At 68.2% G+C, this 56,184-nt stretch carries 59 protein-coding genes; 36 read left to right on the forward strand and 23 right to left on the reverse strand.

Features of this window, described 5'->3' with window-relative positions:
* Positions 1-81: 81 nt before the first annotated feature.
* The 7 genes from VGP60_RS25965 to VGP60_RS25995 all read right to left on the reverse strand — a co-directional run bounded on the left by VGP60_RS25965 (position 82) and on the right by VGP60_RS25995 (position 6,924).
* The gene (locus VGP60_RS25965) at positions 82-1,347 is read right to left on the reverse strand and encodes an ABC transporter substrate-binding protein (RefSeq protein WP_327550711.1); all 1,266 of its coding nucleotides are present in this window, start codon (positions 1,345-1,347) and stop codon (positions 82-84) included.
* 12 nt (positions 1,348-1,359) lie between these two features.
* Entirely contained in the window at positions 1,360-2,508 is a 1,149-nt protein-coding gene (locus VGP60_RS25970; protein ID WP_327550712.1) for a branched-chain amino acid ABC transporter permease, read from the reverse strand.
* Positions 2,501-3,379 (reverse strand): branched-chain amino acid ABC transporter permease, encoded by an 879-nt coding sequence (locus tag VGP60_RS25975; RefSeq protein WP_327550713.1) that lies wholly within the window; start codon positions 3,377-3,379, stop codon positions 2,501-2,503. The genes VGP60_RS25970 and VGP60_RS25975 overlap by 8 nt, the downstream gene beginning before the upstream one ends.
* Entirely contained in the window at positions 3,376-4,161 is a 786-nt protein-coding gene (locus VGP60_RS25980; RefSeq protein ID WP_327550714.1) for an ABC transporter ATP-binding protein, read from the reverse strand. The genes VGP60_RS25975 and VGP60_RS25980 overlap by 4 nt, the downstream gene beginning before the upstream one ends.
* A complete protein-coding gene (locus tag VGP60_RS25985; protein ID WP_327550715.1) occupies positions 4,158-4,970 on the reverse strand; it encodes an ABC transporter ATP-binding protein in 813 nt (270 codons plus the stop codon). The genes VGP60_RS25980 and VGP60_RS25985 overlap by 4 nt, the downstream gene beginning before the upstream one ends.
* A 152-nt stretch (positions 4,971-5,122) precedes the next feature.
* Positions 5,123-5,728 (reverse strand): response regulator transcription factor, encoded by a 606-nt coding sequence (locus VGP60_RS25990; protein ID WP_327550766.1) that lies wholly within the window; start codon positions 5,726-5,728, stop codon positions 5,123-5,125.
* Between the two features lie 14 nt (positions 5,729-5,742).
* Entirely contained in the window at positions 5,743-6,924 is a 1,182-nt protein-coding gene (locus VGP60_RS25995; protein ID WP_327550716.1) for a GAF domain-containing sensor histidine kinase, read from the reverse strand.
* Positions 6,925-7,019: 95 nt separating this feature from the next.
* Between VGP60_RS25995 and VGP60_RS26000 the strand changes: the two genes are divergently transcribed.
* Genes VGP60_RS26000 through VGP60_RS26010 form a run of 3 tightly spaced genes read left to right on the forward strand, consistent with a single transcriptional unit; the run spans position 7,020 to position 12,877 of the window.
* Positions 7,020-9,833, forward strand: coding sequence for an FAD-binding and (Fe-S)-binding domain-containing protein (locus VGP60_RS26000; RefSeq protein ID WP_327550717.1), 2,814 nt, complete (start codon positions 7,020-7,022; stop codon positions 9,831-9,833).
* On the forward strand, positions 9,833-10,963 hold the full coding sequence (locus tag VGP60_RS26005) for a CaiB/BaiF CoA-transferase family protein (protein ID WP_327550718.1): 1,131 nt from the start codon (positions 9,833-9,835) through the stop codon (positions 10,961-10,963). Before VGP60_RS26000 ends, VGP60_RS26005 begins: the two co-directional genes overlap by 1 nt.
* A 42-nt stretch (positions 10,964-11,005) precedes the next feature.
* Positions 11,006-12,877, forward strand: coding sequence for a beta-propeller domain-containing protein (locus tag VGP60_RS26010; RefSeq protein ID WP_327550719.1), 1,872 nt, complete (start codon positions 11,006-11,008; stop codon positions 12,875-12,877).
* Here VGP60_RS26010 and VGP60_RS26015 read toward each other — a convergent pair.
* Positions 12,874-13,809 (reverse strand): AraC family transcriptional regulator, encoded by a 936-nt coding sequence (locus VGP60_RS26015; RefSeq protein WP_327550720.1) that lies wholly within the window; start codon positions 13,807-13,809, stop codon positions 12,874-12,876. The two genes, VGP60_RS26010 and VGP60_RS26015, sit on opposite strands and share 4 nt — an antisense overlap.
* 113 nt (positions 13,810-13,922) lie before the next feature.
* Here VGP60_RS26015 and VGP60_RS26020 point away from each other — a divergent pair, with 113 nt between their 5' ends.
* Positions 13,923-14,426 carry a DUF1772 domain-containing protein gene (locus VGP60_RS26020; RefSeq protein WP_327550721.1) on the forward strand — a complete coding sequence of 168 codons (504 nt, stop codon included), beginning with the start codon at positions 13,923-13,925 and terminating at the stop codon, positions 14,424-14,426.
* On the opposite strand, the gene VGP60_RS26025 is transcribed toward VGP60_RS26020, so the two are convergent.
* Complete coding sequence (locus tag VGP60_RS26025; protein ID WP_327550722.1) at positions 14,427-14,996, reverse strand: TetR family transcriptional regulator; 570 nt, start codon at positions 14,994-14,996, stop codon at positions 14,427-14,429. It abuts the gene before it with no gap.
* A gap of 121 nt (positions 14,997-15,117) precedes the next feature.
* Here VGP60_RS26025 and VGP60_RS26030 point away from each other — a divergent pair, with 121 nt between their 5' ends.
* From VGP60_RS26030 to VGP60_RS26080, 11 genes are all read left to right on the forward strand, one after another.
* Entirely contained in the window at positions 15,118-16,308 is a 1,191-nt protein-coding gene (locus VGP60_RS26030) for a cytochrome P450 (protein ID WP_327550723.1), read from the forward strand.
* Between the two features lie 3 nt (positions 16,309-16,311).
* Positions 16,312-16,527 (forward strand): ferredoxin, encoded by a 216-nt coding sequence (locus VGP60_RS26035; RefSeq protein WP_327550724.1) that lies wholly within the window; start codon positions 16,312-16,314, stop codon positions 16,525-16,527.
* A gap of 211 nt (positions 16,528-16,738) precedes the next feature.
* Complete coding sequence (locus VGP60_RS26040; protein WP_327550725.1) at positions 16,739-17,023, forward strand: MSMEG_0570 family nitrogen starvation response protein; 285 nt, start codon at positions 16,739-16,741, stop codon at positions 17,021-17,023.
* Entirely contained in the window at positions 17,020-18,348 is a 1,329-nt protein-coding gene (locus VGP60_RS26045) for an MSMEG_0569 family flavin-dependent oxidoreductase (RefSeq protein ID WP_327550726.1), read from the forward strand. Before VGP60_RS26040 ends, VGP60_RS26045 begins: the two co-directional genes overlap by 4 nt.
* Positions 18,345-19,172 (forward strand): amidohydrolase family protein, encoded by an 828-nt coding sequence (locus VGP60_RS26050; RefSeq protein WP_327550727.1) that lies wholly within the window; start codon positions 18,345-18,347, stop codon positions 19,170-19,172. Before VGP60_RS26045 ends, VGP60_RS26050 begins: the two co-directional genes overlap by 4 nt.
* Before the next feature lie 18 nt (positions 19,173-19,190).
* On the forward strand, positions 19,191-19,703 hold the full coding sequence (locus VGP60_RS26055) for an MSMEG_0572/Sll0783 family nitrogen starvation response protein (protein ID WP_327550728.1): 513 nt from the start codon (positions 19,191-19,193) through the stop codon (positions 19,701-19,703).
* 26 nt (positions 19,704-19,729) lie between these two features.
* Positions 19,730-20,803 (forward strand): MSMEG_0568 family radical SAM protein, encoded by a 1,074-nt coding sequence (locus VGP60_RS26060; RefSeq protein ID WP_327550729.1) that lies wholly within the window; start codon positions 19,730-19,732, stop codon positions 20,801-20,803.
* Positions 20,804-20,846: 43 nt separating this feature from the next.
* Complete coding sequence (locus VGP60_RS26065) at positions 20,847-22,175, forward strand: MSMEG_0567/sll0787 family protein (protein WP_327550730.1); 1,329 nt, start codon at positions 20,847-20,849, stop codon at positions 22,173-22,175.
* Positions 22,172-23,002, forward strand: a complete 831-nt coding sequence (locus VGP60_RS26070) for a carbon-nitrogen hydrolase family protein (protein ID WP_327550731.1) — start codon at positions 22,172-22,174, stop codon at positions 23,000-23,002. The genes VGP60_RS26065 and VGP60_RS26070 overlap by 4 nt, the downstream gene beginning before the upstream one ends.
* Complete coding sequence (locus VGP60_RS26075) at positions 22,999-23,832, forward strand: carbon-nitrogen hydrolase family protein (protein WP_327550732.1); 834 nt, start codon at positions 22,999-23,001, stop codon at positions 23,830-23,832. Before VGP60_RS26070 ends, VGP60_RS26075 begins: the two co-directional genes overlap by 4 nt.
* Positions 23,829-24,887 carry an MSMEG_0565 family glycosyltransferase gene (locus VGP60_RS26080; RefSeq protein WP_327550733.1) on the forward strand — a complete coding sequence of 353 codons (1,059 nt, stop codon included), beginning with the start codon at positions 23,829-23,831 and terminating at the stop codon, positions 24,885-24,887. Before VGP60_RS26075 ends, VGP60_RS26080 begins: the two co-directional genes overlap by 4 nt.
* A 1-nt stretch (position 24,888) precedes the next feature.
* Here VGP60_RS26080 and VGP60_RS26085 read toward each other — a convergent pair whose 3' ends face one another.
* The 10 genes from VGP60_RS26085 to VGP60_RS26130 all read right to left on the reverse strand — a co-directional run bounded on the left by VGP60_RS26085 (position 24,889) and on the right by VGP60_RS26130 (position 32,381).
* Positions 24,889-26,112 carry an HNH endonuclease gene (locus VGP60_RS26085; RefSeq protein WP_327550734.1) on the reverse strand — a complete coding sequence of 408 codons (1,224 nt, stop codon included), beginning with the start codon at positions 26,110-26,112 and terminating at the stop codon, positions 24,889-24,891.
* 134 nt (positions 26,113-26,246) lie between these two features.
* Positions 26,247-27,212, reverse strand: coding sequence for an S-methyl-5-thioribose-1-phosphate isomerase (gene mtnA, locus VGP60_RS26090; protein ID WP_327550767.1), 966 nt, complete (start codon positions 27,210-27,212; stop codon positions 26,247-26,249).
* Positions 27,213-27,362: 150 nt separating this feature from the next.
* Positions 27,363-28,151 carry a PIG-L family deacetylase gene (locus VGP60_RS26095; protein WP_327550735.1) on the reverse strand — a complete coding sequence of 263 codons (789 nt, stop codon included), beginning with the start codon at positions 28,149-28,151 and terminating at the stop codon, positions 27,363-27,365.
* Between the two features lie 24 nt (positions 28,152-28,175).
* Entirely contained in the window at positions 28,176-28,883 is a 708-nt protein-coding gene (locus tag VGP60_RS26100; protein WP_327550736.1) for a dienelactone hydrolase family protein, read from the reverse strand.
* A gap of 48 nt (positions 28,884-28,931) precedes the next feature.
* A complete protein-coding gene (locus VGP60_RS26105) occupies positions 28,932-29,420 on the reverse strand; it encodes an ANTAR domain-containing protein (protein WP_327550737.1) in 489 nt (162 codons plus the stop codon).
* 281 nt (positions 29,421-29,701) lie between these two features.
* The gene (shbA, locus tag VGP60_RS26110) at positions 29,702-30,370 is read right to left on the reverse strand and encodes an RNA polymerase sigma factor ShbA (RefSeq protein ID WP_327550738.1); all 669 of its coding nucleotides are present in this window, start codon (positions 30,368-30,370) and stop codon (positions 29,702-29,704) included.
* Positions 30,371-30,762: 392 nt separating this feature from the next.
* Positions 30,763-31,059, reverse strand: coding sequence for a DUF202 domain-containing protein (locus tag VGP60_RS26115; RefSeq protein WP_327550739.1), 297 nt, complete (start codon positions 31,057-31,059; stop codon positions 30,763-30,765).
* Positions 31,056-31,385: a YidH family protein gene (locus VGP60_RS26120; protein WP_327550740.1), complete on the reverse strand. Its 330-nt coding sequence runs from the start codon at positions 31,383-31,385 to the stop codon at positions 31,056-31,058. Before VGP60_RS26120 ends, VGP60_RS26115 begins: the two co-directional genes overlap by 4 nt.
* A 9-nt stretch (positions 31,386-31,394) precedes the next feature.
* A complete protein-coding gene (locus VGP60_RS26125) occupies positions 31,395-31,850 on the reverse strand; it encodes a GtrA family protein (protein WP_327550741.1) in 456 nt (151 codons plus the stop codon).
* A gap of 90 nt (positions 31,851-31,940) precedes the next feature.
* Positions 31,941-32,381: an STAS domain-containing protein gene (locus tag VGP60_RS26130; RefSeq protein WP_327550742.1), complete on the reverse strand. Its 441-nt coding sequence runs from the start codon at positions 32,379-32,381 to the stop codon at positions 31,941-31,943.
* 262 nt (positions 32,382-32,643) lie between these two features.
* Between VGP60_RS26130 and VGP60_RS26135 the strand changes: the two genes are divergently transcribed.
* Positions 32,644-32,970: a hypothetical protein gene (locus VGP60_RS26135; RefSeq protein WP_327550743.1), complete on the forward strand. Its 327-nt coding sequence runs from the start codon at positions 32,644-32,646 to the stop codon at positions 32,968-32,970.
* 40 nt (positions 32,971-33,010) lie between these two features.
* A complete protein-coding gene (locus tag VGP60_RS26140; protein ID WP_327550768.1) occupies positions 33,011-33,313 on the forward strand; it encodes an iron-sulfur cluster biosynthesis protein in 303 nt (100 codons plus the stop codon).
* A 60-nt stretch (positions 33,314-33,373) separates the two neighbouring features.
* Here VGP60_RS26140 and VGP60_RS26145 read toward each other — a convergent pair whose 3' ends face one another.
* The gene (locus tag VGP60_RS26145) at positions 33,374-34,501 is read right to left on the reverse strand and encodes a glycerate kinase (RefSeq protein WP_327550744.1); all 1,128 of its coding nucleotides are present in this window, start codon (positions 34,499-34,501) and stop codon (positions 33,374-33,376) included.
* Positions 34,498-35,469, reverse strand: coding sequence for a D-glycerate dehydrogenase (locus tag VGP60_RS26150; RefSeq protein ID WP_327550745.1), 972 nt, complete (start codon positions 35,467-35,469; stop codon positions 34,498-34,500). Before VGP60_RS26150 ends, VGP60_RS26145 begins: the two co-directional genes overlap by 4 nt.
* A 106-nt stretch (positions 35,470-35,575) precedes the next feature.
* On the opposite strand from VGP60_RS26150, the gene VGP60_RS26155 reads away from it, so the two are divergent.
* The 11 genes from VGP60_RS26155 to VGP60_RS26205 are packed head-to-tail and all read left to right on the forward strand — an operon-like array spanning position 35,576 to position 44,328.
* Positions 35,576-36,385 (forward strand): CoA transferase subunit A, encoded by an 810-nt coding sequence (locus VGP60_RS26155; RefSeq protein ID WP_327550746.1) that lies wholly within the window; start codon positions 35,576-35,578, stop codon positions 36,383-36,385.
* Between the two features lie 17 nt (positions 36,386-36,402).
* Positions 36,403-37,134 (forward strand): CoA-transferase subunit beta, encoded by a 732-nt coding sequence (locus tag VGP60_RS26160; protein ID WP_327550769.1) that lies wholly within the window; start codon positions 36,403-36,405, stop codon positions 37,132-37,134.
* A complete protein-coding gene (locus tag VGP60_RS26165; protein WP_327550747.1) occupies positions 37,131-38,309 on the forward strand; it encodes a thiolase family protein in 1,179 nt (392 codons plus the stop codon). The genes VGP60_RS26160 and VGP60_RS26165 overlap by 4 nt, the downstream gene beginning before the upstream one ends.
* A 13-nt stretch (positions 38,310-38,322) precedes the next feature.
* Entirely contained in the window at positions 38,323-39,063 is a 741-nt protein-coding gene (pcaH, locus tag VGP60_RS26170) for a protocatechuate 3,4-dioxygenase subunit beta (RefSeq protein ID WP_327550748.1), read from the forward strand.
* On the forward strand, positions 39,060-39,578 hold the full coding sequence (pcaG, locus tag VGP60_RS26175) for a protocatechuate 3,4-dioxygenase subunit alpha (protein ID WP_327550749.1): 519 nt from the start codon (positions 39,060-39,062) through the stop codon (positions 39,576-39,578). The genes pcaH and pcaG overlap by 4 nt, the downstream gene beginning before the upstream one ends.
* Positions 39,571-40,899, forward strand: a complete 1,329-nt coding sequence (locus tag VGP60_RS26180; RefSeq protein WP_327550750.1) for an adenylosuccinate lyase family protein — start codon at positions 39,571-39,573, stop codon at positions 40,897-40,899. The genes pcaG and VGP60_RS26180 overlap by 8 nt, the downstream gene beginning before the upstream one ends.
* Entirely contained in the window at positions 40,896-41,660 is a 765-nt protein-coding gene (gene pcaD / locus VGP60_RS26185; protein WP_327550751.1) for a 3-oxoadipate enol-lactonase, read from the forward strand. Before VGP60_RS26180 ends, pcaD begins: the two co-directional genes overlap by 4 nt.
* Positions 41,657-42,070, forward strand: coding sequence for a 4-carboxymuconolactone decarboxylase (pcaC, locus tag VGP60_RS26190; RefSeq protein WP_327550752.1), 414 nt, complete (start codon positions 41,657-41,659; stop codon positions 42,068-42,070). The genes pcaD and pcaC overlap by 4 nt, the downstream gene beginning before the upstream one ends.
* 3 nt (positions 42,071-42,073) lie before the next feature.
* On the forward strand, positions 42,074-42,877 hold the full coding sequence (locus VGP60_RS26195; protein ID WP_327550753.1) for an IclR family transcriptional regulator domain-containing protein: 804 nt from the start codon (positions 42,074-42,076) through the stop codon (positions 42,875-42,877).
* Positions 42,870-43,439 (forward strand): nucleotidyltransferase family protein, encoded by a 570-nt coding sequence (locus VGP60_RS26200; protein ID WP_327550754.1) that lies wholly within the window; start codon positions 42,870-42,872, stop codon positions 43,437-43,439. Before VGP60_RS26195 ends, VGP60_RS26200 begins: the two co-directional genes overlap by 8 nt.
* A gap of 10 nt (positions 43,440-43,449) precedes the next feature.
* Positions 43,450-44,328 (forward strand): MoxR family ATPase, encoded by an 879-nt coding sequence (locus VGP60_RS26205; protein WP_327550755.1) that lies wholly within the window; start codon positions 43,450-43,452, stop codon positions 44,326-44,328.
* Positions 44,329-44,415: 87 nt separating this feature from the next.
* Here the strand turns inward: VGP60_RS26205 and VGP60_RS26210 are convergent, their stop codons facing one another.
* Positions 44,416-45,039, reverse strand: a complete 624-nt coding sequence (locus VGP60_RS26210; RefSeq protein WP_327550756.1) for a TetR/AcrR family transcriptional regulator — start codon at positions 45,037-45,039, stop codon at positions 44,416-44,418.
* A 62-nt stretch (positions 45,040-45,101) separates the two neighbouring features.
* Here VGP60_RS26210 and VGP60_RS26215 point away from each other — a divergent pair, with 62 nt between their 5' ends.
* From VGP60_RS26215 to VGP60_RS26250, 8 genes are all read left to right on the forward strand, one after another.
* Positions 45,102-46,637, forward strand: coding sequence for an FAD-dependent monooxygenase (locus VGP60_RS26215; RefSeq protein WP_327550757.1), 1,536 nt, complete (start codon positions 45,102-45,104; stop codon positions 46,635-46,637).
* Positions 46,638-46,886: 249 nt separating this feature from the next.
* The gene (locus VGP60_RS26220; RefSeq protein WP_327550758.1) at positions 46,887-47,993 is read left to right on the forward strand and encodes a vWA domain-containing protein; all 1,107 of its coding nucleotides are present in this window, start codon (positions 46,887-46,889) and stop codon (positions 47,991-47,993) included.
* Positions 47,986-49,098 carry an XdhC/CoxI family protein gene (locus VGP60_RS26225; RefSeq protein WP_327550759.1) on the forward strand — a complete coding sequence of 371 codons (1,113 nt, stop codon included), beginning with the start codon at positions 47,986-47,988 and terminating at the stop codon, positions 49,096-49,098. Before VGP60_RS26220 ends, VGP60_RS26225 begins: the two co-directional genes overlap by 8 nt.
* A 240-nt stretch (positions 49,099-49,338) precedes the next feature.
* Positions 49,339-49,869 (forward strand): (2Fe-2S)-binding protein, encoded by a 531-nt coding sequence (locus VGP60_RS26230; protein WP_327550760.1) that lies wholly within the window; start codon positions 49,339-49,341, stop codon positions 49,867-49,869.
* Entirely contained in the window at positions 49,869-52,307 is a 2,439-nt protein-coding gene (locus VGP60_RS26235) for a xanthine dehydrogenase family protein molybdopterin-binding subunit (protein ID WP_327550761.1), read from the forward strand. Before VGP60_RS26230 ends, VGP60_RS26235 begins: the two co-directional genes overlap by 1 nt.
* Positions 52,304-53,158, forward strand: coding sequence for a xanthine dehydrogenase family protein subunit M (locus VGP60_RS26240; protein WP_327550762.1), 855 nt, complete (start codon positions 52,304-52,306; stop codon positions 53,156-53,158). Before VGP60_RS26235 ends, VGP60_RS26240 begins: the two co-directional genes overlap by 4 nt.
* 39 nt (positions 53,159-53,197) lie before the next feature.
* Positions 53,198-53,863 (forward strand): SRPBCC family protein, encoded by a 666-nt coding sequence (locus VGP60_RS26245; protein WP_327550763.1) that lies wholly within the window; start codon positions 53,198-53,200, stop codon positions 53,861-53,863.
* Positions 53,864-53,973: 110 nt separating this feature from the next.
* Entirely contained in the window at positions 53,974-55,065 is a 1,092-nt protein-coding gene (locus tag VGP60_RS26250) for an NAD(P)-binding domain-containing protein (RefSeq protein WP_327550764.1), read from the forward strand.
* A 408-nt stretch (positions 55,066-55,473) separates the two neighbouring features.
* Here VGP60_RS26250 and VGP60_RS26255 read toward each other — a convergent pair whose 3' ends face one another.
* The gene (locus VGP60_RS26255; protein ID WP_327550765.1) at positions 55,474-55,782 is read right to left on the reverse strand and encodes a hypothetical protein; all 309 of its coding nucleotides are present in this window, start codon (positions 55,780-55,782) and stop codon (positions 55,474-55,476) included.
* Between the last annotated feature and the right edge of the window lie 402 nt (positions 55,783-56,184).

Below are 56,184 nucleotides of genomic sequence, written 5' to 3' on the forward strand. Positions count from 1 at the left end.
CGTGAGTGGCTACGAGTGTTAGAACACTCGTAGCCACTCACGAGCCACCTACCCGGCTGTACGTGTTTGCATGTCCCGCTGTCACTTCTGGAAGGGGGCCACGTACTCGCGTGCTTCGGCGGCTTCGAAGAGCTGCTTGACGTATTTCAGGCCGCCTTCGGCGGTCGGATCGGGCTGGGCGGCGTAGACCTGGCGGGTCGGCGGGGTGCCGGGCTTCGAGAAGTCCAGCGCGGCCACCAGGTCCTCGGTGCTCGCCGAGCTGGTCTGCTTCAGCGCGGCCTGGATGCCGTCACGGGTGAGGTCCTTGTTCTCGCAGGCCTTCTTGAGCACCGCGCCCCACACCTCGCCGACCGCGTAGCCGTACGGGGTGCCACCGTTCGGGGTCTCCTTGTACGTGGCCTTGTACTTCGCCGCCACGTCCTTGGCCTTGGGGATGTCCGCGGAGAACGGCACGCTGCTGGCGACGACGGTCAGCTTGTCCAGCGAGGCGGCCGCCGGGCCGGACAGCAGCGCGGGGTCGAACGTCGGGTTGTTGCCGAGCACGGGCACGTTCAGGCCGAGCGCCTTGTTCGACGCGAGCGCCGACCCGGTCTGCGCGGGGGTGGTGGTCAGCACGATCGACTTCACCGCGTCGCCCTTGAGGCCGGTGACGATGTTGGCCAGGTCGGTGTCGGTCGAGGTGATCTTGACTTCCTTGAGCGTGAGGTTGTGCTTCTTGGCGTAGAACTGCGAGCCGCGCAGGCCGTTCTTGCCGTACTCACCGTCGATGTAGACGTGCCCGATCGTGTCGCCGTCCTTGATCAGGCCCTGCTCTTGCAGGTACGACAGGCCGTCGATGATCTCCAGGTCGTAGGTGGTGCCGACGATCATCACGTACGGGTTGTCGAGCAGCTCCGAAGACCAGGACGCGGGCGCGGAGGTCAGCTTGTCCGACAACAGGTTCTGCTTGAGCGCGGCGACCACGGGGGAGCCGAGCAGCTGGACCATGCCGAGCACCTTCGGCTCGAGCTGCGGGTACAGCGTTTTGGCGGTGTCCGCCTTGTAGCCGTGGTCGACCTGCTCCAGTTTCACCTTGCGGCCGCAGACCCCGCCGGCGTCGTTGAAGTCCTTGGCCCACAGCTCGTTGCCCTGGGTGATGCCGAGTCCGAGGTTCTTGAACACCCCGGTCTTGTCGGTCATCACGCCGAGGGTGATTTCTGACGCTGTCACGCCCTTGTCGGTCTTGACGCCGGAGCTGTCCGAGCCCGACGAGCCCGCGTTGTCCGCCTTGGTGCTGCACGCGGCGAGGACGAGCGCGAGTGCGAGAGCCACCGGCGCGGCCTTCCGGAAATGCCTGAGTTCGAACACCGTTGTTCTCCTCTAACTGGTGAAGGTGGATTTCCTTGCGCGGCCGGTGAACCGGCGGCCGATCGCCGCGAGGCCTCCCGGTTCGAACAGCACGACGAGGATGATCGCGGCGCCGTAGACGAACGAACTGATCAGGATCGGGCTGAGCGAGTCGCCCCCGGTGCCGGTGAACAGGCCGAGATCGGCGGAGTAGAGCGAAAGGACCTGCGGCAGCCCGTTGACGATCAGCGCGCCGACCAGCGCGCCGGGCACCGAACCGAGGCCGCCGATGATCACCATCGCCAGGAACGCGATCGAGATGTTGATGCCGTAGGTGCCGTATTCGCTTTCGTCGGGCTTGAGGATGTCGAACCACAGCACGGTCATCGCGCCGGCGAGTCCCGCGTAGCCCGAGGACACCGCGAACGCCCCGGCCTTGGCTCGGGCCACGTTGACGCCCATGACGGCCGCCGCGGCTTCGTTGTCCCGCACCGCGCGCCACGACCGGCCGATCCGGCCCTTGACCGCGCCGGTGGCGACGACGAACGCGATGATCGTCAGCAGGAGGAACAGGTACCAGGTCCGTTCTGCCTGCCGGAACGGCACACCGAGCAACGTCAGCTCCGGGCCGCCGTTGGTGAACGGGAAACCGAACAGCGAGAACGGTTGCGGCGTCCGGCCGGTGGAGGTGCCGCCGGTGAGCTTTTCCGCGGACTGTCCTAAGTAGAGCCCGAGGAAGACCAGCGACAGCGACGCCACGCCGAGGTAGATCCCACGCAGCCGTCCCGAAACCGGGGCGAACGCGAGCCCGAGCAGTGCGCTGATCACCACCGCGCCGACCAGGGCCAGCCCGGGGTCGAGCCCGAGCCCGGCGACGCGGGGATCGTCCGCCGGCCCGGCCAGTACACAGTACGACGTGCCCCCGGCGAGCAGGAAGAACGCGTGGGCCAGGGACAACTGACCGGCCTGGCCCACCAGCAGCGTCAGCCCGATGGCGCCGACCGCGCCGATCATCATGTACTGCCCGGCCTTCAGCCAGGCCGCGTCGAGGTAGAGCGGCAGGGCCAGCATCACCAGCAGCAACGCGAGCCAGGCGACGAGCTTGACCACCTTGGAGGAACCGCGTTTGGCGGGCGGTTTCGCGGGCGTGGGCGTCGGTGTTTTCACGGCGAGGTCAGACACGTGTGCTCTCCCTCGTGCCGAACAACCCCGACGGCCGCACCACCAGCACGACGAGCATCACCAGGAACACCGCGCTCTTGGAGAAGTCGAAGGAGATGTACTGCGCGGACAGCGCTTCGACCAGCCCGACCACCAGCCCGCCGACGACGGCGCCCGCCGTCGAATCCAGCCCGCCGAGGATCGCCGCGGGGAACGCGGCCAGCGCGATCGAATGCGTGCCCCTCGACAACCCCGAGCCGGAGAAGTCCTGCGTGGCGATGAACAACACCGCGACCCCGGCCAGCAGCCCTGCCACCAACCAAGCCGTGGCGGTGACGCGGGAGCTGCGGATTCCCATCAGCGCGGCGGCTTCGCGGTTCTCCGCCTGCGCCCGCATCGCGACGCCCCAGTTCGAGTACTTGAAGGCCAGGGTGAACGCGGTGATCAGCACGGTCGCCACGACGAACGCGACGATATGCGTGCGGAAGAGCGTGATCCCGCCGATCTGGAACGGCTGCGCGTCCCAAGCCTCGCCGATGAACGGGAGGCTGACGCCGAGCCGCCGCACGATCTCCTCGGTGATGATCACGTCGACGCCGATCGTGAGCAGCGCGAGGCTGTTCGCGTCGGCGTGCTTCGACCGTGAGAGCAGCACGCGTTCGAGCAGGAACGCGAGCAGCGCGGCGCCGAGGATGCCGACCAGTGACGCGCCCACCCAGCCCAGCGCGTCGCGGGTGACGACGACCAGGTAGCCGCCGAACAGCACCAGCGAACCGTGGGCGAAGTTGACCACTTCGGTGGCCTTGAAGATGATCACGAAACCCAGCGCGAGCAACGCGAAGACGGCGCCCTTGCCGAGCCCGTTCACCACCAGCTGCACGAACGTGTTCAAGACGTTGCCTCCGCTTCGGTGCCCAAGTACGCCTTGACGACTTCCGGATCCGCCTGCACGTCGGCCGGTGCGCCGTCGGCGATGCGTTTTCCGAAGTCGAGGACGGTGACGCGGTCGGCGATGCCCATCACCAGGCCCATGTCGTGTTCGACGAGCAGGATCGAGATGCCGAGTTCGTTCGAAACCTCGCGGATCGTGCTCGCCAGTTCGGCCGTCTCCGCCGCGTTCATCCCGGCCGCGGGTTCGTCGAGCAGCAGGAGCACCGGTTCCACCGCGAGCGCGCGGGCGATGTCGACCCGTTTGACCGCGCCGTAGGGCAAGGCGCCGACGGGGACGTGTACCAGCGGCCCGATGCCGAGGAACTCGCAGATCTCGACGGCCCGGGCGGTGTGGCGGCGCTCGGCCTTCATCGTCCACGGCAGGCGGAGTCCGCAGGACAGGAAGCCGCCCTTGGTGAGCGAATGGCGGCCGAGCATGACGTTGTCGAGCACGGTCGAGCCCGGCGACAGCGCCGCGTTCTGGAACGCGCGGCCGACCCCGGTCCCGGCGAGTTTGTGCGGTGCCCGGCCGCTCAGCTCGACGTCACCGAGGCGCACGCTGCCCGACGCGGCCTTGTAGACCCCGCAGATCACGTTGAAGCAGCTGGATTTCCCGGCGCCGTTCGGCCCGATGAGGGCGTGCAGCGAACCAGGGCGCACGGTGAACGACACGTCGTCGAGCGCGCGGATCCCGCCGAACCGCAGCGTGACGTTTTCGACCTTCAACTCGGGAATGCCGGTCATCCCGCCCACCTCGAAAGTCCGCGCACGGACGCGCGCTGCTGGTCGGCGGACTCGGCTTCGGCTTCCGCGGTGGCTTGTGACTCCGCGTGCCCGCCGAGATAAAGCCGCTGGACGTCTTCGCTGCCCGCGAGCTCGGCCGTGGTCCCGGCCAGCGCGACGCGCCCGACTTCGAGCACCACGGCGTGGTCCGCGACCCGCAGCGCCATCACCGCGTTCTGCTCCACGAGCACCACCGCGGTGCCCTGGGCGTGGATCTCGCGGATGATCCGGCCGATCCGCTCGACCACCTGGGGCGCGAGACCGAGCGAAGGCTCATCGAGGAGCAGCAGCTTCGGCCCGGACATCAGCGCCCTGCCGATCGCGAGCATCTGCTGCTCGCCCCCGGACAGCAGCCCGGCGCGTTGCTTGGCCCGCTCCGCTAGCACGGGGAACAGCTCGTGCACCCGGTGTTTGGCCGCGGTGCGCTGCTCGGCGGAACGGGCGCCGATTCCGCCCGCGCGGAGGTTCTCCTCGACGGTCATCCGCGCGAAGACCTGGCGGCCTTCGGGGACGCCGACGACGCCGAGCCGCACGATCGCGGCCGGGTCGAGCCGGTGGATCACCTTGCCGTCGTAGCGGACCTCACCGCCCGCGACGGTCCCGCGGTGCATGCGGAGTGTGCCGGACAACGCCCGGAGCAGGGTCGACTTCCCGGCGCCGTTGCTGCCCAGCACCGCGAGCACGCCGTTGGCGGGCACGTCGAGGTCGATACCGTGCAACGCGGCCACGGATCGGCCGTAGCGCACGCGCAGGTCCCGGACGGTCAGCACCGGGAGCCTCCCGGCTCAAGCCATACGCGCAAGCTGCCTCCTCCACTCGAGTGACGTGAGTCACGCTCAGTGGCGGCAATCCTTGATCGCGGGGAGGCGGGCCGACACCCCCACGTGGAGAGGTACCCGGCTACGAATCGGACACGCCGGTCTTAGAGCAGCCCGGCTTCACTCGCTTTGCCGATGGCCTCGACGCGGTTGCGCGCGCCGAGTTTGTGCAGCGCCGACTGCAGATATGTCTTGACGGTGTTCCTGGCCAGGCCCGTGGATTCGGCGATCTCGGGATTCGTCTGGCCTTGCGCGGCGAGTCGCAGGACTTCGTACTCGCGCCGGGTCAGCCCGCTGCGGGCCAGCGCGGCCGAACGCTGCCCGTCGTCGGGAAGGATCCGCGGGTCGACGACCCTTTCGCCGCGAAGAACGCGACGCAGGGCCGCGACCAGATCTGTGCCCGCGACGTCCTTGAGCAGGCAGCCGTTGGCGCCGGAATCCAGTGCCGCGAGCACGCCCTGGTGATCGCCGTGGGCGGTGAAGACCACGATCCGCGCGACGGCGTCGAGCTGCCGCAGACCGGTGATGACCTCGGGCGCGAGCATGTCCGGCAGCCGCAGGTCGAGCAGGATCAGGTCCGGGTTGAGTTCGGTGACGCGCTGGAGTGCAGCGCGTCCCGATTCGGCGCTGCCGACGACGGTGAGTGACGGGTCCGAGCGCAGCAACAGGGTCACGCCGTCGCGGACGACGGGATGGTCGTCGACCACCATCACCCGGACCGTGCTCACGCCTGCCGCCCGACGCCCGGCACCCAGGCCCGCAACGTGCAGCCGTCCTCCTCATCGCGCACCACGCTCACCCGGCCACCGAGCCGAGCGGCCCGTTCGACCAGCGCGCGCAGGCCCATCCCGGTGCCGGGCGTCGCGTCTTCCGGTGGGTCGCCGGTGCCGTCGTCGGCGACCACCACCTGCACGCCGTCGTCCTGGGGAGACAGGCTCACCACCACGGACATCGCGTGGGCGTGCTTTTCGACGTTGAGCAGGCCTTCCCGGACCACGGCGATCAGCAGCGCGGTGCGCTCGGCGTCGAGCGGCCGGACCGGGGCGAGCTGGACGAACCTCGCGGGCACCCCGCAGCGGGCGTGGAACGAGCGGCAGTGCTCGGCCAACTCGACCGGCAGCGCCCGCTCGGGGCTGGATTCCGCAAGCGCGAGCAACGACTCCCGCAGCGCGCTGGAGGCCGCCGAAACGTCACCCTCCAGCCGGCGCAGGCGGCATTCGAGGCCGGGGTTGTCGCTGATGTCCTCGTGCAGGTTCCGCACCTGGACGCCGATGGAGAACAGCAGCGCGCCGACCGAATCGTGCAGCGCGCTCTGCATACGCTGCCGCTCGGCGGACACGGCGTTGTCGCGAGTGGACTCCGCGAGTCCCGCCAGCCGCAACGCTGTTCCGGTGTTCTCGGCGATGACCTCCAGCCGCTTGACCGCGTCGTCGCCGAAATCGGCGGATTCGCGCATCGCGGCGTAGGCGATCGCGACCGTCTCGACCTTGCCGCCGACGCGGCTGAAGATCGGCACGGCGAGCATCGCGGCGAGGCCCTCACCCCGGACTTGCGCGTCGAACTGGTGGGTGATCGTCGGCGCGCTGAGGTAGTCGGTGACCCGGACCGGTTTGCCGAGTGCCAGCACACGACCGCCGATGCCCTGGCCGGCGGGCACCGCGAGATCCCGCAGCGAATCGGTCCGGTTCCCGGCCAGCCACCGGACCACGGCGTGCCCGGGACTGTCCAATTCGGCGACGAAACCCGCGTGGACGCCCACCGACTGGCGGATCAACCTGGCCGTGCTGTGCAGGGCGGCGACGCGGTCGAGCGTGCCGAGCAGCTCTTCGCGCTCGCGCATCAGCCCGTCGAGGGCAGTGGCCTGCTCGACGGCTCGCTCCTTCGCGACGTGCCTCTTTGCCGTCACGCGCTCACAATCGCACACTTCGGCGCGTTCCGGATATAACGGATTTCCCCCGGGGCGGCACTGCGCCCGCGCGGGGCGTTGTCTTGAATGGAGCCGTGGACATCAGCTCCGACAGCGCGACACTGGCCCTGTACACCACCGACGCGTCGAACTACCGGCACACGCCGCTCGGGGTGGCTTTGCCGAGAACGGTCGACGACGTGATCGCGGCGGTGGCGGGCTGCCGCGAGTCGGGCCTGCCGGTCATCACCCGCGGCGGCGGCACGAGCGTCGCCGGCAACGCGTGCGGACCGGCCGTCATCCTCGACACTTCGCGGTACCTCTCGGGTGTCCACGACCTGGATCCCGTCGCCCGCACCGCGCGGGTCGCGCCCGGCACGGTCCTCGACGACCTGCAGGCCGTCGCCGCGCCGCACGGGCTGCGGTTCGGGCCGGACCCGTCGACGCACAGCCGCTGCACGATCGGCGGGATGATCGGCAACAACGCGTGCGGATCACATTCGGTGGCGTGGGGGCGCACGGTCGACGTCGTCCAGGAGCTGGACGTGCTGCTTTATGACGGCACGCGGCTGCGCGTCGGGCCGACTTCACCGTCCGAAGTGGACGCTCGTGCGGAGTTGCCCGGCACCGAAGGCCGTGTGTACCGAGAACTCCGCGCGCTGGTTCAGGACAACCTCGCGCTGCTGCGGACCGAGCTGTCGACGTGGCCGCGCCGCGTGTCCGGGTACGGGCTCGAACATCTGCTGCCGGAGAACGGGTTCAACGTCGCCAAGGCACTCGTCGGCAGTGAGGGTACGTGTGTGTCGGTGCTGGAAGCGACTGTCGGGCTGGCGGAGTTGCCCAAGCACAAGACGTTGGCGGTGCTCGGTTTTCCCTCGGACGTCGATGCCGCCGACGCCGTCATGGAGATCCTGCCGTGGTCGCCGCTGACTGTCGAAGGTGTCGACGCAGAGCTTGTCGCACTGCTCGGCGAGGCGCGCGAGACGGGCCTCCCGCCCGGCGGTGCGTGGTTGTTCGTCGAGCTGGCCGGGGACGAGCCGGGGGAGGCCGAGCACCGGGCGAACTCGTTGGCCAAGCAGCTTTCCGACCGTCTGACCGGACATCGAGTGCTCACCGATCCGGCCGGGCAGCGCGAACTCTGGCGCATCCGGGAGGAGGGCGCCGGGCTGGCGACTAGGCTCGCCGACGGTTCCGAGGCCTGGCCGGGCTGGGAGGACGCCGCCGTGCCACCCGAACGGCTCGGCTCGTATCTGCGCGGATTCAAGGAACTCATGCGGAAGCACGGCCTGCAAAGCGTGGTCTACGGTCACTACGGCGAGGGCTGCCTCCACATGCGACTCGACTTCGACCTGCTGTCCGAGCACGGGATCGCCGATTTCCGGCGGTTCCTGGAAGAGTCAGCCGATCTTGTGGCCGCGCACGGTGGCTCGCTGTCCGGTGAGCACGGCGACGGCCAGGCCCGCTCGGAGCTGCTGCCGCGGATGTACAGCCGCGAGGTGCTCGACCTGTTCGCGCGGTTCAAGGCGATCTTCGACCCGAGCGGCCGGATGAACCCCGGCATCCTCGTGAATCCGCGGCCGGTGGACGAAAACCTGCGCGTGCGACGCGCGTCGATCGCCATCGAGGACGTCACCGTGCTTGGTTACCCCGAGGACCAGGGCAGTTTCGGCCAGGCCATGCGGCGCTGTGTCGGCGTCGGGAAATGCCGCAACACCGGCAGTACCGGCGTGATGTGCCCGAGTTACCGGGCGACGCGCGAAGAGAAACACTCGACGCGCGGCCGGGCGCATCTGCTCGCGGAGATGATCAACGGCGAGATCATCACCGACGGCTGGCGCTCGGAGGAGGTCCGCGAATCGCTCGACCTTTGCCTGTCCTGCAAGGGATGCCTGTCGGACTGCCCGGTCGATGTCGACATGGCGACTTACAAGGCTGAGTTCTACCACCAGCACTACAAGGGGCGCGTGCGGCCGGCGTCGCATTATTCGATGGGCTGGCTGCCGGTGTGGCTGCGGTTCGCCGGGCTCGCGCCGCGGGTGGTGAACGCGGTGACGCGACGCCGTTCGCTCGCCAAGGTGCTCAAGCGTGTCGGCGGTATCGCGCCGGAGCGAGACTTGCCCGAATTCGCCACACCGTTCACGCGGACGCGGCGTGATCTCCGCCGGAGCCGCGAGCCGGGCAAGCGGCCGATCTTGCTGCGGCCGATTTTGCTGTGGCCGGACTCGTTCAACAACTTCCTCACGCCGGACGTCCTCGAAGCGGCCACAGAGGTGCTCACCGCGGCCGGTTACGACGTCGTGCTGCCGGATCGTGAGGTGTGCTGCGGGCTGACGTGGGTGTCGACCGGGCAGCTGACCATGGCTCGCAAGGTGTTGCGGCGCACGCTTTCCGTGCTGAAGCCGTACCTCGACGCGGGGTACGAGGTGGCCGGGCTCGAACCGAGCTGCACGGCGTTGTTCCGCGGCGATCTCGAGGCGTTGCTGCCCGGCGATCCCACTGCTGCCTTGCTGGCCAAGCGCACACGGACGTTCGCCGAGCTGGTGGACGACTCGCCGCTGGAGTTCGACGCGCTCGACGTCGACGCGATCAGTCAGGTCCACTGCCATCAGCACGCTGTGCTCGGCTTCGGCGCCGACGAGAAGACCATGGCCGCGGCCGGGGTCCGGAACTCCACTTTGGACTCCGGCTGCTGCGGGCTGGCCGGGAACTTCGGCTTCGAACGCGGGCACTACGACGTCTCGGTGGCCTGCGCCGAAGATCGGTTGCTCCCCGCGGTACGGGCTGCTTCGGACGAGACGCTGGTGATCTCCGACGGGTTCAGCTGCCGCACGCAGATCGCGCAGGAGTCCGACCGGACCGCGGTACATCTCGCCGAAGTGCTTCGCCGGGCGTTGCGGAAGGAGTCGTGATGTTGCCTCTCGAAGGTGTCACCGTGGTCGCGATCGAACAGGCCGTCGCGGCTCCGTTCGCCACCCGCCAGCTGGCCGATCTCGGGGCGCGGGTGATCAAGGTCGAGCGGCCGGACACCGGCGACTTCGCCCGCGCGTACGACGAAACCGTGCACGGGCAGTCCAGCCATTTCGTCTGGCTCAACCGCAACAAGGAAAGCCTCACCCTCGACATCAAGACCGAAGGCGCGGTGCTGGAAGCGTTGCTGGCCAAGGCGGACGTGTTCGTGCAGAACCTCGCGCCCGGCGCGGCGGGCCGGCTCGGGCTCGACGCGGAGACACTGCGGGCACGGCATCCGCGGCTGATCGTCTGCGGGATCTCCGGCTACGGCTCCAGCGGTCCTTATCGCAGCAAGAAGGCGTACGACCTCCTCGTGCAGTGCGAAGCCGGGGTCGTGTCCGTGACCGGCACGCCCGAAGCGCCGGCGAAGGCCGGGATCCCGGTCGCCGACATCGCGGCCGGGATGTACGCCTACAGCGGGGTGCTGTCGGCGTTGTACGAACGGGAACGCACCGGCGAGGGATCGAGTTTCGAGGTCTCGATGCTCGACGCGCTCGGCGAGTGGGCCGGTTTTCCGTACTACTACACGAATTACGGTGGCAGCCCGCCGCCGCGCAACGGCGCCCGGCACGCGGCCATCTCGCCGTACGGCCCGTACACGGCCGGTGACGGCGCGGTGGTGTTCATCGGCGTCCAGAACGAGCGCGAGTGGTCCGCGCTGTGTGAAAACGTGCTGCGGCAACCGGAACTGGCGGAAGATCCACGGTTCGCGCGGAACTCGCTGCGCGTCGAGCATGACGGCGAGTTGACCGAGATCATCGAGAAGGCGCTGGCGGGCTCTTCGGCGTCAGAGGTGGAGCAGCGGCTGGACGACGCCGGGATCGCCAGCGCCAGGATGCGGACGATGGCCGAGTTCGCCGAGCATCCACAGTTGGCCGCGCGCGGGCGTTGGGGCGAAGTCGAGACACCCGGTGGGCCGGTCACCGCGTTGCTGCCGCCGGTCGAGGTGCCCGGCCGCGAGCCGCGTCTCGACCCGGTGCCCGCGCTGGGTGAACACACCGCGGCGATTCGCCGGGAACTCGGTTTCTAAAGCGCGTGCAACCGGAGTGCCCGCGAGTTCCGTCTGGTCGGCATGAAGCGTGGGTGGCTGGGGCTCGGGGTGTTCGGGGTTTTCGGGGCGGCTTTGATCGTCGCTGTCGGTGGCAGCGGACTCAACCCGCCGTCCGCCGAGCCGCCTGTCGTCACGGAACAGGGTGTGGGCACGGCGAAGCTGGTCGCTTTCGACTCGTGCGACACGGCTCTCGCCAAGCTGCGTGAGGCCGCGCGCCCGCTCGTCGGCCCGTATGGCTTGGACGGCGGGTCGGCCATGACGATCACGGACGGCGCCGAGCGTGGGGTCGCCGCGTCCGGGACGGCTAAGGTCGCCGCACCCCAAGTCGCACCTGACATCCCCGGGCAAGACCATTCGGCGACGAACAACCACGAAGCCGGGGTCGACGAGCCGGACCTGGTGAAAACCGACGGCCGTCGCGTGGTCACGGTCGCCGACGGCCGCCTCCGCGTGATCGACGTCGCCACCCGTGCGATCACCTCCACCCTCGACCTGCCCGGCGGCGAGGCCACGGATCTGCTGCTCGACGGCGATCGCGCGCTCACCATGACTTCGGCGTCCATGGTCGAGAAGCCGGTCATGGACCGGCCCGAGTCCGCGATCGACCGGTCCAACCTGACGTTGATCGACCTCTCGGGCCCGGCGAAGGTGGTCGGCACGCTCGCCGTCGACGGCCAGTATGTCGACGCGCGCCAGGTCGGCGGCCGCGCGCGGATCGTGGTCCGCTCGGCGCCGCGGCTCGGTTTCGTCTACCCACAGGATTCGCGGTCGCCCGAGAAGGCCAAATCGGAGAACTTGGCCGTCCTCGACAACTCGCCGATCGACGACTGGCTTCCGCGCTACACCTTGGAAAACGGCGGCACGCGCCAGGACGGGCGGCTCGTCGACTGCTCGCGGGTGAGCCATCCGGCCGTCTACAGCGGGACTTCGATGCTCACCGTGCTCACCATCGAGATGGCCGGCGCGCTCGGCACGGGCGACCCGGTGTCGATCGCCGCGGACGGGAACACGGTGTACGGCACGGAGTCGAGCCTCTACATCGCCGACGACCATCAGCTGACGATGGGCCCGGCAAACCGCCGGTTCGACACCGAGAAGTCCCAGCCGCAGACCGACATCCATCAGTTCGACATCTCGCGGGCCGGTCCGCCGCGGCATGTCGCGTCCGGCACGGTCGACGGCTCGCTGCTGAACCAGTACTCGCTTTCGGAGCACGCCGGGCACCTGCGGGTCGCGACGACCATGGCCACCGAAAGCGCGGTGACCGTGTTGGCCCGCAAGGGAAACGAGCTGACCCAGGTCGGTCAGCTCGCCGGGCTCGGCAAGACCGAACGGATCTACGCCGTCCGCTTCTTCGGCCCGGTCGGGTACGTGGTCACCTTCCGCCAGACCGATCCGCTGTACACCGTGGATCTTTCCGATCCCGCGAAACCGCGTGCCGTGGGCGAACTGAAGATCACCGGCTACTCGGCGTATCTGCACAGCGGTGGTGACGGGAAGCTGATCGGTGTCGGCCAGGAAGCCGACCAGCGTGGCCGGACGTCCGGCGCGCAGCTCTCACTGTTCGACGTCCGTGATCCAGCCTCGCCGCGCCGGACCGCGCACTACGAGGTCACCGGCGGGCATTCGGAGGTCGAGCAGGACCCGCACGCGTTCCTCTTCTGGCCGCAGACCGGGCTGCTGGTCTTGCCGATGCGGAACTCGGGCGGAACGTCCGACGCACTGATGCTTCGGTTGTCCGACAGCGGTTTCACCGCCATCGGCAGCGTCGGGCATCCCGCGGATGTGCGCCGGTCGCTCGTGATCGGCGACAACCTGTGGACGGTTTCGTCGTCCGGCGTGATGGTGAACGAGACCACCGGACTCCGGCAGCTGGCCTGGCTGCCGTTCTAGTGCGCGCCGACGCGGTGTTCCTGCGGGCTGACCCCGCGAACGCGTTTGAACGCCGCGCTGAGCGCGAAAGCGCTGCCGTACCCGACCTGCCTCGCGACTGAACCCACGGTGGAATCCGGCTCCCGCAACAGATCCGCGGCCAGCGCGAGGCGCCAGCCGGTCAGGAACGTCATCGGCGGTTCACCGACGAGGTCGGCGAACCGGCGGGCCAGCGCCGCGCGTGAGACGCCGACCTCGGAAGCCAGGTTGGCCACCGTCCACGGATGCGCGGGATTGTTGTGCAGCATCCGCAGCGCGCGGCCGACCACGGGATCGGTGTGCGCGCGGTACCAGGCGGGGGCTTCGGCGTCCGGGCGGGAGAACCAGGTGCGCAGGACGGCGATGAGCAGCAGGTCGAGCAGCCTGTCCAGCACGGCCTCCTGACCGGGTTCGTCCTTGACGATTTCCCCGGCGAGCAGCGGGATGAGCGGGCAATCCCAGGCGTCGGCCGGCAGGACGAGCAGTGTCGGCAGGGCTTCGAGCAGCCGTCGGCTGACTTCGCCCTCCAGGTGGTAAGTGCCGGTGAGCATCATCGTCGGGCCGTCCGGACTGTCCCCCCACGCGCGGACACCGAGGTCCATGGCCTGCGACATCGAGACGCCTTCGGGTGTCATGCAGTGCTGCCCGGGGTGGATCACGATCTGCGGTTTCGTCGCCGGGTCGTCCGCGACGGTGTACGGCTCCGGGCCGCGGATGACGGCGATGTCGCCGGGTCCCAGCCGGGTCGCGTCCCCGGTGTCGGGCACGACCCACGCTTCGCCGCGGATGATCGCCACGAGCGTCAGCGGTGCTTCATCCTGGATCCGCAACGACCAGGGCGGGGTGAGAATCGAGCGGAGCAGAAACGCCCCTCGGGCGCGTGGCCCGTCCAAGAGTCCCGCGAGTGCGTCCACCCGGCCGATTCTAGGGCCGTTTTGGACGGAAAGACATGGGGCGGAGCTTCTCGGCGATGGATCGTCTCGCCGTGAGCCGGTTGACTTAAGGGAACGAACCCTGGAGGCCCGAAATGCTCGCACTGTCCCGCACCGTCACCCTGATCGCGTCCGTCCTCACGATGGGGCTCAGCGCGGGTCTGTTCTACGCCTTTTCGTGCTCGGTCATGCTGGGCCTCAACCAGGCCGACGACCGCACCTTCGTCGTCGCGATGCAGCGCATCAACGTCGCGATCCTGAACCCCTGGTTCATGCTCAGCTTCCTGGGCGCGATGGCGTTCACGATCCTCGCCGGCATACTCCGGATCCCCGGAGGTGGCGGCGGGGGAGTACTGCCCTGGATCATCGCCGCCGCTATCCTCTACGCCGTGGTCCTCGGCGTCACGGGCGGGATCAACGTGCCGCTGAACAACCAGCTCCTCGCGGCCGGGGAGCCCAGTGCCAGCACCGATTTCGCGGCCGTCCGGGCCGCCTTCGAAACGACCTGGAACCGCTGGAACCTCGTCCGTGCCCTCAGCTCCACCGCCGCGTTCGGCTGCCTCACCTGGGCACTCGTCCTGCACGGCCGCGCTTCGTGATCACCCGGTCCGTTCCAGGAGCGACCGGGCGGCACCGAGCACGAGTTCCACCACCCGGTCGGCGTCGGCACTCGCCAGCGGTTCCTTCCCGCTGACGTCGCGGACCAGCCCGATGCCCAGAAGCCACGCCAGGACGAGATCGGCCCGCAGGTCGGCGTCCTCGGCGTCGCTCAGCGTCGCGAGCGCCCGCGCGTACTCCTCACCGACCTGGCGGCGGATCTCGCCGTTCGTGCCGGTGCTGCCGCTGGAGCGCAGATAGGCCGCGATCGAATGGTCGCGGTTGCGGTCGTCGCGGGTCAGCATGCTCCGCAGCGCGGTCTCGAGAAGCCGCTCCGGCTCGGTGGAGGCGACCTGCTCGAAGCCGCCCTTGGCCATGACCTCTTCGAACACCGCTTCCTTGGACCCGAAGTACCGGAACAGCAGCGCCTGATTCACCCCGGCGAGCTTCGCGATGTCGCGGACCGTGGTGCGATCGAAGCCGCGTTCGGCGAACAGGGTCCCGGCCGCTTGAAGGAGCGCTTCCCTGGTCGCAGCCGCGTCCCGCTTGCGCACCTGCCGCTCAGACGTCATAAATCCGACACCGTAGACGCAAGAGCACTCAGTAGGTGCATTGACGTGGTCGGTGACCATCGCTAGCTTGTAATCCGTTGCTTACTTACGCTTCGACACGCTAGTGAGTTGGGGAGATTCCGTGACCACCACATATACCGAGCCTCTCGCCTACCCCTTCAACGAAGAGGAAGGCCTCGCGCTGAACGAGGCATATGCCGCCGCCCGGGACGGCGAGGGCATGATCCGCGTCCAGCTCCCGTACGGCGAACCGGCTTGGCTGGCGACGCGGTACGCCGACGCCCGGCTGGTGCTCGGTGACAACCGGTTCAGCCGCGCACTGGCCAAGGAGCACGACACCCCGCGGCACACCCCGGGCAACAACTCCACCGGCATCCTCGCCATGGACCCGCCCGACCACACCCGGCTGCGCACGCTCGTCGCGAAGGCGTTCACCATGCGCCGCGTCGAGGAGCTGCGTCCGCGCGTCCGCGACCTCGCCGCCGAGCTGGTGCGGGACATGATCGCCGCCGGTGAGCCCGTTGACCTGGTCGAGAACTTCGCGCTGCCGCTTCCGGTGGCCGTCATCTGTGAGCTGCTCGGCGTGCCCGTCTCCGACCGGCCGAAGTTCCGGGCCTGGAGCGACGCGGCACTGTCGACCAGCTCGCTGACCGCCGAGGAGTTCAACGCGAGTCGCGAAGAGCTCCGCGCGTACATGCGCGGCCTGATCGAGGCGCATCGCGTGACCCCGGCCGACGACCTGATGACCGCGTTGATCGAAGCGCGCGACGTCCGGGATCGGCTGACCGAGCTCGAACTGGTCGACCTGTGCGTCGGGATCCTGATCGCCGGCCACGAGACCACGGCCAGCCAGATCCCCAACTTCGTCTACGTGCTGCTCGACCACCCCGAACGCTGGAACGAGCTGCGGGAAAACCCGGATCTGATCCCGGCGGCCGTCGAAGAGCTGCTCAGGTTCGTCCCGCTGGGCGCCGGCGCCGGCTTTCCTCGCTACGCCAAGGAAGACATCGAAGTCGGCGGTGTACTGGTGAAGGCGGGTGAGCCGGTGCTGGTCGCCGTCGGCGCCGCGAACCGCGACGCGCTGCAGTTCGATTCACCCGAAAAGCTGGTCTTCACCCGCGAGAGCTCGCAGCATCTCGGCTTCGGCCACGGCGTCCACCACTGTCTCGGCGCACCGCTCGCCCGGCTGGAACTGCAGGAAGCGTTGCGAGCCCTGCTGAGCGAGCTTCCGGGCCTTAAACTGGCCGGTGACATCAAGTGGAAGAACCAGATGCTCGTGCGCGGAGCCCGCACGATGCCGGTGGGGTGGTAGCCGATGAGCTGGCAGGTCGAAGTCGACGAGCACACGTGTATCGGTTCGGGCATGTGTGCGGCGCTGGCGCCCGAGTGGTTCTCGCTTGACGGTGAGCACGCCACTCCCGTCGCCACCGAAGTGGAGCCGCACGAGATCCTGCTCGACGTCGCGGACTCCTGTCCCGCGATGGCGATCTCGGTGTCCGACGGTGGTACCGAGATCGGGCCGAGGCCCTAACAAACCGCAGTTCCAGAAGCCCGCGTGTTCCAGCCGGAACGCGCGGGCTTCTGTCATTTCCGGGGCTTTGCGTGTTAAGCGATGGGCCTCCGAGCCGTTACGCAGTGAGGTCTTAGTAACGCCGGGCTGTTCCGGATGAAACACAACGGAAATCAACTCCTAGTCCACTTGGAGCATCGCAGACGAAGTGATCCGGTGACTTGGAGGCGCGGTGCCTGAGACCTATTTCCGGGTCAGCTGGCCTGACGGTACGACCCAGCGGTGCTATTCGCCATCCCTGATCGTCGAGGAGTTCTTCGAAGCGGGGCAAGCGTACTCGGTCGGGGAGTTCGTCGAACGCAGCACGACGGCTCTGGGGATCGCTTCGGACCGGGTGCGCGAGAGGTACGGGTTCCCCTGTTCGCAGGCGGCGGCCCAGCTGGTGGAAATCCGTGGCAAGGCAGGGAAGTACGGCGACTCGGGCGCCGAAGTGATCGTGGAGGGATTCGAACGATGAACGAGGATCTCGACGGGCAGCACCGGTCCGTGGTCGTCATCGGCGGCGGCCAGGCGGGGCTGTCGATGAGCCACTGCCTGGCACGCGACGGCGTCGACCATGTCGTGCTGGAGCGCGAACGGGTCGGACACGAGTGGCGGACACGGCGGTGGGACTCCTTCTGCCTGGTGACACCGAACTGGCAGTGCCAGCTTCCCGGTTTCCCTTACCAGGGCTCGGCTCCCGACGGGTTCATGGTGCGCGACGACATCGTCGAGTACCTGGAGCAGTACGTGAATTCGTTCGACGTACCGCTCGTGGAAGGCGTCGAGGCGACCAGGCTGCGCCAGGAAAGTGACGGCGGTTTCCGGGTTTCGACGTCCCAGGGCGAACTGACCGCGGACCAGGTCGTCATGGCGACCGGGCCGTACCAGGTCCCGCTCAAGCCGCGGATCGCCGAGCGTCTGCCGGAATCCGTTACGCAGCTCCATTCGTCCGAGTATCGCAATCCCGAGCAGGTCCCGTCGGGTGACGTGCTCGTCGTCGGCACCGGCCAATCCGGCTGCCAGATCGCCGAAGACCTGCACCTCGCCGGACGTCAGGTGCACCTCGCCGTCGGCTCCGCGCCGCGTGTCGCCCGCCGGTACCGCGGCAAGGACGTCGTCCAGTGGCTCGACGACATGGGCTACTACGGCAAGGGAATCGACGAGTTCGCCGATGCCGACGCGGTGCGCTTCCGGGCCAACCACTACGTCACCGGTCGTGACGGCGGTCGTGACATCGACCTCCGCGCGTTCGCCCGCGACGGCATGCGGCTCTACGGCCGGCTCACCGACATCCGCGGCACCAAGCTCGGCTTCGACACCGACCTGCGCAAGAACCTCGACGCGGCCGACGCCGTCAGCGAGGGCATCAAGGACTCGATCGACGCGTTCATCACCTCTCGCGGGATCGACGCGCCGGGTGAAAAGCGCTACGTGCCGGTGTGGGAGCCGCAGGACGAGCCCGACGGACTCGACCTGGCCGGGATCTCGACGGTCATCTGGAGCACCGGGTTCGGCCGTGACCACCGCTGGATCGAGGTCCCGGTGTTCGACGGCCGCGGCTACCCGACGCACAGCCGAGGCGTGACCAGCTGCAAGGGGCTCTACTTCCTCGGCCTGCCTTGGCAATACACCTGGGGCTCCGGCCGGTTCTGCGGTGTCGCGGTGGACGCCGAGTACCTCGCGGGCCAGATCAAGTCCGCCCGCAACGACAGCGACGGCGACATCCGTTGGCTCGCCGGGACTCCGTACAGCACCTACCCGAGCGATGACGACTGGGTCGCCCCGCGGACGGTGGCATGATGGCCGACAAGATCTTCGATGCCCACCGGCACCTCGGTGTCCTCCCGGCGTTCCCGTTCTACGGCGGACCACCGGTGGCGCCCGCGATCGGCTCCCGCGCGACCATCGGCGAACTGCTCGCCGACATGGACCGCGAGGGCACTGAGCGAGCCCTGGTGATACCGAACTACGGCGTCCCCGATCCCTCGATCGCGTTCTCCTTCAACGAGTTGTGCGTCGAAGCCGCGGGTAAGGACGACCGGATCCGCGCGGCGATTTGGGTGTCTCCCCGGCCCGAGGACACGGCCCTGACCGATGCCGCGCTGGCGCTGGCGGGCGAGCCGGGCGTCAAGGCGTTGAAACTGAGCTTCCTGCTCGGCGGCAAAGCCGGGGACCCGGCGTGCAAACCGCAGCTGGACAAGATCTTCGCGACCGCCCGGCAGTACGGCCTGGTCGTCCACGTGCACACCTCACCCGGCGCCGCGTCGGACATCGACGAGGTCGGCAAGCTCGTCGAGGCGTACGCGGACGACGTCAAGCTGCATCTCGTCCACTTCGGCGGCGGGATGAGCGGGCACATCAAACTTGTCGGCGGCCGGTTCTTCGACTGGATCGCCGCCGGGAAACAGGTCTACACCGACCTTTCCTGGGCGATCGGCTTCACTCCGCGCTGGCTCGTCGACGAGATCTCCCGCCGCGGGATCGGGCACGACCGGATCCTCTTCGCCTCCGACGAACCGTGGGGCGATCACGAAGGCGAGCGAGCCCGGCTCGCCGCCGCGGTGAGCGACGGGGAGCTTTCCTCACTGGTTTTTCGGAGCACTTTCGACGTGCTCTACGGATAAGAAGAAAGGGAACAACTGATGGCCGAGTTGACCGACACCGAGAAGACCAGCCTGGACGAAATCCCGCACCCCTCGCTGCCGCAGGGATCGAGTCTTTACGGCGGTACCAAGGTCTTTCCCGACTACCAGGCCGAAAACGGGGAAAGCTACTTCACCCTGGTCCACGGCATCGCGCACGAATCGTCGGTGAGCTTCGTGGCGATCCTGCAAGCGACCAGGGCGTTGCGGAAGGGCTTCGAGGCGGCGATCTACTTCTACGGCCCGGGCTCGCTGAACTGCCTCGCCACGCGCGGGTTCCCGACCACGGGGAACGCGGCGTTCCCCGGCGAGCTCAACATCAACGACCAGCTCAAGGCGTTCATCAGCGAAGGCGGCAAGGTCTACTGCTGCCGTTTCGGTCTTTCGCTGCACGGCGCCCGCGAGGAGGACCTCATCGAAGGGGTCATTCCCACGCACCCGCTGGACGTGCAGGACGCCCTTATCCATTACGCCCGCAAAGGCGCGGTCATCAACTCCACCTACATGTTCTGAGCATGTTCTAGACGAGGAGGCAGACCGTGCGCGTTGGCATCGAAGAAGAAATCCTCACCGCCAGGTCCGATATCGCGGTGCGGGGTGTCCGGATGGACGCACCCGTCCAGCGCAGCAAAGGCGCCGGACCGAGCGACGACGGTCACCTGGTCGTCAACGGTGCCAACGCGGCGCTGCCGCTCAACCCGGAAAGCCCGTATTCGGTCCGTGACGGCCGGATCTTCAACGGCACCATCGATCTCGGGCTTTCCGTGGAACCCGTCAGCAGGCCGAAGTTCTACGACCTGAAGACGGCCGACGGTGTGCCGTACAACAAGATCGCGCTGTTGCACGGCAAGGACGTCCTCGCCACGACCGTGGTGCAGACCTGCATCCGGTACGTCGAGGACCAGCGATGCCGGTTCTGCACCATCGAAGAGTCACTGCGTGCCGGGTCGACGGTCGCGGCGAAGACCCCGGCGCAGCTCGCCGAGGTCGCGGCCGCGGCGGTCCGTCTCGACGGGATCCGGCAGATGGTGATGACCACGGGCACCACTTCGGGGCCCGACCGCGGCGCGCGGCATCTGGTGCGGTGTGTCAAAGCGGTGCTCGAAGCCGTTCCCGGGTTGCCGATCCAGGTTCAGATCGAGCCGCCTGGTGAGCTTTCGGTGTTGAACGACCTCCGTGACGCTGGGGCGACTTCGGTCGGTATCCACGTCGAATCTTTGGACGAAGGCGTGCGGCGGAAGTGGATGCCGGGTAAGTCGACGGTCCCGATGGCCGAGTACGAGGCCGCGTGGGACGAGGCTGTGCGCGTCTTCGGGCGGAACCGGGTGTCGACGTATCTGCTCATCGGGCTCGGCGAGGACGCCGATGAGCTCGTTGCGGGTGCGGGTCGGCTGATCGATCGGGGCGTGTATCCGTTCGTCGTGCCGATGCGGCCGATGCTGGGCACCCTCGCCCGTCGCGATGGAGCCGTCGCGCCGTCGTCCGCGCTGGTGCGGGACGTCAGCGGACGGGTGGCCGCGTTGCTGCGCGCGGCGGGGATGACCGGCGCGGACCAGCAAGCGGGTTGTGCCGCGTGCGGGGCGTGCTCGGTGCTGAACACGGCCGGGGGCTGAGATGAACCCGGATGTGCTCGCCATTCTCGGCGACCCTGTTTCCGTGGCACGACAGCCCGAATTCCGCATCGAACGGGCTGATACCGCTGCGCTTGAGGTGTATCGAGCGTTGCGGACCGAGGCGTTCGTCGAGCGGCAAGGGCTGTTCGACGGTCACGATCTCGACGACCGCGACGACGATTCGCGCACGATCGTGCTGGTCGCCCGCGATACCGCCGGGACCGTGCTCGGCGGTGTCCGGCTCGGGCCCGTCGACAACGGCGAGGACTTGGGCTGGTGGTCGGGTGGGCGACTTGTCGTGCGCCACGGCGTCCGGCAGGGTATCGGCGCGGCGCTGGTGCGCGCGGCTTGTGCGCATGCCGAAACCGCGGGCGTGCTGCGGTTCGAGGCGACCGTGCAGGCTCGCAACGAGCGGATGTTCACCCGGCTCGGCTGGGTGTCGATCCGGCCGGTGACGGTCGCGGACAGCCCGCATGTCTTGATGCGCTGGCCAATTGGCCGGATTGCGGCACTCGCCAAGGCGACCAAGAGCGATCTCGGCTCGTTGCTGCACGGGCTGACCGGCGTGCCCGGGTTCGTCGGTGACGACGGCGTGCCGGTGCCCGGCAGCGACCTGATCGCGGCGTGCGACGCGATCATCCCGTCCATGGTCGAACGCGACCCGGAATGGGCGGGCTGGTGCTCGGTGCTGGTCAACTTGAACGACCTCGCCGCGATGGGGGCCGAGCCGATCGGCCTGCTCGACGCGCTCGGCGCTCGTGACAAGTCGTTCGCGTCCCGGGTGCTTTCCGGGTTGCGGCGGGCGAGTGTCGCGTATGGCGTGCCGGTGCTCGGTGGGCACACGCAGTTCGGTGTCCCGGCGTCCCTGGCTGTCACGGCATTGGGCCGGACGTCGAATCCGGTACCCGGCGGAGGCGGAAAACCTGGTCAACGGGTGCGGCTGACCGCGGATCTCGGCGGCGGCTGGCGGCCGGGATACACCGGTCGGCAATGGGATTCGACCAGTACGCGGTCCACTGTGGAATTACGGGCGATGCTTTCCGCCGTCGGCCGAGCCCGGCCTGACGCGGCGAAGGACGTTTCGATGGCAGGCCTGGCCGGCACGCTCGGTATGCTGGCCGAAGCGAGCGGGTGCGGTGCGGTGCTGGACGTCGGCAAGGTGCCGCGACCCAGGGGAGCCACCGTGGGCGACTGGTTCACCTGCTTCCCCGGTTTCGCGATGCTGACCGTGGGGAACCCGCTTGACGCCGGGCCCGCGGCGGGCGCCGACTGCGGGGAACTGGTGACCGGGTACGGAGTGAGGTTGCGCTGGCCGGACGGCGAGCAGACCCGGGTGATCGAAGCTGGGGTGACGGGATTGGGGACTTCATGAGCATGCTCAAGATGGCGGCCGTCGCGGCGCCGTTCGACCGCGATCTCGATGGCGACTTCGCGCGCATCGAGAAACTGATCGCCGAGGCGCGGACGGAAGGTGTCGGCCTGCTCGCGCTGCCCGAGGCCTGTCTCGGCGGGTACCTGGCGAACCTCGACGGTGGTGCCGAAGGACCGCCGGCGCTCACTTTGGACGGCCCTGAGATCGCGCGGCTCGTCGCGTTGGCCGGGGACATGGTCGTCACCGCCGGCTACTGCGAAGACGGCGGCGGGGTTCTGTACAACAGCGCGGTCTGCGTGACGGGCGACGGAATTCTCGGGCACCACCGCAAGGTCCACCAGCCGCTGCGCGAGAGCGCGAGTTACGGCGCCGGCGGGCTTTTCGAGGCCTTCGACACGCCGGTCGGCCGGTTGGGCATGATGATCTGTTATGACAAGGCTTTTCCCGAATCGGCCAGGGCGCTCGCGTTGAGCGGCGCGGAGATCGTCGTGTGCATGTCCGCTTGGCCGGGCAGCCGGACCAACGCGAGCGCGGACCTGGCGGAGGACCGCTGGAAGCGGCGCTTCGACCTGTTCGACCGCGCGAGGGCGCTGGAGAACCAGATCGTGTGGCTCTCGGCGAACCAGTCCGGCACGTTCGGCGACCTCAACTTCGTTTCCAGCGCCAAGATCGTCGACCCCGGCGGCGAGATCCTCGCCGACACCGGCGTCGCCGAGGGCATGGCCGTCGCCGAGCTCGATGTGCGTGAAGCTCTGGAGACCGCCCGCCGGTCCATGGCGCACCTCCGCGACCGCCGGCCCGAGGCCTATCCCGTCGGTGTGGGATGACCCTGATCCGAATCGCCGCGGTCGCCGCACATTTCGGCCGTGATCTCGACTTCGGCCTCCAGCGCATCGCGACCCTGATCGACCACGCCCGGCAGGCAGGCGCGTCGGTGCTGGTGCTGCCGGACGCCGCGCTCGGCGGGTACCTCGCGGACCTCCGCCATCCCGACCCGGAGGCGTTGCCACCCGCGTTGGAGCCCGACGGGCCGCATCTGCGGAAGATCGCCGCGATGGCCGCGGAGATGGTGGTCTGCGTCGGCTACTGCGAGGCCGAGGGCGAAGACCGCTACAACTCCGCTGTCTGCGTGACCGGCGACGGTGTCCTCGGGCGGCACCGCAAGGTCCACCAGCCGCCGGGGGAGAGCATCGCCTACGCGCCGGGCAACGAGTTCACCGCTTTCGACACCCCGGCCGGTCGCGTCGGCATGCTGATCGACTACGACAAGACGTTCCCCGAGTCGGCGCGGAGTCTGGCCGTCGACGGTGCCGAGATCGTGGCCTGCCTTTCGGCTTGGCCGACCAGCATCACCAACCGGGCTCCGCGCATGGCGCAGGACAGGCAGTCGAGGCTGTTCGACCTCTACGACTGCGCCCGCGCCGCCGAGAACCAGGTCGTCCTCGCGTCCTCAAACCAGACGGGCGCGATGGGCGGCATGCGCTTCCTCGGGCAGGCCAAGGTGGTCGGCCCCGGCGGCGAGATCCTCGCGCGCACCTGGTCGAAGGCCGGCATCGCCGTCGCCGAGCTCGACGTCGCGGCCGAGATCGACAACGCCAGGCGCGTGCTACACCACCTCGGAGAGCGGAAACCCGCTAGCTACCGAGGGGCGTCATGAAGATCGCCCTGCTCAGCTACTCGACGAAACCGCGCGGCGGCGTGATCCACACCCTCGCCCTGGCTGAAGCGCTCGCTGAGCTGGGCCAAGACGTCACGGTCTGGACCCTGAGCCGCGGCGGCGACACCGGCTTCTTCCGTCCGGTGGACCCCCGCGTGCGCCTGGCCGTCGTCCCGTTCCCCGACATCGGCGAAGAGACCGTCGGCGAACGCATCCTCCGTTCCATCGCCGTACTCCGCGACGCCTTCACCCCCGACGAATTCGACATCGTCCACGCCCAGGACTGCATCAGCGCCAACGCGGTGGACCGGTGCGTCCGCACGATTCACCACCTCGACCAGTTCACCACCCCCGAACTCGCGGCCTGCCACGAACGCGCGATCGTCCGCCCGTTCGCCCACCTCTGCGTCTCGGCGGCGGTGGCCGGTGAGGTGTCCGACGGCTGGGGCATCCATCCGGCGGTCATCCCCAATGGCGTCGACGCCGATAGGTTCGCCGCGGCGTTGCCAGGTGCGTGGCCTTTCGGCCGGTTCGTCCTGGCTGTCGGCGGGATCGAGCCTCGCAAGGGCACGATGGACCTCCTGGAGGCCTACGCCCTTCTGCGCGAGGAACTCCCCGACGTGCGCCTGGTCATCGCCGGCGGCGAAACGCTGTTCGACTACCGCGATTACCGCGATCGGTGGGAGAAGCGTGCCGCGGAGCTGGGTGTGGAACCCGTTGTCCTAGGCCCCGTTGCGCATGACGAGCTCCCTTCGTTGTTCGCCTCGGCGAGTGTCTTCGCTTTCCCGTCCACAAAGGAGGGATTCGGCATGGCCGCCATGGAGGCGCTGGCCGCGGGAATCCCCGTGGTGACCCGAGACCTCCCGGTGTTGCAAGAGGTCTTCGGCGGGGTAGCCCGCTTCGCTACCGACCCGACGGGATTCGCCCGCGAGCTGCGCGCCGCCTTGGCCGAGCCTGATGCTCGTCGTGAAGCGGGTCGGGCGTTGGCCGCCCGATACACCTGGCCCGCCGCGGCCGCCCGGCATCTTGAGTTTTATCGCTCGCTAGTGGTTTGACTCAGGAGGCCACTTTTAGGGCGACTTCAGGTATCAGCGGCTCAGCACGATTGACATAACTGGCGCCGGTGGCAGTGGACAACCAAATGTCCTCACCATCCACCCCACGCGTCACCGTCCACAACCCCGACTGCTTCGCCAGATGATGACACCGACAACGCGGACCACAATTGCGGTGATCCGTCGCGCCACCCTGGTCGAACGGCACCAAATGATCAATATCCGACAACTGCGACGGTTTCATGCACACCGGGAACGTGCACGTCTGATCCCGCAACCGCACAAACTCCGCCAACAACGCCCCCGGCCGATACTTCTTCGTCGCCAGCCGCTGGGCATACCCCTTCTCATCCACCAACACCCCCGACCAGAGAGCTTTCAACCGGTAACCGAGCTCGCGGACCTTCTCCGCCGAAATCGGACCGTACCCCCGCACAGTCCCCGGAAGATCATCCAACCCCAGCAACGTCGTCGCATTGCACGCCACATACACATGCGTGACCACCTTGCTGGAAAACTTCCCCAGCAGCAGATCCCGCATCGCATCAGCCCGCAACTGCCCGATCGACCGCACCTCACCCCCCGCGCCCTTCACCGACCGCGCGATCAGATCCAGCCGCTCCTCGATCGCCAGCGCATCCTCCGACGACAGATAAGCACGCACCCACGACATCTCGTCCTGATCGTGCTCCACCGCCACCCGGCGCCCGGCCCTGCGTTTCCGCGCCCGATCCGCCGCACCCCGCGGATCGATCTTCGCGATAATCCAGCGCAGAAACTCCCCCAGCTGGCGCGCGGTCTTCTCCGCCGCCAGCGGAAACACCGCCGCATCCACCGCGTGGGCGTGCTCCGCAGACAGCACGCGTGTGGCCCGCGCGATCCGCGACACCTGGTCATAGTTCACCGACCCCGCGGCCAGCGCCGCGGCCGTCTGCGGCAACCGCGTCGCCAACGCCGCCGCCAGGCGCAGGTCGTTGCCCGCCTTCGCGGTACTCACCCGCTCGACACACGCCAGCTCATCCCGCGCGGTCCGGTCATCGCCGTGCAGCCGGGAATACCGATGCAGCATCCGCATCCGCACCGCCTCCAGTTGGGCTTGGGCCTGCGAGGCGCGGTGAATCAAGGCAAGCGTGGCAGCTTCGTCAGGTTCTCCTTCGGTCAACGTGATCAGGGCGGAGAAATCCCACCCCGCTGGGCTCGGTCTTCGTGACTCAGTTTCGATCATGCGTTCGAAGCTACCAAACGTCACCGACACAATCCGCACCGTCACAAACCCAACCGCAGGTCACACGCCGCGATACCCACGATCGAGTGACAAAACCCGTCCACAGACCGCACTCACGCGTGCATGGATCGCACTCAAGCGGGATGTGGGCCGGTTTCGGTGATCAGCGCGGTGACCAGGGAAGCGGGGGTGACGTCGAAGGCCGGGTTGAACGCATCGGCACCGGGAGGTGCGATCGCGACCCCGGCGAGATGGGTGACCTCGGCGGGGGAACGTTCCTCGATGACGATGGAACCGCCGCCGGGAATCGAGTAGTCCACTGTGGACTGTGGGGCGACCACGACGAACGGGATACCGTGGTGCCGCGCGGCGATGGCCAGGCCGTAAGTGCCGATCTTGTTGGCCACATCGCCGTTCGCGGCAATTCTGTCCGCGCCGACTAGGACGCAGTCCACGAGACCGCGGGACATCGCGGCGGCAGCGGCGTTGTCGGGCAGCACCCGGTACGGGATCCCGGCCTCGGCGAGTTCCCACGCGGTCAGCCGCGCACCCTGCAGCAGCGGCCGGGTTTCGTCCACCAGTACCGAATCCACGAACCCGCCGGCTTGCAGATGCCACACCACGCCCAACGCCGTGCCCCAGCCGACTGTCGCCAGCCGTCCGGCGTTGCAGTGCGTCAGCAACCGCAGTGGCCGCCGCCCGCACAGGTCCAGCACGACCTCCGAAGCGAGCCGCGAAGCCTCGCGATTGGTCCGTTCGTCCTCGTCCAGCATCTCGAGCGCTTCGGCCAGCACGGCGTCGACACCCTCGGGTAACTTCGCCAGTGCCCGCGCGACACCCCAGCTGAGGTTGACCGCGGTGGGCCGGGCTTTCGCCACCCGCGCGGCTTCCTCCGAAACAGCTCCACCGGCACGGGCCGCGAGCACGACGCCGAGCGCGCCCGCCGCCCCGAGCGCCGGAGCGCCACGGATGGCAAGCCGGGCGATCGCGTCGATCAGCTCGTCAACAGTGTCCAGTCGCAGCGTCCGGTAGGTCCCGGGCAACGCGCACTGGTCGATGATGACGACCGAGCCGTCCATCCAATCGATGGTCCGCTGCACGAGACCTCCCCGAACGAAACCGTTGGCACCACTGGTGATCATCGCGTAAACCTGGCGGGATGACCATCGACCGGCTCAACCCGCCCGAACCGCACGCCACCCCCGATTCACCGGCCAATTGGTGGAACTCGACGTGACAGCGGCGCTCGGCTAAAGGCCTGCCATCAGGTCGGTTTCGGTGATCCCGGGGCCCTGGCCCTCGCGGATGAACCACTCGGTGCCGAACGTGTACGCGAAGGCCTCGTCCGGCATCGCGAGGAAGAACGACGACTCGCTGATCTGACTGGCGTGCGCGCGCATGGCCTTGCGCTTGTGCCCGAGATAGGCCGAGACGTCGACGGCGGCGGTGATCTCCGATTCGGGCTTCCCGAAGTTCTCACTCGGGTCCGGCATCTCGACCTCGCTCACGAGGCCCGCTGCGGCCGCCGCTTCGAAGCCGCGCTGCATATGGTCGCGGTTCATCGTGTTCTGGTAGACCCTCGGCGTGCCGGCGAGCTCGGCGGCACGTTTGCCGACGCGGTGCACCTGGATGTGGTCCGGGTGGCCGTAGCCGCCGTTGTCGTCGTAGATGGTGAGTACTTCGGCGTTCTCCTCGCGAAGGATCGCGGCCAGCTTTTCGGCGGCCTCCTCGACCGACGCCGTCCAGAACGAGCCCGGCACGTCGTTTTCGGGCTCGCCTATCATCCCCGAGTCGACGTAGCCGAGGAACTCCACGCGCTGCGCGCCCAGGATTTCGGCCGCCGCGTGGGTTTCGACCACCCGGCGCTCCCAGAGTTCCTCGCCCGCGGTGAGGAAACCTTCCTGCACTTCACCGTTTTCGCCGCGGGTGGCGACGACGAGGACCACCCGGTGGCCTTCTTCGAAGGCTTTGCGCATGACTCCGCCGCAAGCGATGCACTCGTCGTCGGGATGGGCGTGGAACGACACCAAGGTGGCCATAACAAGAAGGTACTTGAAACGTGCCTAGGCCGGTGTCGGCAAGGTCCTTGCCAGGAACCCCGTCGTCAGCCGCCACGCCACGGCCGCGGCTTCGGCGTTGTGGAACATCGGCGCGACATGGTTGTGGAACGCGTGCCCGGCCTGTTCCTGGATGTGGATCTCGGCGCCGGGATGACCGGCGACCGCGTTGACGACCAGCTGGATACGGGGCCGCGGGATGTGCGGGTCCTGCCCGCCGAAGTGGAACTGGACCGGGCAGGTGACCTTGGGAAGCAGCCCGATCTCGTCCGGCACCGACGAACCGTAGAACGACACGGCGACGTCAGGATCCGACTTCGCCGCCGCCTCGAACGCGAGCGAACCGCCGAGGCAGAACCCGAACACACCAGCGCCGCCCTCGACCTCAGGCAACCCGCGAAGGTGCTGCAGCGACGCGAGGACGTCCGACAGGCCCAGTTTCTGATCGAACCGGCTGACGACGTCCATCGACGCCGCGAGCCCGCGCTCGTCGTGGCCGGACGACCAGTTCGGGACGTCACGCCAGAACAGGTCCGGGACGGCCACGACGTAGCCGAGCGAAGCCAGTTCCGAAGCCACCGACTTCAGGTAGCCGTCGAGGCCGTAGATCTCTTGGATCAGCACCAATCCCGGTCCCGTGGGCGCGCTGGGAAGCCATAGGGGGAGGTCGAACTCGCCGTCCGGCACGGTCACTCGCTGGGCTCGCTGCGACAAGATCGTCTTCTCCTCCGCTGGGCACGAAACCGCGTTCTCGCAAGGAGTCTAGGAGCCGGGCGAAGTGAACCCCGCGAGCACTTCGTACGGCGGGATCCAGCCCCGGCTGACCAGCAGTTCATGGAGTGCCGTGAGCGCCGCGGGCGCGGCGACGGTGTCGGCCGCGTCGACCAGGACGCGCGCGTGGTCGACCAGTTCGCTGTCCGACAGCGGCCGGACCGGCTCGTCACCGTCGTCGTCGGCGAGCGACGGTGTGCGCACCGCCCGCAGCAGCAACGATTCCAGCCGGTCCGGCGGCACGTGGACGGCGAGCCGCACGAGCAGCTGGGCCAGCCGGTGGAGTTTGACGTTGTGCTGCTGGGAAAGCCCGACCAGGATCTTGAACGCCTGTTGCGGGGCGCATCGGTGCGAAACGATGAGCACGCCCATGGCCTGCTCGATGGTCGCCCGTGTGCGCAGTGCCCGCCGCAGCCCGTCCAATTCCTCGCGCAGGTCCTCGACGCGCTGCTGCGTGTCTTCGGGATGCTGTCCGCCCATGCGTGCCCCCCTCGTTTGGTGGTTGTCATGGCGCGCGACAACGACACCGGCAACGGCGGCGACCGGGCAGGTACCAACAACAGAGGAGGTCTGCGGTGAGCGCAGCACGCAGCGTTTCGCTTCGCGCGAACGCCAAGCCCATCCTTGCCTCAGGCGGATGCGGTGCTGGGGAAGTGCGGTGCTTGGCGCGCTGCGGCTGTTTGTTCAACCGCTTTGCGGTCAACTTTAGAGCGGGTTCGACCGCGCCCGGAAAAGGGGGCAGGCGCGCTGGGCCGGATGGGCTAGAACTCGTCTTCCCGGCTGACCATGCCGCGCAGCCGGGTCAGGGCACGATGCTGGGTGACCCGCACGTTCCCGGGGGAGATACCGAGTGCTTCGGCGGTTTCCGACGCGGAGAGCCCGACGGCGATGCGCAGTGCCAGGATCTCCTGCTGGATCCGGGGCAGGGTGGCGACGATCTTGCCGAGGCGGGCGCCGAGGTCGATGTGGAGCGCGTGGCTCTCGGGGCCGTTTTCGATCAGCGGGCGCTCGGGCAGTTCCGGTACCGGCTCGGAGCGGTCACGGGAGACAGAACGGTAGGCGTCCGCGACCTTGTTGGCGGCGATCGCGTGGACGAGGTAGAGGAAGGAGCCGCCGCGGTCCTGATAATCCGGAAGCGCCTTTAATACCGCCAGGCAGACTTCCTGGGCGACGTCGTCCGCGGAGAGATAGGACAGGTCACGGCCACCCATCCGGGCTCGGCAGTACCTGACCACGACTGGGCCGATCATGTGAAGAAGGTCCTGAACAGCTGCCGGATTACCGTTTCCGGCCTCGCGCACAAGCGGGTCAAGATCTTCTTTAGTCAGTCGTCCCCCAGGTCGAGGCAGGTTTTCCGGCCGGGTGTAGCCGTGGACTGGCGCTGCAGAAACCGAGTGGGGCGCGTGCGTCGTGTCGGACGTGACTCGCATGGTCGTCTCCCCGGCGACCCTGCGACAGTCGCCGTCGGGGGCCCACGCTTAGTAACGTTCGGTCAGCAGGTGCTCCATAAGATCTGTCTTCACCTGCCGTCACTGCGACTGAGTGTAATCGTAGGCCGCAAACAACCCACAGTCCAGATTTCAACTAGAGATGCCCCGATCGCAGCAACCGCCAGGTCCGCCGCGATACCGGTCTGTACCGCGATTAATCGCAATTCACTCGACCGAGAACTCGCCCCGCTGTGAGCATGGGTTTCAGTTTTCGGAGTTGCGTGTCACTAGGTGCGGTCGGGTGCCTCCGCTGCGCAGGATTCGTGGGTCTTTTATTACGGTTCGGGCTGCAAAGTGGTGCGGAGAGTTGATCGCGTTCCCGATCGGGAACCTCAGTCGAGGAGCAGTGTCGCGAGTGCTGTGGCGGTCACCATGACCGAGGTCGTGGCCAAAATAATTTTGCCCGCCGCGGGAGGATGTCCGATTCGGCGCAGCTGCCTGCCTCGATACGAGCCCGCGAGAGCCAATGTGACGGCTGTGCAGCCCGCCATGACCGGCGGGACGGTCGACAATCCCCAATTGTGCGTGGATGCGGAGTGTAAGAGAAGAAGGGCGCAAGCGGCGGCGGCGAGTGCGGTCCGTTGCCAGGCCATTCCGGTGCGTTCGGCCTGTGCCCCGCGATCGGTCATCCGATGATCACCAGCACCGCGGCGAGCACGGTGATGAGCAGGACGCCAGCGGTGAGCACGAGGATCATCGGTGACTTGGGCAGCGGTTCGCCGCGGGACATGGCCGCCTGCACACGCCGCCAGCGCGGATATCCGGTCGCGGCGAGTATCGCGGCGAGCGCGACACAGAGCACCGCCAGCGTCGTGCGGACCGACGTCGGTTCCGGGATCAGCTGGTGAACGGCGACGCCGCCGGCGAGCAGTCCGAGCGCGGTCCGGATCCAGGCCAGGAAGGTGCGCTCGTTGGCGAGCGTGAAGCGGTAGTCGGGTTCGTTCTGGTCTGGCACGACCCGAGGCTAGTGCCGAGCTGCGAAGACCCACCAACGGAGTACTACGAACCGGATGGCCCCGCCGACACCGCTGGCCGCGAAAAGCACCACGGTCTGCATCCACGCGCTCGGGTTGCCGACGACCGCGTCGAGCGAGGCCAGGACGATCGAGCCGTATCCGGCGTAGAAGAGGAAGGTCAAGAAGTCCTGCAGGTGGCGCTTGCCTGCCTCGCTCGGACGACCGGCGAAGGTGACCCGCCGGTGGAACTCGGTGTTGGCGACCGTCGTCAGCGCGATCGCCATCAGGTTCGCCACCTGTGAGCCGACCGGCGGCTGCAGCATCAGGAACAGCGCGGACTGTGCTCCAGTGGTGATCACCCCCGCGACCACGTACCAGGCGGCGTGCTGGCCCAGTTCGTGGTGTGGGGTGTGGGTCCCGCGGCTCAGTGGCCGAGTGGACGCCACCAAGCCGACAGTGGTCATAACCGCCACGTTACTCGGATTCACAGTTTTGTGAAGCTATTTAACGTGCTGAAAAACTGTGACGCCCACGACAAGCCGGATCCGGAATAATCAGGGCTGACCAGCGTTGACAGCTGCCACAGCGTCGGTCACGGTCGGGTAAACCGGGATCACCGAAAGCATCCCGACGGCCTCCAGGGGCCGAAGCACCGCGCGTCCCGTGGCGACCGCTCCCCAGCGCAGCCCGGTCTCCGGAGCGCGGCGAGTGAGTTCGATCAGGATCGACAGCCCCGCAGACGCGAGGAACTCGACTCCGGTCAGGTCCAAGACCAGCATCGGGCGACGCGCGATCGCCCGGTCGACCTCGAGTCGAAGCGCGGGAGCGGTGCGCATGTCGACCTCACCGGAGACCCGGAGCACGGGAACGCCTTCTGCGGTGTGCCCGAGGGTGATGGCCAGGTCGGTCGGGTTCGACTTCACGATCTCCGGCTGTCCGCTCTGAGCGGGAATCTGGGTGTTCGTTCTGCGAACGGGGAAGTCTGTATTCGTCATTGGAGGCACTTCTTTCGGCGTCGCACATACGCGAGAAGCGGGCTCACCACGGAGCGACAGACCACAGACAGGGGATGCGACAGCCCCGGTGTGGCGTGCTGGCGACGCCCGTTTCCGGTTCGGCTGTGTGCTCAACCGTTGACTTGACGGTAACGGAGCGGTTGAGCAGTGGCAAGGCAAGGCGCGTGACGTGGGCGTGTTTCACCGTCGCGCGGCCCGGGTAGGCCAGAGAAGGTGAAGCCCCTAACCCGAGGAGGTCCGTGTGAGCGACGGCGACGCTGCCGAGCCGGAGATCCTGAGCGCCACCGAGGGGCTCGACGAAGACGAACTGGCGGCGGATCCGCTGGAGGAAGGTGTTGACCCGCCTGAACAGTGGAGCGCTGCTGAGCGTTACGGCACGACGGCGGAGGAAGTACGCGAAGGCGAGAGCCTGGAGCAGAAGCTCAGCGAAGAGCGGCCTGACGTCGAACCGGGCGAAATGCCCGAGCGGCCTCTCGCGATAACCCCCGCGGACGAGCTCGATGATTCGATCGACGACCTGACTCCGGACGTGGAACCGGTCGTACCCGAAGAAGCCACACGTCTGTAATCACTTTCGAAAGACCTACGACCTTATGGAAAGGCCGAATATGCTCGCCATGACCGAAGCCGCAGCCGAAGCGATCAGCGCCCTCACCGCGCAGGAGGGGCAGCAGGAAGCCGGCGGGCTCCGTTTCGCTTTGCAGGCCGCTGTCGACGAGGGCGCGCAGCTCGCGGTGTCCGTCGCCCCCGCGCCCGAGGAGGGCGACCAGGTGGTCGGCACCAGTCCCGGCGCCAAGGTGTTCATCGAGCCCAAGGCGGCGGAGATCCTCGACGACAAGATCCTCGATGTTCAGCCGGATGAAGAAGGTCAGCTGAACTTCGCCGTCATCCAGAAGTCCGAGACGAACTAGCCGGACCCACGCCGAGCCCTGGGGAATGTGTCGACACATTCCCCAGGGGCTCCGCTGGGTTCAGCGGGTTTCGGCCCAGGAGCGGACGAGATCGGCGGCCTGCTCGCGGAGCAGTTCCGCCGCGTGTTCCTGGGCGTGTGCCAGCGAAGGTGCGTGCTCGATCAGCGCGCGGCTCCCGACGACGCCGAGCCCGGCCAGCTGGGCTTCGTCCAGCTGGATCCGCCCGGCGATCGCCAGCAACGGGATCCCGCGGGCGCCGGCGCGTTTCGCGATGCCCGCCGGCGCTTTGCCGTCGAGACTCTGGACGTCGAGCGAACCTTCACCGGTGATCACCAGGTCGGCCCGCTCGAGGGCGTCGTCGATGCCGGTGAGTTCGACGACCAGGTCGAAACCGGATTCCAGAGTCGCCCCGAGCCCCGCGATGGCGGCTCCGGCGATCCCGCCGCCCGCCCCGGCACCGGGGATGTCCGAGACGTCCGGCGCACCCGCCACCTGCAGCGCGTCCGACCACGCCGTCAGCGCTTCCTCCAGTTCGGCGACCTCTTCGGCACGCGCGCCCTTCTGCGGCCCGAAGACCGCCGCCGCGCCCTTCTCGCCGAGGAGCGGGTTCGTGACGTCTGTCGCGACGCCGACGCTCACCCCCGCGAGACGCGCGGTGACCGCGGACAGATCGACTTCCGTGACCTCGTGCAGTGGCCCGCCGCCGAGGCCGATCGGCGCGCCCGAGCCGTCCAGCACCGTGGCCCCGAGTGCCATCAGCATGCCCGCGCCGCCATCGGTGCTGGCCGTTCCGCCGACGGTCAGGACGAGCCGTTTCGCGCCGCCGTCGAGCGCGTGTGCCATCAGTTCGCCGACGCCCCAGGTGCTCGCGCGCAGCGACACGCTCGGCGAGGGCTCGACGAACTCGATACCGCAGGCCCGTGCCGATTCGATGTACGCGGTGCCGTCGAGCACCGCGTACCGGGCGTCGACGGGCGTTTCGAGCGGGCCGCTGACCCGGACGTCGACCGCATGTGCGCCCGCCGCGTACAGGACGTCGAGCGTGCCCTCACCGCCGTCGGCGACCGGGCAGGTCTCGATTTCGGCGTCGGGCAAGGCGTCCCGCACACCGAGCGCGATGGCTTCAGCGGCTTCGACCGCGGTCACGCTGCCCTTGAACTTGTCAGGGGCGATCACCACGCGCGTCACGGGCGCACCTCGTTGAGCGGGCCGTTCCCGGCGAGCACCGACACGACGTTGCGGGCGGCGAGCAGGGCCATTTCGGTCCTGGTTTCGACTGTCGCGGAACCCAGATGAGGGGTCACGACGACGTTTTCCATGGTCAGCAAGGCAGGTTCGACCTCCGGTTCCTTTTCGAAGACATCCAGTGCGGCACCGGCTATCCGGCCCGCCGCGAGCGCCTCGGCCAGCGCGGCCTCGTCCACCACCGGGCCCCTGGTGGTGTTCACCAGGTACGCGGTCGACTTCATCGTGCGCAGCGTTTCGGCGTTGATGAGGTGGTGGGTTTCCGGCGTCAGCGGGCAATGCAGCGAGACGAAGTCGGCGCTTTCCAGCAGCTCGTTCGTGGGCAGATACCGCGCGCCGAGCGATTTTTCGACGTCCTCGGCGACCCGCGACCGTCCGGTGTAGACGATCCGAAGGCCGAACCCGAGCGCGCGGCGTGCGACGGCTTGGCCGATCTGGCCGAGCCCGACGATCCCCAGGGTCTTGCCCTGCAGCCCGGCACCGAGGAGAAACCCTAGGTGGAACGACCACGGAGTGCCAGCCCTCAGCAGCCTGTCGCCTTCGCAGAGGCGGCGGGTGACGGCGAGCAGCAGGCCGAAAGTCAGGTCCGCGGTGGCTTCGGTGAGCACGTCCGGGGTGTTGGTGACGACGACACCGCGCTCGGCCAGCGCCGGGACGTCGACGTTGTCGTACCCGACGGCCACGTTCGCGAAGACCTTCAGCGACGGGCCGGCGGCGTCGGCGACCGAGGCGTCGATCCGGTCGTGCAGCATGCCGACCACGGCCGACGCGCCCGCGACGGCCTCGCGGAGTTCCTGAGGGCTCAGCGGGCGGTCCGCGTCCGACATCCAGACTTCGCCCGCGTCCCGCAGTACCTTCAAGGCCGCGTCCGGGATTTCCCTGGTGACCACGATTCTCGTCGATGAGTGCACGAGGCCACCCTAATGTGGCCTTCCCGGTTCACCCAGCAAGTGATATGTTCATATGTAGAACTTATGTGCGAGATGCGAACATAATAGTACTTCGAAGGGACTCGGGATGGCGAAGGTGCTGTCGCTGGCTGACGGGATCGCGGAATTGGTCCACGACGGCGATGTCGTCGCACTGGAGGGGTTCACGCATCTGATCCCGGTCGCCGCCGGCCACGAGATCATCCGCCAGGGCCGCAAGGACCTGACCCTAGTGCGGATGACCCCGGACATCGTCTACGACCAGATGATCGGCGCGGGCTGCGCGCGCAAGCTCATCTTCTCGTGGGGCGGCAACCCCGGTGTCGGTTCGCTGCACCGTTTCCGTGACGCCGTCCAGCATTCCTGGCCGGTGCCGCTGGAGATCGAGGAGCACAGCCACGCGGGCATGGCGAACAGGTACGTGGCCGGTGCGTCGGGCCTGCCGTTCGCGGTGCTGCGCGGGTACACCGGCACCGACCTCGCGAAGCAGACCGACACGATCAAGCCGATCACCTGCCCGTTCACCGGCGAGCAGCTGACGGCCGTGCCCGCGCTGAACCCGGACGTGACGATCGTGCACGCGCAGCGCGCGGACCGTGCGGGCAACGTCCAGCTCTGGGGCATCGCCGGAGTGCAGAAGGAAGCCGTGCTGGCGGCAAAGCGTTCGCTGGTCACGGTCGAGGAGATCGTCGACGAGCTCGAACCCAAGCCGGGCGCGGTCATCCTGCCGAACTGGGCCGTCACCGCCGTCGCGGAAGTGCCTTTCGGCGCCAGGCCGTCGTACGCGGCGGGCTACTACGAGCGCGACAACGGCGCCTACCAAGCTTGGGACGCGATCGGCAAGGACCGTGAAGAATTCGGCAAGTGGCTGGCCGGGATCGTGGGAGTGAAGGCGTGAACTACAGCTCGGACGAGATGATGAGCGTGGCCGCCGCCAGGGCGCTGCGCGACGGCATGTCCTGTTTCGTCGGGATCGGCCTGCCGAGCACCGCGGCGAACCTCGCGCGACGCACGCACGCGCCGGACCTGACGCTGATCTACGAGTCGGGTTGCCTGGGCGCCAAGCCGACGCGCCTCCCACTGTCCATTGGGGACGGTGAGCTGGCCGAGACCGCGGACGCCGTGGTCAGCGTGCCCGAGGTGTTCAACTACTGGCTGCAGCCCGGCCGGATCGACGTCGGTTTCCTCGGCGCCGCGCAGCTCGACAAGTTCGGCAACATCAACACCACCGTGATCGGCGCGGACTACGCCGACCCGAAGGTGCGCCTGCCGGGTGCCGGCGGCGCGCCGGAGATCGCCGCGTCCTGCCGTGAGGTGTTCGTCGTGCTGCGCCAGAGCAGCCGCGCGTTCGTTGACAAGGTCGACTTCGTGACGTCGTTCGGGCACGGTTCCGGCAAGGGTGATCGTGAGCGACTCGGCCTGCGTGGCGCCGGGCCGACGCTGGTCGTCACCGACCTCGGCCTGATGCGGCCCGACCTCGAAACCAGTGAACTCACGCTGACCGAACTGCACCCGGGTGTGGAATTGGCGCAGGTGCACGCGGCGACCGGGTGGAAACTCAAGGTCGCCGAGAACCTGTCGGCCACCCCGGAACCGACCGAAACCGAACTGCGGATCCTCCGCGAGTTGAAGAAGGCGAGCGAATGACCTCCGAAGTTTTCGTCCTCGACGCCATCCGCACCCCGTTCGGGCGCTACGGCGGCGCGTTGTCCGGTGTGCGGCCGGACGACCTCGCCGCCGGTGTCCTGCGCGCGCTCGGCGAGCGCAACGGCCTCGATCCGTCCGAAGTGGACGAAGTGATCCTCGGTGACGCCAACGGCGCCGGTGAGGACAACCGCAACGTGGCCAGGATGGCGTCGCTGCTCGCGGGCTGGCCGACGTCGGTGCCCGGCAGCACGGTCAACCGGCTCTGCGGATCCGGGCTCGACGCGGTGATGCAGGCCAGCCGCTCGATCGCCGTCGGCGACACGTCGATGGTCGTCGCGGGCGGCGTCGAGTCGATGAGCCGTGCCCCGTTCATCCTGCTCAAGCCGGAAAAGGCGTTTCCGACCGCGCCGCAGACGCTGCACTCCAGCACGCTCGGCTGGCGCATGGTCAACCCGAAGATGCCCGAGCAGTGGACGATCTCGCTGGGGGAGTCCACCGAGCGGGTCGCGGAAAGGTACGGCATCGGGCGTGACGCGCAGGACGAGTTCGCCGCGCGCAGCCACCGCAATGCCGCCAAAGCCTGGGAAAACGGCTTCTACGACGATCACGTCGTCGCGGTCGACGGTGTCGAGCTCGCGCGGGACGAAGGCATCCGGCCCGATTCCAGCCCGGAGAAGCTCGCCAAGCTCAAGCCCGCGTTCCGTCCACAAGGGACGATCACGGCCGGGAACTCCTCTCCCCTCAACGACGGCGCGTCAGCGGTGCTGCTGGGTGACCAGGCCACCGCGGACAGGCTCGGCAAGACGCCGCTGGCCCGGATCGCGGGCCGAGGTGCGGCCGGGGTCGATCCGGACGTCTTCGGCATCGGCCCGGTGAAGGCCGCGGAGATCGCGCTGGAGCGCGCCGGCATCGGCTGGGAAGACCTCGCCGCCGTCGAGCTCAACGAGGCCTTCGCCGCGCAATCGCTTGCGTGCCTGGCCGAATGGCCCAAGCTCGACCCGGAGATCGTGAACGTCAACGGCGGCGCGATCGCCATCGGGCATCCGCTCGGTGCGTCGGGCGGCCGCATTCTCGGCTCGCTCGTCCACGAGCTGCGCCGCCGCGGTGGAGGCTGGGGCCTCGCCGCCATCTGTATCGGGGTCGGCCAGGGCCTGGCCGTCGTCGTCGAAGCGTAGGAGGCTGTCGTTCATGGGTAACCCCACCAAACTCAAGCTCCCCCAATACCTTCGAGACCCGGAAGGCACCCAACCTCCGCTCGACTCACCCGGGTACGGCTCGACGGCGTTGCGCCATCCCAAGCAGCCGTTGGTCCTGCTGCCGCAGAAGCTCACCGAGATCACCGGCCCGGTGCTCGGCCCCGGCCGCCTCGGCGAGCTGGACAACGACCTCACCCGCCAGCACGCCGGTGAGCCGCAGGGACAGCGGATCATCGTCGGCGGACGGCTTCTCGACGGCGACGGCCGCCCGGTGCGCAACTCGCTCATCGAGATATGGCAGGCGAACGCGGGTGGCCGCTACCGGCACAACCTGGACCGCTGGCCCTCACCGGTCGACCCGAACTTCACGGGGGTCGGCCGCGCGCTGACCGACGACGAAGGCCGCTACGAGTTCACCACCATCAAGCCCGGCGCGTACCCGTGGAAGAACCACCACAACGCCTGGCGCCCGGCGCATATCCACTTCTCGGTGTTCGGCAGCGCGTTCACGCAGCGGCTGGTCACCCAGATGTATTTCCCGGACGACCCGCTCTTCAGCCAGGACCCGGTGTTCAACTCGGTGCCCGACGAGAAGGCCCGCCAGCGGATGATCTCGAAGTTCGACTTCAGCCGCACGCTGCCGGAATGGGCGCTGGGCTTCGAGTTCGACATCGTTTTGCGCGGCCGCGAGGGCTCCGTGTTCGAAGCCGAGGAAGAGGACGACGACGAATGAGCACCCCTTCGCAGACCGTCGGCCCGTACCTCTCGATCGGGCTGCCGTGGGAAGACGGGCCGGACGTGGTGCCCGAGGGCACCGCCGGGGAGATCCTGATCTGGGGCACCGTGTTCGACGGCGCCGGCGCGATCGTGCCCGACGCGCTGATCGAGACCTGGCAGGCCGACTCCAACGGCCGCTTCGACCACCCCGACGACCCGCGCGGCGCGGTCAAAGGGTTCCGCGGCTTCGGCCGCTGCCCGACCGACAACGACGGCTCGTACTCGATCCGCACGGTCATGCCGGGGCCGTTGCCGGGCCAGGCACCGCATATCGACGTCTCGGTGTTCGCCCGAGGCCTGCTGCACCGCGTGGTGACCAGGATCTACTTCGCCGACGACGCTTCGGACCCGGTGCTCGCGTCGGTTCCCGAGGAGCGGCGGAGCACGCTGATCGCGGTCAAGTCCGGTGGTGGCTACCGCTTCGATGTGCGCTTGCAGGGCGAAGGCGAGACAGTCTTCTTTGATGTCTGAGTTATTCGATGGTGTGCTCGCCGCCGGGCCTGTCCGCGCCGAGGTCGGCGACCGGGCCTGGCTGCGGGCGATGCTCGACGTCGAGGCCGCGCTGGCCGGTGCCCAAGCCGATGCCGGGTTGATCCAGCGCGCCCACGCCAACGCGATCGCCGAGGCCTGTGACGTCGACTATTACGACGTCACCGAGCTGGGGCAGCACGCGACCGGGGTCGGGAATCCGGCCGCGGCGCTGGTCCGCGCGCTGACGGCGAAGGTCCACGGCGACGCGGCCGGGTATGTCCACTTCGGAGCGACCAGCCAGGACGTCATGGACACCGCGGCGATGCTGGTCGCTTCCCGTGCGCTGGCGCCGTTGCTCGAAGATCTCCAAGCCTGCGCCGACGCGGCTGCTTCGTTCGCGGAAGAGCACGTCTCGACGCTTCAAGTGGGACGGACGCTGCTGCAGCAGGCGTTGCCGCTGACGTTCGGCTTCACCGCGGCCGGGTGGCTGTCCGGGCTCGACTCGGTGGCCACGCGGCTGCGAGCTCTGGAGCCCGCTGGGCAATTGGGTGGCGCAGTGGGCACGCTCGCCTCGCTCGGCGAGCGGGGCCCGGCTGTGCTCACGGCGTTCTGCTCACGACTTGGCCTCGCGGAACCGGTGCTGCCGTGGCATACCGAGCGGACTCGGATCGCCGACATCGCCGGAGCGCTCGGGACTGTTTCCGGTGTGGTCGCCGGAGTGGCGCGCACGATCACGCTGCTCGCGCAGACCGAGGTCGGCGAGGTCTTCGAGCAGGGACCGGCCGGGAGTGGCGGGTCGTCGACCATGCCGCACAAGCGGAATCCCGTCGCCGCGGTGTCCGCGCTGGCGGGCGCCCGGCAGGCACCCGGACTGGTGGCGGCATTGCTCGCGTCGATGGAACAGGAACACCAGCGGGCCGCCGGTGCCTGGCACGCCGAATGGCGGCCGTTCACGGAACTCTTGCGCAGCACGGGATCGGCGGTGCACTGGCTGCGGCTGAGCCTCGAACGGCTGCGTGTCGACCCGGACCGGATGCGGGAGAACCTCGAGCGCACCGGCGGCGTGCTCCTCGCCGAGCGCGTCACGGGCGTGCTGGTTTCGCGCACCGGACGGCTGGCCGCGCACGACGCCGTGACCGAGTGCTGCAAGCGGTCCGTCGCGGGCGAAGGCGACTTGGCCGACCTGCTGGCGGCGGATCCGTTGGTGGGTAAGCATCTTGACCGCGCCGAGATCAGGGAGCTCCTGGACCCGGTGGGATATCTGGGCAGCGCGGGCGTGTTCGTCGAGCGTGCTTTGGCAGCGCACAGGGAGAATGCATGAACGTCAATTATGTCGCCGAGGGGCCCGAAGGCGGCGAGGTCGTCGTCTTCAGCGGCTCGCTCGGCAGTGACCTGCGGATGTGGGAACTCCAGGCGGAACCGTTGGCGGAGAACGGGTTCCGCGTGGTGCGCTACGACCACCGCGGGCACGGCGATTCCCCGGTTCCGGCGGCGCCCTACTCGATCGCCGACCTCGGCGGTGACCTGATCGAGCTGCTCGACACGCTCGACGTGCCGCGCGCGCACGTCGTCGGGCTGTCACTGGGCGGGATGACCGGCATGTGGGCCGGGGCGAACGCGTCCAAAAGGATCGCGTCGCTCGTGCTTTGCTGCACGTCGGCGAAGCTCGGCCCGCCGGAGAGCTGGGCCGAGCGCGCCCGCAAGGTCCGGGCCGACGGCACCGGGTCGATCGCGGAAGCCATCGTCTCGCGCTGGGTCACGCCGGCCTACCACCGGATGCACCCCGAACGGGTCGACTACCTCCGCCAGATGGTCACCGACACCTCCGACGAGGGCTACGCCGCGTGCTGCGGCGCGATCGAGCGTATGGACCTCACCGGCGACCTGCCGAAGATCTCCGCGCCGACGTTGGTGATCTCCGGCACCGAAGACCGGGCGACCCCGCCCGACCACGGGCAGCGCATCGCCGACGCGATCCCCGGCGCACGCCTGGAAATCGTCGAAGGCGCGGCTCATCTCGGCAACGTCGAGCAGTCCTCGCGCTTCACACAGTTGATACTTGAACACCTGAAGGCGGCATGAACAGCGACGAACTTTACGAAGCGGGCATCAAGGTGCGCCGCGAGGTCCTCGGCGACGAGCACGTCGACCGCGCGATCGCCAAGACCACCGACTTTTCCCAGCCCTTCCAGGATTACATCAACCGCGCGGCCTGGGGCTCGGCGTGGACCCGTGACGTCTTGGACCGCCGCACCCGCAGCATCGTGACGCTCACCGCGCTCACCGCGTTGCACTGCCACGACGAGATCGCGATGCACGTCCGCGCGGCCATTCACCATGGGCTCACCGCGGCGGAAATCGCCGAAATCCTCGTACATACCGGCGTCTACGCGGGAGTGCCCGCGGCGAACGCCGCCACGGCGATCGCCCAGCGAGTGCTGGCTGAGCTGGGTGAACCCTCGGCCCAGCCCCGGTCGCCCGATAGTGTTTGAGCCATGACCGACGAAGTAGCCGAGCGCGGCGCCCATCATGTCCAGTCCTTGGAACGGGGACTGGCCGTGATCAAGGCGTTCCACACCGACGCGCCCGAGCTGACGCTGAGCGATGTGGCGCGGTCGACGGGGTTGACCCGGGCGGCCGCGCGGCGCTTCCTGCTGACGCTGGCGGATCTCGGTTACGTCCGTAGCGACGGCAAGTACTTCTCGCTCACCGCGCGGGTGCTCGAACTCGGTTACTCGTATCTGTCCAGCTTTTCGCTGCCCGAAGTCGCGCAGCCGCATTTGGAAAACCTGTCTTCCGAAGTCCACGAGTCGAGCTCGGTGTCGGTCCTCGAAGGCACCGACATCGTCTACGTCGCCCGCGTGGCGGTTTCGCGGATCATGACCGTGACGATCAACGTCGGTACCCGCTTCCCCGCGTACGCCACATCGATGGGCCACGTCCTGCTGGCCGGCTTGACGGACGACGAGCTGACGACGTACCTCAGTGCCGCGCGGCTGGACAGGCTCACGCCGCGCACGCTCACTTCCCCGGATGCCGTGCGGGCCGAGCTCGCGCAGGTCACGCGACAGGGTTGGGCGATGGTCGACCAGGAACTCGAAGAAGGCCTGCGCTCGGTCGCCGCGCCGATCCGTGACCGCAAGGGCATGGTGATCGCCGCGGTCAACCTGTCCACGCACGCCAGCCGCACCACCGCCGAGTCGGTGCGGAACGAACTCGTGCCGCCGCTGCTCATCACCGCGCAACGGATCGAAGCCGATCTCGCGCTCGCGCCGCCCGCCAGGGCCAAGCGTGGCTGAGGTAGCCGGGCTGCTGCTCGCGGCGGGCGCCGGGCGGAGGTTCGGGCGGCCGAAGGCACTCGTCGACGTCGACGGGGAGCCGATGGTGCTGCGCGCGTTGCGGACGTTGTCGGACGGCGGCTGCGCGCCGGTGCGCGTGGTGCTGGGCGCGCAGGCCGAGGACGCCCGCGCGCTGCTGCCGGACCCGTCGATCGCCGTGTACTCCGAAGACTGGGCCACGGGGATGGGCGCGTCACTGCGAACCGGACTCGAAGCCGTCCGTGAGTTGGACGTCGACGCGGTGCTGGTGCATCTCGTGGATCTTCCCTGGGTGGGGCCGGAGGTCCTTTCGCGGCTGGGCGAACTGGCTTCCCCGGACGTTGTCGCGCGGGCGAGTTACGACGGCGAACCCGGCCATCCGGTGTTGCTCGGACGGCGGTGGTGGAGCGAGATCGGGGAGAGCGCGCAAGGAGATCGTGGCGCCCGCGATTGGCTCGCGACCAGGGAAGATCTTCGTCTCGTCGAGTGCGGTGACCTCGGCAGCGGCCGCGATGTCGACGCACCAAGTGACTTAAGGATCTAGTGTCAGGGACGTGACGGAAGCGATCAGTTCGCCCGCTGAGCTGGCGAAGACTCTCGACAGTGTTGGATACCTCGCCGACGACGGCGTCGCGACGGCCGCGTTCCTGGCCATGCGGATGCAACGGCCGTTGTTCTGCGAGGGCGAGCCGGGCACCGGAAAGACGGCGTTGGCGCTCGCGCTGTCGCAATCACTGAAGCTGCCGCTGATCCGCTTGCAGTGTCACGAAGGCATCGACGCGGCGCAGGCGTTGTACGAGTGGGACTTCCCGCGCCAGCTGCTGCACCTGCGCGCGCTCGAAGCCGCCGGCGACGGGCACCTGGACGTCGAAGCCGCCGAGCAGTCGCTCTACACCGAGCGGTTCCTGCTGGCCCGGCCGCTGCTGCGTGCGTTGACCGAAGCGCCCTGCGTGCTGCTGATCGACGAGATCGACCGCGCCGACGACGAGTTCGAAGCCTTTCTGTTGCAGCTGCTCGACGAGAACGCCGTCACCATCCCCGAGCTGGGCGAAGTCCGTGCCGCGCAACCGCCGCTGGTCGTGCTGACCTCCAACCGGACCCGTGAGGTCCACGACGCGCTCAAGCGCCGCTGCCTCTACCACTGGCTCGAACACCCCGACCTCGCGCAGGAAGTCGCGATCCTGCGCCGCCGGATGCCGCTGCTCGGCGAGCGGCTCGCGAACCAGGTCGCGAGCGCGGTGCACCGGCTGCGCCAGATGGAACTGCTCAAGGCGCCCGGCGTCGCCGAGTCGCTCGACTGGGCCAACGCCCTGTTGACCCTCGGCCGCGACGAGCTGGACGCGGCATCGGCGGCCCGGACACTCGGGACAGTGCTGAAGTACAGCGAAGACCTCGACCGCGTCCGCGCGAAACTGGACGCCCTGCTCTCCTGACCCAGCGTGGCTCGTGAGTGGCTACGAGTGTTCTAACACTTGTTGCCACTCACGACCCACGCTGGGTCAGGAGAAACCTGCGGTCGCTCACGAGCCGTACGCGCCCATGCCGTTTTCGAGCAGGTCGAAAGCGGTGTCGATGACCTCCACCTGCTCGCGGCGGACCTGCTCGACGTCGCCGACTTCGAGCATCCTGTCGATGGCGATGCTGTAGATCGAGCCCATCGCCGCGGCGAGCTGCCCGGCGATCAGCCGCGCGCGGACGTCGTCGGTGACCTCGTCGGCCAGCACACGGACAAGGGTTTCCTCGATCTCGTGGTCGAACTCCAGCGCGCGGGTCATCAGCGCGGGACTCGCGCGGACGATCTTCATGAACCAGTAGATGTTCTCGACCACGCCGGACAGCGGATGCCCGCTCGTGAGCAGTTCGTGGTGGTAGCGGCGCAGCGCCGCGGGCACGGACTCGCCGGGCGCCCGCTCGCGGACGGCCGCCTCCAGCGTGGTCAGCCGATCGGTCTGGCGGTCCCAGAAGAGGTCTTCCTTGCGCGGGAAGTAGTTGAAGACGGTCATCTTCGAGACCTCGGCGGCTTCGGCGACCTCGGCGACCGTCACGTTGTCGAAGCCGCGCAGGGCGAACAGCCCGGTGGCGATGTCGGAGATCCGCCGACGGGTCGCTTCCTTCTTGCGTTCACGGAGGCCCGGTTTGTCCATCTGCTCATCCTATATCGAACCTAAACATTGACTCGGTACAAGTTTCTCGCCACGATGGTGGCATGGACTACGAAGCGATGATCTCCGGCGGCGGACCGGTAGGGCTGATGCTGGCTTGTGAGCTGGGGTTGCGCGGGGTTTCGACGCTGGTCGTCGAGCGGCTGGCCGAGCCGGACCTGACGATCAAAGCGGGTTCGATCACGCTGCCCGCGGCGGAAGCGCTGTCCCGGCGCGGATTCGCCCCGGCGCTCGCGGAGGTGCGGCAGCGGACGTTCGCGCAGTTCCTCGGCGGGAAACCAATGCCCGAACCCGCTGAGCTCGCGGCACTCCAGCAGCGGATGAAGAAGATCGGCGGCCACTTCGCGGGGCTGTTCAAGCTCGACCCGACGCGGCTGGATCCCGCCGATCCCGATCTGCGGATCAACGAGAATGCGGCGATCACCCTTGTACCGCAACAGGAACTCGAGCGGATTCTCGCGGGGCGAGCCGCTGAACTGGGCATTGAAGTCCTGCGCGGGGTGGAGGTGATCGGGTTCGAGCAGGATGAAACCGGTGTGGTCGTCGAACTGCCGGATAGGCAACTCCAGGTCGGCTATCTGATCGGCTGCGACGGCGGCCGCAGCACCGTCCGCAAGCTCGCCGGGATCGAGTTCCCCGGCACCGACGCGACGATCACCGGACATCAGGCGCTGGTCAAGCTCGATGACCCGGGCAAACTGCCGCGAGGCTGGAACCGGACACCGGTCGGCATGCTCGTCGCCGGGCCGATGCCGGAGCGGATCCTGACCGTTGAGTTCGACGGCCCGCCGGTCGACCGCGACGCCCCGATCACCACCGAAGAACTGCAGACCAGCCTGCGGCACGTCAGCGGCACGGACGTCACGATCGAAGAGGTCTACTCGGCGACCAGGTTCACCGACAACGCCCGCCAGGCAACGACTTACCGGCACGGACGTGTCCTGCTGGCGGGCGACGCCGCCCACGTGCACTCGCCGTTCGGCGGGCAGGGACTCAACCTCGGGCTGGGCGACGCGGTGAACCTCGGCTGGAAACTCGCCGCGACCCTGCGTGGCTGGGCGCCGGAAGGCCTGCTCGACACCTACACCGCGGAGCGGCACCCGATCGGCGCGCGTGTCCTCGAGGTCACGCGGGCGCAGGTGGCGCTGATGCGGCCGGATCCGCTCACCTCCGCGCTGCGGGACGTGGTTTCCGAGCTGATGGACACCGGCGACGGCAACGAGTACTTCATCAAGATGATCGCCGGGATGGAACAGCGTTACCGGCTGGAGGGGTCACATTCCTTGGTGGGTAAGCGAACCCCGGACTTCGAGCTTTCGGACGGCAGCTGGGTCGGCGAGCATTTCGCCGACGGACGGGCCGTGCTGTTCGATTTCGGGGATTCGGCTGAATTGCGGGGAACCGTGGCTGGGCTCGGCGATCGAGTTGCGGTGGTTTCGTTGTCCGGTAAGGAAACGCTGACCGGGATGTTCGTCCGTCCCGACGGCTGCGTGGCTTGGGCGTCGGATGACGGCGATTCGGCAGGGCTCGCTGAAGCGGTGACGCGGTGGGTGGGATCGCCGGTTTCCGTCGGCGCTTAAATGCGTTGCGGCACAGGGGATTGTGAGTCATTCTTGGTTCACGGAAACGAGAGAGGAGGGCCTGTGCGGAACACCGAACGAGAATGCGGGCCCTCGCCCGTATTCCACTGAAACATTTCTCCCATTCTTCGCGCCCGACCCCCTATCCGGTCCGGCCGCTGCGAAGAGCGCGGTCTGGCGTCGGTCGGGGAGGCCGGCGTCAGACCCGCGTCTTGACCCCAACCGCCCGAACAGGCGCACACTGGTTAGGTGACCCCTGATCCGATCCCCGGTCTCGTCGGCTTCGCCACGGCGTTGCGCGAGGCCGGTTTGCCGTGTGACGCGCACCGCGTCCAGGCGTATCTCGCGGCCGTCGAGGAGCTCGACATCGGGGACCAGACGCAGGTCTACTGGGCCGGAAGGCTGACGCTGTGCGCGGATCCGGACGATCTCCCGAAGTACGAGGAGGCGTTCGCGCGGTGGTTCGACGCCGAGCCCGCGCGGCGCGGGAAGTCGCGGATCCAGCAGCCGAAACAAGCCCGCATCGCCGCGCTGACGGCCGCGCCGCAAGGGAGCGGCGACTCCCAGAGCGAACCCGACCGGCTCAAAGCCGCCGCCAGCGACACCGAAGTGCTTCGGCACCGGGACCTCGGCGAGCTGTCCAAGGCCGAGCGTGAGCATCTCCGTGAGCTGCTCGCCGTGCTGCGCCCGGAGCTGCCGGTCCGCCGGTCCATGCGCCAGCACGCGGCGAAGCGCGGGAAGCTCGATCCGCCTCGCACCCTGCGCGGAATGCTGGCGGGCGGCGGTGAACCCGTGCGCCTGGCGTACCGCGACCGCGCGCGGCGGCCACGTCGGCTCGTACTGCTCATCGACGTCTCCGGCTCGATGAGCCCGTACGCGGACGCGTTGCTGCGGTTCGCGCACGTCGTCGTCCGGCGTGCGCCGAGCAGCGTCGAGGTCTTCACCCTCGGTACCCGGCTCACGCGCGTGTCCCGCCAGCTGCGGCAGCGCGACCCCGAGCGCGCGATGCTCGCCGCCGCGGCCACGGTCGCCGATTTCTCCGGCGGCACCCGGCTCGGCGAGACGTTGCGGGTGTTTCTGGACCGCTGGGGCCAACGCGGTCTGGCCAGGCAGGCGGTGGTGACGGTGTTCTCCGACGGCTGGGAGCGCGGCGACCCCAGCCTGCTCGGCGAACAGCTCGCCAGGACGCGCCGACTGGCCCACGCCGTACTCTGGGTGAACCCGCATGCGGGAAGGGACGGCTACGCTCCGGTTCAGTCCGGCATCGCGGCCGCTCTCCCGCATCTCGATCAGCTGCTGGCCGGGCACAGCTTGGCCACCTTGGAACGACTGCTCGTGGAGATCCGCAATGCGTGACGTACTGGACGAGTTGCACCGCCGCTGGTCCGCCGGCGAGACCATCGGGCTGGGCACCGTCGTGGCCACCTTTTCCTCCGCTCCCAGGGATCCCGGGGCGGCGATGCTCGTCGGCGACGACGGCACGGTCACCGGCAGCGTGTCCGGTGGCTGCGTCGAAGGCGCGGTCTACGAGCTCGCGCAGCAGGTCGTGGCCGACCGCGCGCCCGTGCTCCAGCGCTACGGCATCACCGACGACGACGCGTTCGCCGTGGGCCTGACCTGCGGCGGGATCATCGACATCTACGTCGAGCCGGTCGACAGCGAGTCGATGCCGGAGCTGGGCGAGGTGTTCGAAGCGGTCCAAAACGGACAGCCCGTCGCCGTGGTCACCGTCGTCGAGCACGTCGACACGGGACTGGTCGGGCGGCATCTGATCGTCTGGCCCGAGCGGACTTCCGGCACGCTCGGTTCGTCGCGGATGAACGACGCCGTCGCCGACGACGCCCGCGGCCTGCTCGCGACGGGGCGCACGGGCGTGCTGCACTACGGCCCGGACGGCCAGCGGCGCGGTGAAGGCATGACGGTGTTCATCAACTCCTTCGAACCCCCGCCCCGGATGCTGGTGTTCGGCGCGATCGACTTCGCCACCGCGATGGCGAAAATGGGCGCGTACCTCGGCTATCAAGTCACCGTTTGCGACGCCAGGCCGGTTTTCGCCACCGCCAGCCGATTCCCGGACGCGCACGAGGTCGTCGTCGACTGGCCGCACCGGTATCTCAAGGCCGAGGCCGAGGCCGGTCGTATCAACCGCCGTACCGCGATCGCTGTCCTCACCCACGACCCGAAATTCGACGTCCCGCTGCTTGAAGTCGCCTTGCGCCTTGATGTCGGTTATGTCGGCGCGATGGGCTCCCGCAAGACCCACGATGACAGGTTTTCACGTCTGCGTGACGCGGGGCTGAACGAGCACGAACTGGAAAAACTGTCCTCCCCGATCGGGTTGGATCTCGGCGCGCGCACCCCTGAGGAAACGGCGGTTTCCATCGCCGCGGAGATCATTTCGCTGCGGTGGGGCGGCGGTGGCGCGAGGCTCGCCGCACTCAGTGGGCGTATTCACGGTTGAGGCGGCCATTCGGGCGCCGATTCACCGGTTCGGTTAAGGCGGTCGGAGTAGTCCGGAGCTTTTCTCGACCCGCTACATAATGATCGTCCGGTATCCGCAAATACCCCACGAACGGACCGTTCGCGGCGCATTTGCGAGGTCAAGCCGCATGGTCACCTTGCCGGGGGTTGTCCGAGCGCAGAAGAAGTAGCACGCTCGGTTGTGAGACCGATCACCACAGCTCCCACCACTGGAGACCTCATGCGCATCACCGTCAGCGTGGACGGCACCAGTTACAGCGATGAAGTCGAGCCGCGCACGTTACTCGTGCACCATTTGCGAGAGAAGCTCGGCAAAGTAGGTACCGTAGTCGGCTGCGACACCAGTAACTGCGGCGCCTGCACCGTCCATCTCGACGGGCGAAGCGTGAAGTCCTGTTCAGTACTCGCGGTCCAGGCCGACGGGTGTGAAGTGACCACCATCGAAGGGCTCGCCCGCGACGGAGAGCTCCATCCGGTGCAGAAAGCCTTCCACGACAACCACGCGCTGCAGTGCGGATTCTGCACGCCCGGCATGATCATGCAATCCATCGACCTGCTCGGGGACAATCCCGATCCCGACGAACACGAGGTGCGCGAGGGGCTCGAGGGCAACCTCTGCCGCTGCACCGGCTACCAGAACATCGTCAAGGCCGTCCGCGACGCGGCACATCAGATGCGGCCCGGCGCCGGGCCCGATGCCGAGAGACTGGCCGAAGGCGCCGCTTCGCACGCAGGCGGGGGTGGCGAGTAATGACCGCCGTCGTCGAGCCGGAAATCGGCAAAGCCAGGCTCCGTAAGGAAGACGCCCGCCTGATCACCGGGCGGACCCGCTGGACCGACAACCTGACGCTGCCCGGGATGCTGCATCTCGCCGTGCTGCGCAGCCCGTTCGCCCACGCGAAGATCGTCAGCATCGACACCTCCGCCGCGAAGGACGCACCCGGGGTCGTCGCCGTCTACACCGGCAAGGACCTCGATCCCGAAGGCGCGATCGGCATGCCGTGCGCGTGGCCGATCACGCCGGATATGAAGTCGCCTCGCCGGCCGGTCCTCGCCTCCGATCAGGTGAACTTCGCGGGCGAGGGCGTCGCCGTCGTCGTCGCCCGGACGTCCGCCGAAGCGCATGACGCGCTGGAGTCCATCGACGTCGAGTACGAAGACTTGCCCGTGGTTCTCGGTCTCGAGGCCGCGATGGCCGAAGGCGCTCCGCTCGTCCACGAGGAACTCGGCACCAACCGCAACGCCCTCTGGGTGTTCGACTCCGGCGAGGCGGGCACGGGTTCGAGCATCGACGAGGCGATCGCCAGTGCCGAGGTCACCGTCAAACGCCGGTTCCGGCAGCAGCGGCTCATCCCGGCGTTCATGGAACCGCGGGCCTGTGTGGTCGACCCGACAGCCGCCCAGCTCACCATGTGGGTGTCCACCCAGGTGCCGCACGTCCTCAAGACGATGGCCGCGCTCACCCTCGGCATTCCCGAGCACAAGCTGCGGGTCATCGCACCGGACGTCGGTGGCGGGTTCGGTGGCAAGCTGGCGGTGGTGTCCGAGGAGATGATGTGCCTGATCGTGGCGCAGAAGATCGGAAAGCCGGTGAAGTGGAACGAATCGCGGTCGGAGTCGATGGTCGCCGCGCATCACGGCCGTGACCAGATCCAGGACATCACGATCACCGCGAAGCGCGACGGCACGGTCACCGGGCTGAAGGTCGAACTGCTGGCCGACATGGGCGCGTACCTCGGGTTGGTCGGGCCGGGCGTGCCGATCCTCGGCGCGTTCATGTTCAACTCGATCTACAAGTTCCCGGCATACCACTTCGCCTGCACCAACGTGTTCACCAACACCACGCTCACCGACGCCTACCGCGGCGCCGGGCGGCCGGAGGCCACGTTCGCGATCGAGCGGATCATGGACGAGCTCGCCGTCGAACTCGGCATGGAACCGTTGGAGCTGCGCGAAAAGAACTGGATCAAGCACGAGGAGTTCCCGTTCACCACGGTGTGCGGGCTGACCTACGACTCCGGCAACTACGAAGCCGCGACGGAGAAGGCCAAGCAGCTCTTCGATTACGACGGCCTGCGCCGCGAACAAGCGGAGCGGCGGGCGAACAACGACCCGGTGCAGCTCGGCATCGGCATCTCGACGTTCACCGAGATGTGCGGCCTGGCACCGTCACGGGTGCTGGGTTCGCTCGACTACGCGGCAGGCGGCTGGGAGCACGCGGGAATCCGGGTCCTCCCCACCGGCAAGGTCGAGGTGCTTACGGGCGCCTCGGCGCACGGGCAGGGACACGAGACGGCGTGGAGCCAGATCGTGGCCGACCATCTCGGTGTCGCTTTCGAGGACGTCGAAGTGCTCCACGGTGACACGCAGTCCTCGCACAAGGGTATGGACACCTACGGCTCGCGATCCCTTGTCGTGGGCGGGATCGCGGTGGTCAAGGCGGTCGAGAAGGTGGTCGCCAAGGCCCGCGTGATCGCCGCGCACATGATGGAATGCGCGGAAGACGACCTGGAGTTCGAAGGCGGCAAGTTCACCGTCAAGGGCACCGACAAGTCCACCGGTATCGGCGAGATCGCGTTCGCGGTGTTCTCCGCGCACGACCTGCCCGACGGCGTCGAGCCTTCGCTGGACTCGGACGCCACCTTCGACCCGGAGAACTTCTCGTTCCCGCACGGCACGCACCTGTGTGCCACGGAGGTTGACACCGAAACGGGCCGGGTCACGATCCGCTCGTATGTCTGCGTCGACGACGTGGGCTCGGTGGTCAACCCGATCATCGTCGAGGGTCAGGTGCACGGCGGGCTGGCGCAGGGCATCGCGCAGGCGCTGTACGAGGAGGCGGTGTTCGACGAAAGCGGGACGCTGCAGACGGGCACGTTCGCCGACTACCTGCTGCCGTCGGCGATGGACCTGCCCAAGTTCGTCACCGACCGCACGGAAACGCCGTCGACGACGAACTCGCTGGGAGTCAAGGGAGTCGGCGAGGCGGGCACGATCGCCTCGACCCCGGCCGTGGTGAACTCCGTGATCGACGCGGTCCGGCACTTCGGCGTCAACGACATCGAAATGCCGCTCAGCCCGATGCGGGTCTGGCACGCGATCCAGCACGGCACCGCCGCCGCTGGTGATGTGGGTTCCGAGGCCGGCGGCGGTCTCGGCTCGATCGACGCCTCTGGAGGTGCGAAGTGATCCCCGTAGCCTTCGACTACACCGCACCATCCACTGTGGACGAAGCCGTCCGAGCGCTGGCCGAGGCCGGTGAAGACGCCAAGGTGCTGGCGGGCGGGCAAAGCCTGCTGCCGGTGCTGCGGATGCGGCTGGCCGCGCCGACGAAGTTGATCGACCTCGGCAAGATCAGCGAACTCCGAGGCGTCCGCGAAGACGGTGACGCGCTGGTGATCGGCGCGATGACCACGCACTACGACGTCCAGCGGGATCACCTCGTCGCCGAGCACGCGTCGCTGCTGAAGAAGGCGACCGACACGGTGGCCGACCCGCAAGTCCGCCACCGCGGCACGTTCGGCGGTTCCATCGCGCACGCCGACCCGGCGGGTGACCTGCTCGCCCCGGTGCTCGCGCTGGGCTGTGAGCTGGTGATCGCGGGCAGCGGTGGCCGTCGCACGGTGGCCGCGGCGGACTTCTTCCAAGACTTCTTCACGACTACGCTGGAGCCGGACGAAATCCTGGTCGAAGTGCGGGTGCCGAAGCACACCGGTTGGCAGTCGCACTACGAGAAGTTCAACCGGGTCGCGCAAGCCTGGTCGATGGTCGCTGTGGCCGTCGCGATCCGCACCGAAGGCGAGACCATCGCCGAGGCCAGGGTCGCGCTGACGAACATGGGCTCGGTGCCTGTGCGGGCCACCGGCGTCGAAGAGGCGCTGGTGGGCGGTGCGGCCAGCACGGAAGCGATCCGCGCGGCCGCCCAGCACGCCGCGGAGGGCACCTCGCCCACCGCGGACGGCAACGCCGACGTCGAATACCGCCAGCAGCTCGCGCGGGTACTCACCGGCAGGGCCGTCGCCGCCGCGGCGGGTTCCTGACGGTCCGCGTCCGGTAATGCAGAAAGGGAGATCGGCCTCGTGAAACTTGATCACCAGTTCACCGTCCCGGCACCGCTCGACGAGGTATGGAAGGCGGTCATCGACCCCGAGCGGGTCGCGCCTTGCATGCCGGGTGCCACGCTCACGAAGGTGGAAGGTGACGCCTTCACCGGGACGGTGAAGGTCAAGATGGGGCCGATCTCCCTGCTCTACAAGGGAAGCGGCGAGTTTCTCGAGAAGGACGAAAGCGCCAAAAAGGTCGTCATCAAGGCGTCCGGCAAGGACTCGCGCGGGTCGGGCACGGCCGCGGCGACAGTCACCCTCACCCTGACCGCCGACGGCGAGTCGACGCATGGCGCGGTGGTCACCGACCTGGCGATCACCGGCAAGCCCGCGCAGTTCGGCCGCGGCCTGATTTCCGAGGTCGGCGGCAAGATCCTCGACGCCTTCGTGGAGTGCCTGTCCAGCAAGCTCGGCTCGTCAGTGGAACCCGAACCGCCCCCTGCCGCCGAACCCGAAGTCGTGGCCGCCGCCCCCGCGCCGAAACCCCATCTGGAGAGCGTCAAACCGGCTCCCGAGGCCGAAGCCATCGACCTGTTCGACTACGCGGGCAGTTCGGTCGTCAAACGCCTGGCCCCGGTCATCGCCGGTGTCGCGGGTGTCCTGGTCGTCCTCGCGATAGTGCGCGCGCTGCGCCGCAACTAGGTCGTGTCTGATGGGTCCCATCGAACAGACCCACCAGACACGACCTAGCGCTGTGATCAAGGGCGCGCCGTCCGACGAAATACCGCGGCGCCGCCGTTGTTGAACCGGAGGTGACGAGCGCAGACCACGAAACCGACGTAGTCGTGATCGGATCCGGCCAAGCCGGCCTCTCGGCGGGGTACCACCTGCGCAGGGCCGGGCTGGCCAACGGATCGGGTTTCGTCGTGCTGGATCACGGCAAGCGCGCGGGCGGTGCGTGGCAGTACCGCTGGCCGTCTCTGGTGCTCGACAAGGTGCACGGCCTCTATGACCTGCCCGGCATGTCGCTGGGCACCCCCGACCGCTCGCGCCCCGCGTCCGAAGTCGTCTCGGAGTATTTCGACCGCTTCGAACACACCTATGACCTGCCGATCCGCCGCCCGGTCGACGTCCTGTCGGTAAGCCGAGGCCCCGAGAACCGCCTGATCGTGGCCAGCGCCACCGAAATCTGGGCCGCCAAAGCCGTCATCAGCGCGACCGGCACCTGGGACAGGCCGTTCTGGCCGCACTACCCGGGCCAAGAAACCTTCACTGGCCGCCAACTGCACACCGCCGACTACACCGGCGTCGCCGACTTCCGCGGCAAGCGTGTCCTGGTAGTCGGCGGCGGTACCTCCGCCGTCCAGCTCCTGATGGAAATAGCCCCCTTCGCCCGCGCCACCACCTGGACCACCCGCCGCCCACCCGTCTTCCGCGAAGGCCCGTTCTCCGAAGACTGGGGCCGCGAAGCCGTCGCCAAGGTCGAACGCGCCGTCCGCGCCGGCAAACCACCCGCCAGCGTCGTCAGCGTCACCGACCTCGCCCTCACCCCAGAAATCGCCGCCGCCCAAGCCTCCGGTGTCCTGACCCGGCACCCGATGTTCGACCGGATCACCCCCACCGGCGTCGCCTGGCCCGACGGCACCGAAACCCCCGTCGACGTCATCCTCTGGGCCACCGGCTTCCGCGCCGCCATCGACCACCTCGCCCCGCTCCACATCCGCGAACCTGGCGGCGGCATCAAAATGGACGGCACCCGAGTCGTCGCCGAACCCCGCCTCCACCTCGTCGGCTATGGCCCCTCCGCCAGCACCGTCGGCGCCAACCGCGCCGGCCGCACCGCCGTCCACGAAGTCCGCCAACTCCTGGCCTCGTCGGTCACCTCAGCCTCCTTGGGTAGCTGAGGCTCAACCTTCTGCGCGACTTCGTACACAAGAGCACAAGCCTTGTCAGTCGTGCCCGTTGACAATGCGACGGAAATGAGTGCCCGAGACGTTTTGGTGACTTCTATGGCTATCTCACAGTCACTCGCCGAGCGGATCCTATTTTTATCTGCGCGGCCAGACAGTCGTTTACTTGGCCATCGTGAATTTTGGTTGGATCTGCGTTCAGGCGTTCTATTCTTAGGCCTGGCTGCAACGTGAGTGTCAGTCCACCGTACTCCGCCTTGTCGGATATAAACCTGCTGTCAGTACCGGCTCTGTCCTCGACGGTAGGCGGAAACCCTTGGCCCTGTAGTATTTTGTCAAGTATTGCGCATGATTCGGCCCGTTGAACGGGCCGACCAGAGCCTTTGCGTAGGTATCTTGCTGCTACCTGTCGCCGATCACCGGTGGCACGACCTTCTCGCCGTCCGGTCCTTCGGTGAGTGTGACGTCGAAGTGGTCTTCGGTCTCGCCGTACTTGCGCTTGTGCTCGGCGTCTTCCTCTTGCTTGCCTTTACCGCCGCCCGCACCTGCGCCGTGCGCTCCAGCAGCTCCGGCCTTCCCAGAAGCTGCAGCTCCACCCCGACCGATCGCGCCTTCCTTCGGCCCGACGTTGCCAACTCCGCTGCCCTTGCCTGCTTCACCGAGTCTGCTGCCAGCCGCGCCTTCCTTGGGCACGAACCCGCCACCGGACACACGTCCACCCGCGAAGTTGGTCTTTGGCGCTCCGCCACGTCCGCTCGGGTTACGGGTGATGTCTCCGCCACCGCCAGGCCTACCCGCTGGGCCGCCAAGCGCACCCGCGATCGACGTCCCAGGAAATCCACCCGGACGGGGCGCGTTCCCGGCCGTCCCACCAGGGGTGTTGCCCCCGAACTGCCCCGGGAACTGCCCGGCTCCCGACGACGAACCCGGCCCGCTCAGCCCCGGCTGCCCGAAGCCGCCGCTTGGGCCACCCGCCGGACCTCCACCGGGTCCGCCTACTGATCCACCGCCAGGGAAAGACCCTGTTCCGCCCGGTCCTGACGGTGGTGGGGTGAACCCGGAGACCTTGGTCCGCTCATCGCTCCCCTGGCTTCCGCCCAGTTCAGGAGGCGG

Source organism: Amycolatopsis sp., assembly GCF_036008905.1.
Taxonomy (GTDB): domain Bacteria; phylum Actinomycetota; class Actinomycetes; order Mycobacteriales; family Pseudonocardiaceae; genus Amycolatopsis.

What these genes read in the sequence shown, in the direction of transcription:
- VGP60_RS26160 (WP_327550769.1), top strand. Translation starts at nt 36,403, where the DNA reads ATGATGAGCGTGGCCGCCGCCAGGGCGCTGCGCGACGGCATGTCCTGT.
- VGP60_RS25990 (WP_327550766.1), bottom strand. Translation starts at nt 5,728, where the DNA reads ATGGTGGTCGACGACCATCCCGTCGTCCGCGACGGCGTGACCCTGTTG.
- VGP60_RS26125 (WP_327550741.1), bottom strand. Translation starts at nt 31,850, where the DNA reads ATGACCACTGTCGGCTTGGTGGCGTCCACTCGGCCACTGAGCCGCGGG.
- VGP60_RS26215 (WP_327550757.1), top strand. Translation starts at nt 45,102, where the DNA reads ATGGACTACGAAGCGATGATCTCCGGCGGCGGACCGGTAGGGCTGATG.
- VGP60_RS26020 (WP_327550721.1), top strand. Translation starts at nt 13,923, where the DNA reads ATGCTCGCACTGTCCCGCACCGTCACCCTGATCGCGTCCGTCCTCACG.
- VGP60_RS26195 (WP_327550753.1), top strand. Translation starts at nt 42,074, where the DNA reads ATGACCGACGAAGTAGCCGAGCGCGGCGCCCATCATGTCCAGTCCTTG.
- VGP60_RS26010 (WP_327550719.1), top strand. Translation starts at nt 11,006, where the DNA reads ATGAAGCGTGGGTGGCTGGGGCTCGGGGTGTTCGGGGTTTTCGGGGCG.
- VGP60_RS26155 (WP_327550746.1), top strand. Translation starts at nt 35,576, where the DNA reads ATGGCGAAGGTGCTGTCGCTGGCTGACGGGATCGCGGAATTGGTCCAC.
- pcaH (WP_327550748.1), top strand. Translation starts at nt 38,323, where the DNA reads ATGGGTAACCCCACCAAACTCAAGCTCCCCCAATACCTTCGAGACCCG.
- VGP60_RS26210 (WP_327550756.1), bottom strand. Translation starts at nt 45,039, where the DNA reads ATGGACAAACCGGGCCTCCGTGAACGCAAGAAGGAAGCGACCCGTCGG.
- pcaG (WP_327550749.1), top strand. Translation starts at nt 39,060, where the DNA reads ATGAGCACCCCTTCGCAGACCGTCGGCCCGTACCTCTCGATCGGGCTG.
- VGP60_RS26035 (WP_327550724.1), top strand. Translation starts at nt 16,312, where the DNA reads ATGAGCTGGCAGGTCGAAGTCGACGAGCACACGTGTATCGGTTCGGGC.
- pcaC (WP_327550752.1), top strand. Translation starts at nt 41,657, where the DNA reads ATGAACAGCGACGAACTTTACGAAGCGGGCATCAAGGTGCGCCGCGAG.
- VGP60_RS26080 (WP_327550733.1), top strand. Translation starts at nt 23,829, where the DNA reads ATGAAGATCGCCCTGCTCAGCTACTCGACGAAACCGCGCGGCGGCGTG.
- VGP60_RS26235 (WP_327550761.1), top strand. Translation starts at nt 49,869, where the DNA reads ATGACCGCCGTCGTCGAGCCGGAAATCGGCAAAGCCAGGCTCCGTAAG.
- VGP60_RS26075 (WP_327550732.1), top strand. Translation starts at nt 22,999, where the DNA reads ATGACCCTGATCCGAATCGCCGCGGTCGCCGCACATTTCGGCCGTGAT.
- VGP60_RS26130 (WP_327550742.1), bottom strand. Translation starts at nt 32,381, where the DNA reads ATGACGAATACAGACTTCCCCGTTCGCAGAACGAACACCCAGATTCCC.
- VGP60_RS26115 (WP_327550739.1), bottom strand. Translation starts at nt 31,059, where the DNA reads ATGACCGATCGCGGGGCACAGGCCGAACGCACCGGAATGGCCTGGCAA.
- VGP60_RS26045 (WP_327550726.1), top strand. Translation starts at nt 17,020, where the DNA reads ATGAACGAGGATCTCGACGGGCAGCACCGGTCCGTGGTCGTCATCGGC.
- VGP60_RS26105 (WP_327550737.1), bottom strand. Translation starts at nt 29,420, where the DNA reads ATGGGCGGACAGCATCCCGAAGACACGCAGCAGCGCGTCGAGGACCTG.
- pcaD (WP_327550751.1), top strand. Translation starts at nt 40,896, where the DNA reads ATGAACGTCAATTATGTCGCCGAGGGGCCCGAAGGCGGCGAGGTCGTC.
- VGP60_RS26140 (WP_327550768.1), top strand. Translation starts at nt 33,011, where the DNA reads ATGCTCGCCATGACCGAAGCCGCAGCCGAAGCGATCAGCGCCCTCACC.
- VGP60_RS26165 (WP_327550747.1), top strand. Translation starts at nt 37,131, where the DNA reads ATGACCTCCGAAGTTTTCGTCCTCGACGCCATCCGCACCCCGTTCGGG.
- VGP60_RS26095 (WP_327550735.1), bottom strand. Translation starts at nt 28,151, where the DNA reads ATGGCCACCTTGGTGTCGTTCCACGCCCATCCCGACGACGAGTGCATC.
- shbA (WP_327550738.1), bottom strand. Translation starts at nt 30,370, where the DNA reads ATGCGAGTCACGTCCGACACGACGCACGCGCCCCACTCGGTTTCTGCA.
- VGP60_RS26180 (WP_327550750.1), top strand. Translation starts at nt 39,571, where the DNA reads ATGTCTGAGTTATTCGATGGTGTGCTCGCCGCCGGGCCTGTCCGCGCC.
- VGP60_RS25980 (WP_327550714.1), bottom strand. Translation starts at nt 4,161, where the DNA reads ATGACCGGCATTCCCGAGTTGAAGGTCGAAAACGTCACGCTGCGGTTC.
- VGP60_RS26055 (WP_327550728.1), top strand. Translation starts at nt 19,191, where the DNA reads ATGGCCGAGTTGACCGACACCGAGAAGACCAGCCTGGACGAAATCCCG.
- VGP60_RS26085 (WP_327550734.1), bottom strand. Translation starts at nt 26,112, where the DNA reads ATGATCGAAACTGAGTCACGAAGACCGAGCCCAGCGGGGTGGGATTTC.
- VGP60_RS26005 (WP_327550718.1), top strand. Translation starts at nt 9,833, where the DNA reads ATGTTGCCTCTCGAAGGTGTCACCGTGGTCGCGATCGAACAGGCCGTC.
- VGP60_RS26230 (WP_327550760.1), top strand. Translation starts at nt 49,339, where the DNA reads ATGCGCATCACCGTCAGCGTGGACGGCACCAGTTACAGCGATGAAGTC.
- VGP60_RS26225 (WP_327550759.1), top strand. Translation starts at nt 47,986, where the DNA reads ATGCGTGACGTACTGGACGAGTTGCACCGCCGCTGGTCCGCCGGCGAG.
- VGP60_RS26050 (WP_327550727.1), top strand. Translation starts at nt 18,345, where the DNA reads ATGATGGCCGACAAGATCTTCGATGCCCACCGGCACCTCGGTGTCCTC.
- VGP60_RS26025 (WP_327550722.1), bottom strand. Translation starts at nt 14,996, where the DNA reads ATGACGTCTGAGCGGCAGGTGCGCAAGCGGGACGCGGCTGCGACCAGG.
- VGP60_RS26070 (WP_327550731.1), top strand. Translation starts at nt 22,172, where the DNA reads ATGAGCATGCTCAAGATGGCGGCCGTCGCGGCGCCGTTCGACCGCGAT.